At 70.0% G+C, this 57,671-nt stretch carries 42 protein-coding genes and 1 tRNA gene (1 of these 43 running past the window's edge); 18 read left to right on the top strand and 25 right to left on the bottom strand.

All coding sequences use genetic code 11. The annotated features are described in order from the left end of the window. A protein-coding gene (locus tag JW592_RS29955; RefSeq protein ID WP_209268394.1) for a serine protease crosses the window boundary here: on the bottom strand, positions 1-2,949 show its 5' portion. 2,880 nt of this gene lie to the left of the window's left edge; only the first 2,949 of its 5,829 coding nucleotides appear in the window; it begins with the start codon at positions 2,947-2,949; its stop codon lies off the left edge, out of view. A 71-nt stretch (positions 2,950-3,020) separates the two neighbouring features. Next, the gene (locus tag JW592_RS29950; RefSeq protein WP_209268393.1) at positions 3,021-3,317 is read right to left on the bottom strand and encodes a trypco2 family protein; all 297 of its coding nucleotides are present in this window, start codon (positions 3,315-3,317) and stop codon (positions 3,021-3,023) included. Between the two features lie 168 nt (positions 3,318-3,485). Between JW592_RS29950 and JW592_RS29945 the strand changes: the two genes are divergently transcribed. Beyond that, entirely contained in the window at positions 3,486-3,731 is a 246-nt protein-coding gene (locus tag JW592_RS29945; protein WP_209268392.1) for a hypothetical protein, read from the top strand. Between the two features lie 540 nt (positions 3,732-4,271). Here JW592_RS29945 and JW592_RS29940 read toward each other — a convergent pair. After that, complete coding sequence (locus tag JW592_RS29940; RefSeq protein WP_209268391.1) at positions 4,272-7,088, bottom strand: NACHT domain-containing protein; 2,817 nt, start codon at positions 7,086-7,088, stop codon at positions 4,272-4,274. A 205-nt stretch (positions 7,089-7,293) separates the two neighbouring features. On the opposite strand from JW592_RS29940, the gene JW592_RS29935 reads away from it, so the two are divergent. Next, on the top strand, positions 7,294-7,464 hold the full coding sequence (locus JW592_RS29935) for a hypothetical protein (RefSeq protein ID WP_180289831.1): 171 nt from the start codon (positions 7,294-7,296) through the stop codon (positions 7,462-7,464). Between the two features lie 799 nt (positions 7,465-8,263). Continuing rightward, positions 8,264-12,061: an AAA family ATPase gene (locus JW592_RS29930; RefSeq protein WP_209268390.1), complete on the top strand. Its 3,798-nt coding sequence runs from the start codon at positions 8,264-8,266 to the stop codon at positions 12,059-12,061. Positions 12,062-12,617: 556 nt separating this feature from the next. On the opposite strand, the gene JW592_RS29925 is transcribed toward JW592_RS29930, so the two are convergent. After that, positions 12,618-12,691, bottom strand: a tRNA-Pro gene (locus JW592_RS29925). A 213-nt stretch (positions 12,692-12,904) separates the two neighbouring features. On the opposite strand from JW592_RS29925, the gene JW592_RS29920 reads away from it, so the two are divergent. Continuing rightward, on the top strand, positions 12,905-14,293 hold the full coding sequence (locus JW592_RS29920; RefSeq protein WP_307805596.1) for an NAD(P)/FAD-dependent oxidoreductase: 1,389 nt from the start codon (positions 12,905-12,907) through the stop codon (positions 14,291-14,293). A gap of 231 nt (positions 14,294-14,524) precedes the next feature. Here JW592_RS29920 and JW592_RS29915 read toward each other — a convergent pair whose 3' ends face one another. After that, positions 14,525-15,979, bottom strand: coding sequence for a lipase maturation factor family protein (locus JW592_RS29915; RefSeq protein ID WP_209268389.1), 1,455 nt, complete (start codon positions 15,977-15,979; stop codon positions 14,525-14,527). 168 nt (positions 15,980-16,147) lie between these two features. Here JW592_RS29915 and JW592_RS29910 point away from each other — a divergent pair, with 168 nt between their 5' ends. Together JW592_RS29910 and JW592_RS29905 are read left to right on the top strand one after the other, a co-directional pair. Further along, positions 16,148-16,825: a response regulator transcription factor gene (locus JW592_RS29910; protein WP_209268388.1), complete on the top strand. Its 678-nt coding sequence runs from the start codon at positions 16,148-16,150 to the stop codon at positions 16,823-16,825. Between the two features lie 143 nt (positions 16,826-16,968). Beyond that, the gene (locus tag JW592_RS29905; RefSeq protein WP_209268387.1) at positions 16,969-18,081 is read left to right on the top strand and encodes an MsnO8 family LLM class oxidoreductase; all 1,113 of its coding nucleotides are present in this window, start codon (positions 16,969-16,971) and stop codon (positions 18,079-18,081) included. A 70-nt stretch (positions 18,082-18,151) separates the two neighbouring features. Here JW592_RS29905 and JW592_RS29900 read toward each other — a convergent pair whose 3' ends face one another. The 6 genes from JW592_RS29900 to xylB all read right to left on the bottom strand — a co-directional run bounded on the left by JW592_RS29900 (position 18,152) and on the right by xylB (position 25,654). After that, positions 18,152-19,615, bottom strand: a complete 1,464-nt coding sequence (locus tag JW592_RS29900) for an acyl-CoA synthetase (protein ID WP_209268386.1) — start codon at positions 19,613-19,615, stop codon at positions 18,152-18,154. Between the two features lie 170 nt (positions 19,616-19,785). Next, the gene (locus tag JW592_RS29895) at positions 19,786-20,556 is read right to left on the bottom strand and encodes a bestrophin-like domain (RefSeq protein WP_209268385.1); all 771 of its coding nucleotides are present in this window, start codon (positions 20,554-20,556) and stop codon (positions 19,786-19,788) included. Positions 20,557-20,634: 78 nt separating this feature from the next. Then, a complete protein-coding gene (locus tag JW592_RS29890; RefSeq protein ID WP_209268384.1) occupies positions 20,635-21,120 on the bottom strand; it encodes a hypothetical protein in 486 nt (161 codons plus the stop codon). Between the two features lie 754 nt (positions 21,121-21,874). Next, positions 21,875-22,528 carry an N-acetylmuramoyl-L-alanine amidase gene (locus JW592_RS29885; protein ID WP_209268383.1) on the bottom strand — a complete coding sequence of 218 codons (654 nt, stop codon included), beginning with the start codon at positions 22,526-22,528 and terminating at the stop codon, positions 21,875-21,877. A 233-nt stretch (positions 22,529-22,761) separates the two neighbouring features. Further along, entirely contained in the window at positions 22,762-24,084 is a 1,323-nt protein-coding gene (locus JW592_RS29880) for an ROK family transcriptional regulator (protein ID WP_209268382.1), read from the bottom strand. 121 nt (positions 24,085-24,205) lie between these two features. After that, the gene (xylB, locus tag JW592_RS29875) at positions 24,206-25,654 is read right to left on the bottom strand and encodes a xylulokinase (protein ID WP_209268381.1); all 1,449 of its coding nucleotides are present in this window, start codon (positions 25,652-25,654) and stop codon (positions 24,206-24,208) included. A gap of 240 nt (positions 25,655-25,894) precedes the next feature. On the opposite strand from xylB, the gene xylA reads away from it, so the two are divergent. After that, positions 25,895-27,061 (top strand): xylose isomerase, encoded by a 1,167-nt coding sequence (xylA, locus tag JW592_RS29870; protein WP_209268380.1) that lies wholly within the window; start codon positions 25,895-25,897, stop codon positions 27,059-27,061. 101 nt (positions 27,062-27,162) lie between these two features. On the opposite strand, the gene JW592_RS29865 is transcribed toward xylA, so the two are convergent. From JW592_RS29865 to JW592_RS29845, 5 genes are all read right to left on the bottom strand, one after another. Next, positions 27,163-28,203 (bottom strand): sigma-70 family RNA polymerase sigma factor, encoded by a 1,041-nt coding sequence (locus JW592_RS29865; protein ID WP_209268399.1) that lies wholly within the window; start codon positions 28,201-28,203, stop codon positions 27,163-27,165. Positions 28,204-28,349: 146 nt separating this feature from the next. Beyond that, positions 28,350-29,261, bottom strand: coding sequence for an amino acid ABC transporter ATP-binding protein (locus JW592_RS29860; protein ID WP_209268379.1), 912 nt, complete (start codon positions 29,259-29,261; stop codon positions 28,350-28,352). 5 nt (positions 29,262-29,266) lie between these two features. Further along, positions 29,267-30,046 carry an amino acid ABC transporter permease gene (locus JW592_RS29855; protein WP_209268378.1) on the bottom strand — a complete coding sequence of 260 codons (780 nt, stop codon included), beginning with the start codon at positions 30,044-30,046 and terminating at the stop codon, positions 29,267-29,269. Then, positions 30,043-30,861, bottom strand: a complete 819-nt coding sequence (locus JW592_RS29850) for a basic amino acid ABC transporter substrate-binding protein (RefSeq protein WP_372446602.1) — start codon at positions 30,859-30,861, stop codon at positions 30,043-30,045. The genes JW592_RS29855 and JW592_RS29850 overlap by 4 nt, the downstream gene beginning before the upstream one ends. A gap of 136 nt (positions 30,862-30,997) precedes the next feature. After that, positions 30,998-31,411, bottom strand: a complete 414-nt coding sequence (locus JW592_RS29845) for an ATP-binding protein (RefSeq protein WP_372446606.1) — start codon at positions 31,409-31,411, stop codon at positions 30,998-31,000. 221 nt (positions 31,412-31,632) lie between these two features. Here JW592_RS29845 and JW592_RS29840 point away from each other — a divergent pair, with 221 nt between their 5' ends. Genes JW592_RS29840 through JW592_RS29830 form a run of 3 tightly spaced genes read left to right on the top strand, consistent with a single transcriptional unit; the run spans position 31,633 to position 33,610 of the window. Continuing rightward, a complete protein-coding gene (locus JW592_RS29840; protein ID WP_209268375.1) occupies positions 31,633-32,505 on the top strand; it encodes a Sco1979 family transcriptional regulator in 873 nt (290 codons plus the stop codon). A gap of 3 nt (positions 32,506-32,508) precedes the next feature. Continuing rightward, entirely contained in the window at positions 32,509-32,745 is a 237-nt protein-coding gene (locus tag JW592_RS29835) for a DUF397 domain-containing protein (RefSeq protein ID WP_209268374.1), read from the top strand. A gap of 43 nt (positions 32,746-32,788) precedes the next feature. Beyond that, positions 32,789-33,610 carry an SAM-dependent methyltransferase gene (locus JW592_RS29830; RefSeq protein WP_209268373.1) on the top strand — a complete coding sequence of 274 codons (822 nt, stop codon included), beginning with the start codon at positions 32,789-32,791 and terminating at the stop codon, positions 33,608-33,610. An 87-nt stretch (positions 33,611-33,697) separates the two neighbouring features. Here JW592_RS29830 and JW592_RS29825 read toward each other — a convergent pair whose 3' ends face one another. Further along, positions 33,698-36,742 (bottom strand): glycoside hydrolase family 2 TIM barrel-domain containing protein, encoded by a 3,045-nt coding sequence (locus JW592_RS29825; protein ID WP_209268372.1) that lies wholly within the window; start codon positions 36,740-36,742, stop codon positions 33,698-33,700. A gap of 116 nt (positions 36,743-36,858) precedes the next feature. Here JW592_RS29825 and JW592_RS29820 point away from each other — a divergent pair, with 116 nt between their 5' ends. Together JW592_RS29820 and JW592_RS29815 are read left to right on the top strand one after the other, a co-directional pair. Further along, positions 36,859-37,626, top strand: coding sequence for a hypothetical protein (locus JW592_RS29820; protein WP_229377085.1), 768 nt, complete (start codon positions 36,859-36,861; stop codon positions 37,624-37,626). A gap of 153 nt (positions 37,627-37,779) precedes the next feature. Continuing rightward, the gene (locus tag JW592_RS29815) at positions 37,780-38,580 is read left to right on the top strand and encodes an SGNH/GDSL hydrolase family protein (RefSeq protein ID WP_209268371.1); all 801 of its coding nucleotides are present in this window, start codon (positions 37,780-37,782) and stop codon (positions 38,578-38,580) included. Positions 38,581-38,638: 58 nt separating this feature from the next. Here JW592_RS29815 and JW592_RS29810 read toward each other — a convergent pair whose 3' ends face one another. Continuing rightward, complete coding sequence (locus tag JW592_RS29810; RefSeq protein WP_229377084.1) at positions 38,639-40,021, bottom strand: SWIM zinc finger family protein; 1,383 nt, start codon at positions 40,019-40,021, stop codon at positions 38,639-38,641. After that, positions 40,018-43,056 carry an SCO1167/SCO6262 family helicase gene (locus JW592_RS29805; RefSeq protein ID WP_209268370.1) on the bottom strand — a complete coding sequence of 1,013 codons (3,039 nt, stop codon included), beginning with the start codon at positions 43,054-43,056 and terminating at the stop codon, positions 40,018-40,020. Before JW592_RS29805 ends, JW592_RS29810 begins: the two co-directional genes overlap by 4 nt. 245 nt (positions 43,057-43,301) lie before the next feature. Between JW592_RS29805 and JW592_RS29800 the strand changes: the two genes are divergently transcribed. After that, the gene (locus JW592_RS29800; RefSeq protein WP_209268369.1) at positions 43,302-43,484 is read left to right on the top strand and encodes a tail-anchor membrane protein; all 183 of its coding nucleotides are present in this window, start codon (positions 43,302-43,304) and stop codon (positions 43,482-43,484) included. 138 nt (positions 43,485-43,622) lie between these two features. Here JW592_RS29800 and JW592_RS29795 read toward each other — a convergent pair whose 3' ends face one another. Beyond that, positions 43,623-44,408, bottom strand: a complete 786-nt coding sequence (locus tag JW592_RS29795) for a hypothetical protein (protein ID WP_209268368.1) — start codon at positions 44,406-44,408, stop codon at positions 43,623-43,625. A gap of 167 nt (positions 44,409-44,575) precedes the next feature. On the opposite strand from JW592_RS29795, the gene JW592_RS29790 reads away from it, so the two are divergent. After that, the gene (locus JW592_RS29790) at positions 44,576-45,517 is read left to right on the top strand and encodes an oxygenase MpaB family protein (RefSeq protein WP_209268396.1); all 942 of its coding nucleotides are present in this window, start codon (positions 44,576-44,578) and stop codon (positions 45,515-45,517) included. An 11-nt stretch (positions 45,518-45,528) separates the two neighbouring features. Here JW592_RS29790 and JW592_RS29785 read toward each other — a convergent pair whose 3' ends face one another. Further along, entirely contained in the window at positions 45,529-46,146 is a 618-nt protein-coding gene (locus tag JW592_RS29785) for a class I SAM-dependent methyltransferase (protein WP_209268367.1), read from the bottom strand. A 377-nt stretch (positions 46,147-46,523) separates the two neighbouring features. Here JW592_RS29785 and JW592_RS29780 point away from each other — a divergent pair, with 377 nt between their 5' ends. Together JW592_RS29780 and JW592_RS29775 are read left to right on the top strand one after the other, a co-directional pair. Continuing rightward, positions 46,524-46,916: a roadblock/LC7 domain-containing protein gene (locus tag JW592_RS29780; protein WP_209268366.1), complete on the top strand. Its 393-nt coding sequence runs from the start codon at positions 46,524-46,526 to the stop codon at positions 46,914-46,916. Positions 46,917-47,017: 101 nt separating this feature from the next. After that, entirely contained in the window at positions 47,018-48,013 is a 996-nt protein-coding gene (locus JW592_RS29775; RefSeq protein WP_209268365.1) for a DUF6397 family protein, read from the top strand. A gap of 82 nt (positions 48,014-48,095) precedes the next feature. Here the strand turns inward: JW592_RS29775 and tesB are convergent, their stop codons facing one another. Then, positions 48,096-49,016, bottom strand: a complete 921-nt coding sequence (gene tesB / locus JW592_RS29770) for an acyl-CoA thioesterase II (RefSeq protein WP_209268364.1) — start codon at positions 49,014-49,016, stop codon at positions 48,096-48,098. 52 nt (positions 49,017-49,068) lie between these two features. Then, positions 49,069-51,597, bottom strand: a complete 2,529-nt coding sequence (locus JW592_RS29765) for a DEAD/DEAH box helicase (protein WP_209268363.1) — start codon at positions 51,595-51,597, stop codon at positions 49,069-49,071. 175 nt (positions 51,598-51,772) lie between these two features. Between JW592_RS29765 and JW592_RS29760 the strand changes: the two genes are divergently transcribed. Further along, on the top strand, positions 51,773-52,567 hold the full coding sequence (locus tag JW592_RS29760; protein WP_209268362.1) for a metal-dependent hydrolase: 795 nt from the start codon (positions 51,773-51,775) through the stop codon (positions 52,565-52,567). A gap of 146 nt (positions 52,568-52,713) precedes the next feature. On the opposite strand, the gene JW592_RS29755 is transcribed toward JW592_RS29760, so the two are convergent. Together JW592_RS29755 and JW592_RS29750 are read right to left on the bottom strand one after the other, a co-directional pair. Further along, positions 52,714-54,573 (bottom strand): ABC transporter ATP-binding protein, encoded by a 1,860-nt coding sequence (locus tag JW592_RS29755; protein WP_209268361.1) that lies wholly within the window; start codon positions 54,571-54,573, stop codon positions 52,714-52,716. Further along, complete coding sequence (locus JW592_RS29750) at positions 54,570-56,567, bottom strand: ABC transporter transmembrane domain-containing protein (RefSeq protein ID WP_209268360.1); 1,998 nt, start codon at positions 56,565-56,567, stop codon at positions 54,570-54,572. Before JW592_RS29750 ends, JW592_RS29755 begins: the two co-directional genes overlap by 4 nt. Before the next feature lie 205 nt (positions 56,568-56,772). Here JW592_RS29750 and JW592_RS29745 point away from each other — a divergent pair, with 205 nt between their 5' ends. Then, positions 56,773-57,660 carry a L,D-transpeptidase family protein gene (locus JW592_RS29745; protein ID WP_229377082.1) on the top strand — a complete coding sequence of 296 codons (888 nt, stop codon included), beginning with the start codon at positions 56,773-56,775 and terminating at the stop codon, positions 57,658-57,660. Positions 57,661-57,671: the final 11 nt, after the last annotated feature.

Here is a 57,671-nt window from a genome sequence, read left to right as displayed (position 1 = left end):
GTGCAGGCCCACCCACCGGACGGTCAGCGTGAGGGCTTCGGCGGCGTCCGTGCCGGCTTCCGGGTGCCGGGCCAGCCAGCGTTGCAGTACGAAGGAGGCGTGCTCCTCATCCGCGTTTCCGTTGAGCCACTCCAGGGTGCGCTTGCCGAGCCGGGCTTGCTGGTCGGCACTCAGGTCGGAGCGGGTGAGCAGGACGGACAGCAGCCGTGGAACGGTGCTGTCCCCGTCCGAGCGCTCACCCCGCCGGCCCAGCCACGTCAATGCGCGTTCCACGGCCTCCCGACGGGTGGCGGGCGCCAGGTCCGTACGGGCGAGCACCAGTCGCAACAGGTCGCCTGAGGCGAGGGCGCCCGGCCGACGCCGGTGCGATCGCATCGCGCGACCCACTGCTCTGCGGGCGCGCGCGGGGTCGAGATCCGGCTGGGCCAGCAGGGCATGCAATACGCCTTTCGCGCCGGGCGCCCTTCCTTCCCCGGAGTCGGTCCACTCCAGTCCGGCGTCGGCGACCACGGCGAGCTGCTCCGGGTCGAGGTCGGTGCGGTTGAGCAGGGCGCGGAGCACAGGGACATGACGTGCCTGAGATGTCTGTGAGGGTGCACCGGGGGTGCCGGAGGTCTCCTCGGCGGTGGTGGTGAGCAACCCGATGCCGTCAGAGATCAGGAACTGCGCGTGGTCCGCCGGCACCTGGGTGAGCAGGACGGCGAGCAGCGCGACACCCTGTGGACCGCCTTCAGCGCCGGTCACTGCCCCGCCGGTCATCTCCTCGCCGGCCACTGCCCGTGGGACGGTCCAGGCCGTACGCAGAGCCGCCCAGCTCTCGGCCGCCGCCGTGCGCCACGGTGGTGCGACCAGCATGCCGACCAGCAGCCGGACCCCTTGGCGTTCGGTGGGAAGCCGGGAGCTCAGCTCCGTGGCGTTCTCCCGCATCCAGGCGCGGCAGAACCGGGTGAGCTGGTCCTGGTGCTCTGGCGGTGCGTCGGCGTACAGCCGTGCTACGCCCCGCGCCAGCCGGTGCAACCCGCCGAGCCCTCCGGGCGCCATGCCTGGCGCCCCGGCCGGATCGGCCACCGAGGCGTGCGCCCTCAGCAGGGTGCCGAGCGCTGTCCGGTCGAGGGAGTAGCCCTGGCCGGGAAAGAGCGCGGTGCGCAGTATCTCGTCGGCCACGACGTCGTGCACGGTGTGCACAGTGTCGCCGTAGGAACGCAGCCAGCCCAGTCCGCTCAGAGTGTCGACCACGGTCGTGCCGACCGCCTCGTCCAGCTCGCCGGAGGGAAGGCGCAGGGTGCGGGCGACAGTGGCCGCCAGGTCGTCGTACGAGGCGGGGGCGGCGGCCACGGCTGCCGCGTACCCGAGCAGCCCGGCGTGCTCACCGCGTGCGCAGGTGCCGGGCTGCAGCACGCGTTCCTGCTCCAGCCGCCGCATCAGATATCCGGTCAGTGCGGAGGGTGCCGAGGTGTCCAGTTCGGCGACCGGGCGGCCGGCCCGTACCTGGGACTCCGCCTGCGCGGCCAGCAGCAGTGCCACCATGGGCTGCTCGCCGCAGCGCCGGGTCAACTCCGCCCTGCCGAGGCTGTCCAGCGCCGTGGGCGCCACCTTGGTGAAGATCCGGCGCAGCACTTCCTGGCGGTGGGCCGCGTCGTTCCAGTCCATGGTCACGGCGTGGGTGAACAGCCGTCCACCGTCCTCACCGCGCAGCCGGTCCCGGGCGCTTCGGTGGCAGGTGAACAGGAATCTGATCTGCGTGTCGGCTGCTTCGCCTGGTCCGCCGGCCATGGTGCGCTCCGCCCAGCGGGCGAGGTCGCGCAGGCTCAGCGCGGGCTGCTGGTCCAGGTAGTCGACGACGATCAGTACCCGGGCCGACGGCTGGCCCGCCAGCGCGGCGTCCAGGTCGCCGATCTCCACGTCGGTGTCGGTCCGCAGGTGAAGCACCTGCCAGTTGTCGGCGTGGGCTCGTTCCGCCACCTCCAGGCAGGTCCGAGTTTTGCCGGTGGCCGCTGTCCCGCTGAGCAGGACACCGCGGGCCGTGTCATCGGCGAGCCGGCGAAGGATGCGGCCGGGGTGGGAGGGCGAGGCCTCGGGCGGTTCGTGGAAGGGAAGTTGTGAGTCGACCAAGTACCGGTCGCTGACCGCCAGCTCCGCCATCACCTGGCGGTGCGGCACTACACCATGCGGGCGTGCCGGGGCGGTACCGGTCCGGCCGTCGGGGGGCAGCCCGTCGCGTAAAGCCTGGGCGGGGGTGAGGTCCTGGGGGCGGGCCGGCAGACCAGTGAGTGCTCGCAGTCGCTCCAGCGGTCCGGCCGCGATCCGGTACCAGCTCTCCACCGATCTGGCCAGAAGCCGGTGGCCGCCTTCGTCCAAGGGGTCCTGGACAGCCACGCCGATGATCGCGTTCCCGGCGCAGACCGCGGCACCCGACAGCCCGCCCCACGGGGTGTCCTCAGCAGCCGACAACGTTCCAGCCGGGGTGTCCATCTTCAGCTCAAGCGTCCCGCTCGGGAAGTTCGCCCCCACCGGGATCGTGCCACGGACCTGCTCCGAGTCGTACGGCGCCTCGTCACCGCGGTACTTGAAGCTCGGAAAGCCGATCGCCAGGTAGGGCACCTCTCCAGGGTCCTCGGGCATACGCGTGAACGACACCGGTTCCACGGTCTGCTGCAGCACTGGCTGCGGCCACTGCGCGGGCCAATCGTCGCGCACCCGGTCCTCGTAGGCCTCTCCCAGTTCCACCACGGCGAGATCGATCTCAGGCGCCTGCCATACGACGGCACACTCCGGGTAGTCGCGCCACGCTCCGCGAGCGGTGTAGAACCGCACCTCGGCGGTGTCGAGCCCGCGCAGGACATGCGCTGCGGTCAGGACATGCGCGCTGCTGATCCGGTAGCCCGAGCCGCGCCACGGTAACGGGTCCCCGTCCGGGTCCGGAACGGTGATCAGAGCAACGCGGCTCATGTGGGGATGCGGGCTATCGGAACACTCTGTTCGGGCCGACGCCTTGGACACTGGCCGCACCCGTCCGGAACTCACTCACCGGGCCTTCCCCGTCCGGAGACATGTGGAGCCCGGCCGGTGGCGACCATCTTCGGCTGCAGGGTCAGTCGCACCACCTGGGTGGATTCGTGGGCCGCCCGGCCCTCACCCCCGAGTTCGACGACCCAGAAGGTGACCTTACCGTTCGCTCCGGCCTCCTTCCGCAGGCCCACCGAGAGCTCCAGTTCGACGGGGCCCACTTCCAATTGCAGTCCCTGCGTCGGCGCGGCGGCGATGGCCGTCTCCAGTTCGCGGCGCAGGTTCCGGATCATCTCGGACAGCTCGATCACAGCGGTGCCCCCTTCCGCGGCCACGGGCCGCGCACCAAACGTGTCGCCAAGTATAAGAAAAAGCTGCAGAATTGGGCGGGGAATCATCATGTCAGCGGCGCGTGGCCGTGGGCTCGGCGACCGGGTACACAGCGGTTCGAGGAACTGGCCGACCTCTACCGGTGGGCCATGCAGAACGAGAAGGAACTCCCGGCCCACTCCCTCAACGTCAGGTTGGAGAAGGCTCACTGCCGCACGGCCTTCCCGCACCCGGACACCGACATGGCGGTCCAGCAGGTGGCTCTCTTACCGCCCTGCGCCACCTCGTGGCCGAACTGGTCAACGGCTGCTCCGCCGGCCCGCCTGGCCTGCGTGGTCCGCCGGGTCTTCTCGGCCCGCCAGGTGTTCAAGGGGGAAGCAGGCCCCTGTCAGTAGTGGACGCACGAGAGCGATGCAGTGGTCTTCTCCGCCTCGATGAACGCGTACACCGCACTCGTCGCCGCTCGCCTTCGCGAAGCAGACCGGTGCCCTTTCGCGGCACCTCAACCGCTTCGCCCTGCCCGGCGGGAATCTCCGCAGTAAAGACGGCTCTTCACGCTCGGCCGTCGTCAGCTCTCCTTCCATGACGGATCTGACTCCCCGTGCATCGGCCCCGCTGGAACGGCCTCCGATCTGCGATCTTCGCAGTCGGGACGGCGGGATTTGAACCCACGACCCCTTGACCCCCAGCCGTGCGTCAATTCCGTCCTGTGCTCGCATGAGGGAGGTATCGGACGGTACGGAGCCCTGCACAGATGGCACGTGCCGGTGGTGAGTCCCGGCGTGGGTCAAGTGCTCCTTATCGACAGTCCCCACCGTCACACTGCCGTGACTGTTCAGGGACCCTCTGGACGGGCCCGTGGGGCCGACCTGCCCAAGAGCGATCAGCTCCTCCGCGCCAGTAGCCCGTGGGCGATTGAGTTCACTTCTGGGCCTTCACTCGACTTCCAATTCCTCCAGGAGCATGGCCAATTCCACGCGCTCGAGCTGGTCGAGGTCGACCTCAGGGTCCTCAGCGAATGCGAGGAGCCGTGCGATGCCGCTGTCCCGGTACCCGTCCACCCGGGCCAGGGCCTCAGCCGCGTCCACGCGGAGGAACCCGTACAAAGCCCGGTTGTCAGCGAGGCGGCTGAGTCGGGCGGCGGCTTCGTCGCGGTACTCATCCGCCTCCGCCAGGGCACTGGCAGCCCGGATGCGGGTCAACGGGTCCAGGCTATCGGCCAAGCGGAGGAGCTGCGTATTGCCGATGTCCTGGTACCCATCGGTTTCGACCAGGGCCCAGGCCGCCTCCAGGCGGTCGCTGTCCTCCAGAGTGAGGTCGTCGGCGAATGCGACGAGCCTGGCAGCGCCTTCGTGGCTATGTCCTTCCACCCAAGTCAGGATGCGGGCTGCCCTCGAACGGCTGGAGATGCCCAGGGCGCAGTCGTCCGCGAAGTCAGAGAGCCGCATGACCGCGTCGTCCTGGCACCCGTCGATCCCTGCCAGGGCCTTCGCGGCCTCGATGCGGTGAAACACTTCCCAGGCGGTGTCGTCGGCGAGGCGGGTGAGGCGAGTCGCACCGTCCTCCCGGTACCCGTCCACCTGGGCCAGAGCCCAGGCTGCCTTGACCCGGGTGGTGTCCTCCAGGGCGGTGTCGTCGGCGAGGCGGGTGAGGCGGGCCGCGCCGTCCTCCCGGTACCCATCCAGTTGGGCCAGGGCCCAAGCCGCGTCCATACGGGGAGAAGAGAACCGGACGTTGCCGTATTGCGCCTCCAACACAGCGCTCAGGGAGGGATCTTCCGCGAAGCGGATCAGTTGAGCGGCGGTGGGGTCGGGAGGGAGGGCGGTTCTCAGCCGCACCTGGGTGGTGAGGAACGTGCAGGCACCTTCGCCACCACGAGCGGCGACGTCCTCCAGACGTCGGGCGGTTGCGTCGGCGATGCGGTCCTGAGGCCCGAGAAGTCCGTCGAGGAGGAACCCCAGATAAGAAGGGTCGAGCTCCGGCGGCTTCCAGTTGTGGCCGGGGGGTGACTCCGGGAAGACGGCCTGGAGCACATGGGCACGGGCTTTCGCGTCACGGGTGGCGTGGCGGGCCGCGTGGTACTCCAGGAGGGTCTGGTGGAGGAAGTCGAAGTCGTCCATGTGCTGGACCAGCAGGCCGGTGGGGCGCAGGAGGTCACCCAGGAAAGAGTTCCAGAGCTGCTGGTTCACCTTGTCCGGGCGGTTGACGTGCAGGTGCGATGCCAGGACCTGGACGGCAGGGGCGGAGTTGCCGCCGATCCTCTCGTGGGCGAGGTGGTCGATCAGTTCTGGCAGGTGGTCGCGCACGCGTTGCGCGGCCTTCTCGGCAGCCTGGTTGTGCCTGGGGATCTGGTGCCGGTCCTTCAGGCGCCGGATGGCCTCGTCGTGGGTGTCCCTGATGTTCTTGTGGGCGTTCTGCTCGTAGATCAGCTCGACGAAGGACCGGTAGGCGCTGGTGCGTCCGTCGGGCAGGGGGCGGGTGGGAGCGGCCGCGTGGAGCCGGCACAGCATGGAGGCCATCAGCGGGGTGCGTGCCATGTCGTCCAGGCGGGAGCGCTGGAGCCCGGCCATGAACGTTCGGGCGTGGCGGCCGGGGTCGTCCAGGGAGCGGAAGTACCGTGCAGCGTAGGCGAGTTGGTCGCTGCGGGAGAAGGGCTGGAGCTCGAAGCGCGATGTCTGTGGAGCCGGCGGTTCGAGTTCCTTCGCGGGCAGCAGGCGGGTGGCCACGACGAACCGGTACGGGCTGTGGCCGGCCGCGGCGGCAGCGGCCAGCATCCGCAGGACGGTGCCGCGGATGCCGGTGTCCGGGATCTCGTCGAGGCCGTCGACCAGCACCAGCCAGGACACGCCCGGAAGGGGCCGGTGCCGGAAGAACTCGGCCGACAGCTCGTCCAGCAGCCCGAATCTCTTGAGCTGGGAGGTTGCGGTTTTGGCCAAAGCGACCGGCAGGGGGTACGAGCCGGTGAGGTCACGGGCGTTGACCAGGACCGGGATCGTTGCGTCGGCCTTGCCGGCCGACCGGTTCAGCCAGCGCTCGGCAGAGTCGGCCAGGTGGGCGCGGAACAGGGTGGTCTTGCCTCCTCCTGGCCCGGCCAAGAGTACGCACAGGGTGCTGTCCGCCCGGAAGATCTCACCGGCAGGCACCGCGGGGCCCGCTCCTGTGGTCCGGATCCGAGGTGGAGCTTCTTGGCCGTCCAGTGCGTCCGGTGGCAGAGGGCGGGTCTGCCGGCGTACGTAGACATCCGCCAGAGCGGGCACGGGCGTGTCGCCTGCGCCGTACGGGCTACCCGGACTCATTGGGTAGGGGTGCTGGGTGGCGAAGTTCCGCACCGCCCCCAGGTATGCGTCGACAGGTAACGCGTCTGCCGGGGACAGCGTGGTGGGAGCAGGCCGGAGGGCCTTGGCCTGCTCCCACCGGGTCCTCCACAACTCCCTGGCGTTCGTCCACCTGATTGCGGCCCGCGCGCGGTCGGGGCCGCTGAGTGCGTCGGTGGGCGGTTGCCCGGACCACTCCAGAAGCACCCGGATCAGCGCCCACAGCACCTCGAAGTCCTTGGCCGGGCTGCCCTTTTCGAACCATCCTCCGACCCGGGTGGGCGAGAGCGGCGGAAACCCGGCCTGCCGCAGCAGGTCGTTGGCTCTGGCGATCGCTTCTGTGCGGCTTCTGCCTTGCAGGGCCTTGGCCTCCAACTCTCGCAGCTTGTCGCGCAGGACCTGCCGCCCCGCACTCAGGTTCGCCGTGCCGCCGCCCACCTGTGCCTCCCCGAATCACCCTGCTCGTCGTCCCGAGTCCAGCGCATCCGCCGCATCCACTCGCGCAGGGCCTGGCCACCTGCCCGGCCTGGGCATTCAGCATCGCTGTCCATCGGATCCAGCATGCCTTCACCCAGGGTGGGGCCGGCGGGTGATATGGCTCTCGTGCCGCTCGACACGTGGCGGCACGGAGGGAGGAACTGCCGTGGACGTCACCGCCTGGGCCCTCGTACCCGTGGCCGCCCTGCTGATCGTGGCCACCATGACCGTACTGATCGTCGGCATGGCCATGAAGGGCACCACCTCGCGCGACCGCGCCACGGTCCTGAGGGCCGTCGCCGATGTGCTCCGCGCCGTACACGGCCGCCGCAGGTGATTCCCGGCACCCGGCCTCGGCCCTTCTTGCCCCGCCCCACCCGCTGCCGCCCCATGGCGGAAATCATGCCCGGTGCGCGAAGTCGAGGCGGCGGAATCGGCAAGCGTGGCAGGCAAGGTCTCGCCATGGGTAGCCGACCTGCGCCGGGATGCCGGGCCGCCATTTGTTCATCCGCACCTGTAGGCCGGCCACACCTTTTCCGGCGGCTGGCCGGCTCCGTCGAGTAGCTGCCGCGCGCACAGTGGGGGAGTGGCGTCTTCCGGCTGGTCAACCAGAGGCGCATCGGTGCGCCAGTCGATGAGCTGTAGGGGACACTGCCCAGGCAGCCGCTCCACATGGCAGCCGTACGAGCCGGTATCAGCGCCGCCACCTACGCACGAGCCCAACTCCAGGCTGCGGCAGCATGCCGCGCAGTTCGCCTGCGAGCGGTTGGACGTACCGTACGGCTGATGCGCATTCACTCCCAGGTGTGCTGCGGGGCGCCTACTTCGGGTGCATCCACGCTGACCAGCGGAGATGGACGCAAGCGCACCTGAAGTGCGCGTTGTGCTGCGGAGGGGACGCGCTGGGGTGCGTCACAGGAGCGCTCTCGGCGATGCAGCCGTGGAGTATTTGGTGTGGGGTGCGAGTGTGAGGAGTGAGGCGAGGTGGGTTGGACCGAAGACGGGACGGTCCCGATAGGCCGACACTATCTGCCGCCTCAGCGCACGAGGACCTGGTGCATCTGGACTTGGGCGGCGGTGTCGGTGCACGAGACTAGTCTGGCTGGGCTGTAGACCATCCTGGGGGGAGCCTGAGCATGGCGTATGTGCAACATCTGTCGGTACGGGTGCCCTGGCACGACAGCGGGTGGGGTGGCACGGTGTGCGAGGACCCGCTGGGCAACAGCTCCTGCATCCTGCTCAAGAAGGTCGGCGAGGACCGCGACGACACTCTCGAAGCAGCGCATGCGGGCGAGCGGTTCGAGGCACTGGGCGCGGAGCCAGCTTGCCTTGCCGAGCGCGGTGGTTTCCTCAGCCCACGTCGGCACGTCTTGATGCGGAGGCATCCGTACGGCCATACGGACGCCCTCAGAGCGGTGTCGGACACGCTGGTGGACGTTTCTCCGTTCTCCGTTCACGGCATTCCGTTCTACTGGCTCAACCGGGAGAACGCGGTCGAGGTGGCGGAGGAACAGCGCATCCTCGGCTTCTCCGCGGGAGCGGAGGACTTCGCCGTTGGCAAGCTCGGTTTCCGGCCGAACTGGCTGCTGCACGGGGACAACCAACGGGCGGTCATCGATGCCTTCTTCGAAAATGTGCGCTCCGAGCAGTCCTTGGTGTTCTTCTATCTGAAGCACTCACCCTTCGAGGCCCAGCCGCGGCGGATGCTGGTGGGTGCTGCATGTGTCGACTCACTGACGCTGCCAGGTCAGTGGAACGGGTCGGACAGAACCGCCTTTCCCAACCACATGTGGGAGACGATCATCCGGCACACTCTCAGACCGGACGGCACCGGTGGGATTCTGCTGCCCGTCCAGGAGCTCGAGAGGCTCGCCGCACAAGGCCGGGATGTGAGCGTTGCGCTAGCCGTGGCTCCCGAGAGAAACAAGGAGTTCTCCTACGCCACCGAGCACGTGTCGCCCGATGTGGCGGTAGCCGCCCTACTGGAGCTGAAACGTGCTGCCCAGGCCGCCAGCGAGCTCGGCTGCTCGGTGGCGGAGCGGTCAAGGCAGTGGCTGGACCGACAGTTGGGCATGGCATGGCGGCGCCGTGGACCGGCACCCGGGCTGCCGGCGGTGCTCGGACGCCTCGGCTTCGAACATCCCGTCTTCACCGCCCGAGCCCTCGCGTCCGTGGTGTCGGAGGGAGAAGACCCCTGGCCAGTGCTGCAGCAGGCGCTCGAAGGCGCAGGTGAGCCAGCGGAGTTCCGTCGGCTGGTTTCCGGCACCAGCCGAGGCATCTGGCAACACGTGGACGAGGGGCGCCGACAGGCCCTGCGGCTGCTGAGCCGGTTCGATCTGACCAGGGACCAGCTCGATCGGGTGCTGGACCGGAAGACCGGCATCGAGCTCACCGACGAGGAGCTGCTGGACAACCCCTATGACTTGGTGAACTGCACGGTCGACGACGGTGAGCCCATCCTCTTCGAAACCGTCGACCGGGGCTGCTTTCCCGACCAGGGGCTCGCCGAACGCTATCCGCTGCCGGTGACCGTGCCCCTGGACGGATCCTTGGACCGGAGACGGGTCGAGGCCGCCCTCGTCACTGTGTTGCGGCACGCCGAGGATGAGGGCCATACGCTGCTTACCGTCGATGACGCCCTCTCCAGGATCGCCGAGCTGAACGTCGTACGGCCGCTGGATGTCACCGTGTCGGTGATGCAGGGGATCGAACTGGACCCCGGATCGCTGGACGACGACCACGAGGTGAACTGGCCTCAGCTGACCAGGACCGAACTCGCCGGCGGAGCCTTCGGATACAAGCTGCGGTCGGCGGTTCGACGCCGGGAATGGATCCGTGCTGTCGTACGCAGACTGCGCAGCGCCCCGCAGCATGCGGCGCCGGACGATCTGAACGTCACACTCGACGCCGTGCTCGGGACACCCCAGGGAACGGCCGAGGACCTACAGGCTGAACTGCGTGCCCGCTTGGAGAAAGCCGCAGCGCTGCACGAGCTGTACCAGTCGCGGCTCACTGTCCTCAACGGCCCCGCGGGCACCGGTAAGACCACTCTGGTCAGGGCGTTGGCCCGACGGCCCGAGATCACAGCGGACGGCTTGCTGCTGCTCGCGCCGACCGGCAAGGCGCGGGTCCAACTGGAGCAGAAAGCAGAACACGAGGCATACACGCTCGCCCAGTTCCTGAGCCGATCGCAGCGCTACGACGGACAGAACGCGCGCTATCTGCTCACCGGCGACCCCGGCACCAGACAGCGGTACGGGACGGTCGTCGTCGACGAGGCATCCATGCTCACCGAGGACATGTTCGCGGCGCTGCTGGACGCGCTGGTTTTGCCTCAGCGGCTCATCCTGGTCGGAGACCCGCGCCAGTTGCCGCCCATTGGTTCGGGCCGCCCCTTCGTCGATTTGGAGCGCAGGGCGAGAGCGGAGCGCGATCCCGCGCAGTGGCCACGTGTCGCACCCGGCTGGGCCGAGCTCACCATCCTGCGACGGCAGCGCCGGGAGGAGGGAGCCCGGGATGACCTGCTGCTGGCCCGGTGGTTCAGCGGTGACGAGCTCATGGAAGGGGCCGACGAGGTCTGGGCGCGGCTTCGGCGGGGGGACGCCCTGCAGCATCTGCGCGCCGTCGCCTGGAACGGCCGGTCGGCGGCGCAGGTGCTCGATGACGTGTTGGAGGAGGAATTCAAGGTCAGCGGAGACGACAATGGACTGAGCTTCGCGAAGTCGTACGGGGCGATGGAGAAACCCGTCGGCACCCGGGTCTACCCGGATTTCCGCTCCGCCCCAGAGAAATGCGAGAAGTGGCAGGTGTTGTCCCCGGTGCGGGGCCGCGCGCACGGCACCGTCGAGCTCAACCGGCACCTCAAGCGTCGCCACCGTGGTCAGGCTCTCCAGCAGTCCCTGCAGTACCGTGCGAAGGTGCCGAAGCCGCTCGGCGCGGAGCAGATCATTCTGGGGGACAAGGTCGTCAACACGCGCAACATGCGGGCCAGGGGCGAGGTGCCCGGAGTCTGGAAGTCGGAGCCGAGGTATGTGGCGAACGGCGAGATCGGCGTCGTCACCGGGAAGACCAAGTCGGGGCGGATGAAGTTCAGGCCCGCGGCTCATGTCGAGTTCTCCTCCCAGCTCGGCAGGTGGTTTCCGTACCGGGACGACCGCGGCGACGAGGACCCGCCGTTGGAGCTGGCCTGGGCGCTCACCGTGCACAAGAGCCAGGGCAGTGAGTTCGGCACTGTGATCCTGATGCTGCCGGAGGCGGTGCAGAGCCTATCCCGCGAGCTGCTCTACACCGCCCTCACTCGGCAGACCGAGCGGGTGGTCCTCTGCCACGAGGGCCCACTGGAGGACCTGCTGCTTCTGACTCGGGCGGTTGGTTCCGACACCGCTCGTCGGCTCACCGACCTGATGGTGCCCCCGTCCCCGCGGCAGATCGCCAGTCTCGCAGGGGCCCCGTCGGTCCGGGTCGACTCCCGGCTGCTGCACATCAGCGCCGGCGGCGTGCCGGTCCGCAGCAAGAACGAAGTCATCATTGCGGACATCCTCGACGACATCGCCCCCGGCGCATGGGTATATGAACAACCTCTGCACAGCAGGGACGACAGCGATCCCATGCCCCGTCGTCCCGACTTCACCATCAGCACCTACAGCGGTCGTACGGTTTACTGGGAACACCTCGGCATGCTCCATGACCCGCGGTACGCCTCTTCCTGGCAGAAAAGGAAGAAGTGGTACGCGGAGCAGGGCATCCTCCCTGCTGACGAGGGCGGCGGCCCGAACGGCACGCTGATGTGGACGAGCGACGAAAACGGCGTGGACGTGCCGGCATGGAGAGACAAGGCGCTGCGCGTCATCGGCCGTGAAGAGATCTACCAACCGCCGCGCACAGCGAAGAAGAAGGCGACGGCGCGTCGGTCGCCGAGACAAGAGGTGGAGTAGGACGGGTGCTGACTGACGTCTGCGGGCCGCAGGTTCGAGGCTTGGGCAGCAGCCGTGGTCAGCGGCTGGTCGTAGGGCAGCCACAGCGTTCTACCGCGCCCACAGCCGCTCCCGCTCTTGCGCACATGCTCAGGTGTCATCCGCCCCACCCAGGCACGGGATTGCATCACGGGGCGACCAGCACTGTCGCGGTGGCCTGGGCAAAGACCCTCGCCTGTGGGGGGGGGAAGGGGTGGGGAGTGTGTCAGCTGCAAGGCCCGCAGGGGTCGGCCCCGCCCTCCCCGTGCGGTTAAGGGGCTCTTGTGCCCCCTGTCCGGGGATACCCGTTCACCCGCCGGGGCGTGGCGGTACCGCACTGTTGACGACGGCGCGCAGCAGCGGCGTACCGCGCACAACCTCGACCCGATCGTGGGACGGAGAAAACGGGCATGGCTGACGTCTGGGAGCGTGGGAGCGCGAGTGCTCCCAGAGGGCTCCCATCATGGGAGTAAACGCACGTACGAAAGAAGCCGCCCCAGCAAACGCTGGAACGGCTTCCGATCTGCGATCTTCGCAGTCGGGACGGCGGGATTTGAACCCACGACCCCTTGACCCCCAGTCAAGTGCGCTACCAAACTGCGCCACGTCCCGGTGCTCGTTCGGCTCGGGGCTTTCCCCTCGCCGCTCGCGCACAAAGAACAATACAGCACTTCAGGGGGTGCTCGCTCGCACCCCCTCTCGTACGGGAGTCATGCGGGCCGTTCCGAGTTTGGTGTCGGGGTGGGCGGGAACTCCGGCGGTTCTGCGACAGACGGCCGGGGCCGCGGTTGGTTCCGGCCTCGCTCCTGGGAGGAGGTCTCGGCTGTGAGCCGGTCCCGCATTGTGATCGTCGGAGCTGGATTCGCTGGATACCAGGCGGCGCGTACTCTCTCGCGCACGCTCCGTGGCGCGGTGGAGATCGTGCTGGTCAATCCCAACGACTACTTCCTCTACCTGCCTCTGCTGCCCGAGGTCGCCTCCGGTGTGCTGGAGCCGCGGCGGGTGTCCGTCTCGCTGGCGGGGACGCTGCCTCGCGTGCGGCTTGTCCTGGGGGAGGTCGACGGCATCGACTTCGATCAGCGCCGGCTCCAGTACGTGGATCCGGAGGGGCGCTCCGGAGAGCTGGCTTACGACCGGCTGCTGCTGACCGTCGGAAGCGTGAACAAGCTGCTGCCGATCCCCGGCGTGGCCGAGCACGCGCACGGCTTCCGGGGCATGCCGGAGGCCCTCTACCTGCGTGATCACATCAACCGGCAGATCGCCTTGGCCGCCGCGTCCGAGGACGCGGAGGAAGCTGCCGCACGCCGTACCTTCGTGGTCGTCGGTGCCGGCTATACGGGAACGGAGGTCGCGGCGCACGGCCAGATGTTCGCGGAATCCCTCGCCCGGCAGCACAGCTGGTACGAGCACGGGAGGCAGGAGCACGGGAGGCAGGAGCCCCCGGACGAGCGGGAGGGACACGAGGCCGCAGGCGCCCGGGACGGGAAGGAGCGGCGGACCCGGTGGATGCTGCTCGACATCGCCCCGCGCGTCCTGCCCGAGCTGGACGAGCGCCTCTCGGAAACCGCACACGAGGTGCTGGACAAGAGGGGCGTCGAGGTGCGGACCGGGACGTCGGTCAAGGAGGCGACCAGCGAGGGCGTGCTACTGGACAACGGCGACTTCGTGCCCACCCGTTCGCTGATCTGGTGCGTGGGCGTACGGCCCGACCCGCTCGTCAAGGATCTCGGGCTCGAAACCCAGCAGGGCCGCATCGTGGTCGACGAGTACCTGCGTGTGCCCGGCAGGCCGGAGGTCATGGCCTGCGGCGACGCGGCTGCGGTGCCCGATCTGACCCGCCCCGGGGAGATCACCCCGATGACCGCTCAGCACGCCGTCCGGCAGGGGAAGACAGCGGGGCGTAACCTCGCGGCCTCGTTCGGAAAGGGCGCTTCGCGCCCCTACAAGCATCACGACCTGGGCTTCATGGTCGATCTCGGCGGGGTGAAGGCCGCGGCGAACCCCTTGCGGGTGCCGCTGTCGGGGCCGCTCGCGAACGTGGTGACCAGGGCGTACCACCTGGCCGCGATGCCCGGCAACCGGGTCAGGGTGCTGGCCGACTGGGCGCTGGACGCGGTGCTGCCGCGTCAGGCGGCACAGCTGGGGCTGGTGAGGTCCTGGTCCGTGCCGCTGGAGTCGTCGTCGCCCGAGGTGGCACGGGTGCCGACGCACTGAGGCGGCTCCGTTTCCGCCGCGCGTCACCGGGCTGTGCCTTGCCCGCCCACACGGAACCCATGCCCCCCACACCCACACCCACGCCCCCCCCACACCCACGCCCCCCGCTCACACGGGCCCCGCTCACACGGAGAGTACGGCAGCTGCCACCCAGAGCGAGCAGCTCAGGCGGTCGCGACCGGAAGCGGGAAGTCCGGCCACGAGAAGAGCTGAGCCGGGCCGTTCCCCCAGTCAACGAGGCCGTCGGCCCCCGCGCTGTCCGGAGAGGGCAACCGGCGGGACGAACTCGCGCACAAGGGTGCGATGCCACCATGCGCCGGTCTCCCGCCGCTCCTCCCGCGTCGTGAAGCGGTAGCGGTACAGCAGTGCCCGGACATGCGCAGGAGGCTGTTGGGGGAACGGGTTGGCATGCAGCAGCCGCAGGGTGACGGGGTCGTTCTCCAGCAGCTTGGAGAGGAACGGTTCGAACCAGCCACGGGTGTAGGCGGGGGAGAGCGCGGCGAACCACATTTGCCAGTCGAGCCGTAGGTGGTAGGGCGCGAACTGGCGGGGCAGCCGGTACACACCGCCCGGCTTGCCCTTGAACTCGTACTCGCGCCACACCGTCTCCGGCGTGATCTCCTCCTCGTCGGTGCCCTCGATGACGATCTCCTGCCGGACACGGGTCACGCTGCCGAACGCCCCATAGGTGTTCACCAGGTGGAGAGCGTTGAAGGACCGGTTCATCTGCTGGGTCCGGCTGAGCAGATTGCGTGCCGGCCAGTAGCTGAGCACGGCGATCAGAGCGGTCATCAGGCACACCACGACGACGAACCACAGCGGAGCCGTATCGGAGGCAGGCGTGCCGGTGAGCGGCGAGGTGTCGACAGCGGCAAAGGCGAGAACGATCGTCAGCCAGTTCAGCCAGGAGAAGTTGCCCGACATGACGAGCCAGAGCTGGGTGATGATGATCAAGGCTGCCGCGATCGTGGCCACCGGCTGCGGACAGAACAAGCCGAAGGGGACGATCAACTGTGCCACATGGTTCGCGGCCACCTCCACCCGGTGCATCCGCTTGGGGAGGTGGTGGAAGAACCAGCTCAGCGGCCCGGGCATCGGCTGGGTCTCATGGTGGTAGTAGAGGCACGTCAGTTTGCGCCAGCACTCGTCACCGCGCCACTTGATCAGCCCCGCGCCGAACTCCACCCGGAAGAGCAGCCAGCGCATCAGCCACAGCGTCAGCACGGGCGGGTCGGTCTCCGCGTTGCCCAGAAAGATGGTGAGGAAGCCGGCCTCCAGGAGCAGCGACTCCCAGCCGAAACTGTAGAAGATCTGCCCGACATTGACGAACGAGAGGTAGAGCAGCCACAGCAGTGCCCACATCACCATCGATGCCCACAGCGGCACAGCGTCCGCTGCTCCCGCCAGCACGGCGGCTGCCAGCACGACACCAGCCCAGGCGCAGGCGCCGGTGAAACGGTCGTCACAGCGCCAGTGGAAGAGGCTGGGCGAGGCCCGGAACGGCACCCTTCTGACAAAGGCGGTGGCAGGAACCAGCCCCCGTTCGCCGAGCAGCGCACGGAACTGCGTCGCGGCCGAGAAGAAGGCGACCAGGTAGACAGCGGCCATGGCGCGCTGGAGCACCAGTCGGCTCAGCTCGTACCCGGGCACCGAGAACCACGGCGTGAACCACTCCATGGCGGCCATGAGTACCACCCGCGCCCCTCCCTCACGCTCACGGCGAGCCCACGCTTCCACGCGCACGAGGGGCGCACGCTTCCGGCGCGGGCGCCCTGGCTTCCGTCATCCTCGGTCCCGTGCCGCGACGGGTGGGCGGGAGAAAGCCCCGCGCAGCGGGCTGGCTACCGTATGCGCATGACCATCCGCGTACTCCTGGTGGACGACGACGCCCTGGTGCGGGCCGGGCTCCGGCTCATGCTGGAGGGCAGTCCCGATATCGAGATCGCGGATGAGGCGGCGGACGGCAGTCAGGTGCTCCCGCTGGTGGCGGAGCACCGTCCGCACGTGGTCCTGATGGACATCCGGATGCCGGCCATGGACGGACTCACTGCCACCGAGCAGCTTCGCGCGCGCGACGAGCCGCCCGAGGTTGTCGTTCTCACCACCTTCCACGCGGATGCCCACGTACTGCGGGCGCTGCGAGCCGGAGCCGCCGGGTTCCTGCTCAAGGACACCCCGCCCGCCGAGATCCTGGCCGCCATCCGCAAGGTGGCCGCCGGGGAGCCGGTACTCTCACCTGCGGTCACCCGACAGCTCATCCAGCACATCACCCCGGTGGGGCACGACAGCCGCCGCGCACGCGCCAGAAAGGCCCTCGCCGCACTCGGCGAACGGGAGAGCGAGGTGGCGTTCGGCATCGGCCAGGGATTGGCCAACGCCGAAATCGCCTCGTCCCTCCACATGAGCGTTCCGACGGTCAAGACGCACGTCTCCCGCGTTCTGACCAAGCTGGACCTCAACAACCGGGTGCAGATCGCCCTCCTCGTCCACGACGCCGGGCTGCTCGACGAGCCGGGCTCGGACGGCGGGTAGCACTGCGGCGCGTGACGGCGGGTAGCACCGCTGCGAATGGCGGCGGACAGCACTGCGGCGGGCGGCGCTGGATATCCGCGGCGGGCGACGGTGGTGACGGCCGAAGCCGGGAATCCGTGGCACTCGCGGGCGTTGTAACAGAGGTGACTTCCTCGCGTCCGTTTCCGGTCCCTCTCTCCATACTCGACCGCTCCCTCGTCCGGGAGGGCGAGCACCCCGGTCAGGCGCTGCGTGAGACGGTGCGGTTCGCCCAGCAGGCGGAGGGCTTGGGCTTCCTGCGGTTCTGGGTCTCGGAGCACCATGCCGTCCCGGGGATCGCCGGCTCCGCGCCGACGGTGCTGGCTGCGGCGGTGGCGTCGGCCACCTCGCGGCTCCGGATCGGGAGCGGCGGAGTGATGCTCCCCAACCACCAGCCGCTGGTGGTCGCCGAGCAGTTCGGTGTGCTCGAGTCGCTCTTCCCAGGCCGTATCGACATGGGCCTGGGGCGCTCCGTCGGCTTCACCGACGGCATCCGCAAAGCCCTACGGGTGGGCAAGGACGCCGCGGATGGCTTCAGCGCACAGATATCCGAACTGCTCGACTACTTCGAGGGCACCGGTCCGGTGCGCGCCCGCCCCGCCGAGGGGCTGCGCGTGCCGCCGTTCGTACTCGCCGTGGGCTCGGGCGCGACGGTTGCGGCCGAGCACGGGCTGCCGCTGGTGATAGGCGCCTCCCGCGACGAGCGTCGGACCCGGGAGGCGGTGGAGACCTACCGTGCGAGCTTCCGGCCGCGTGCTGCCGCCCTGCCGCGTGCCGCCACGCCCGGTGCCGCCTCCCGGCCAGCTGCAGCCGCGCCGGGTGGCGTCGACCCGGACGCCGATCCAGCGACCGCCCCGTATGTCGTCGTCGCCGTGAACGCCGCCGCTGCCGCCACCCGCGAGGAGGCGGAGCTGTTGCAGCTTCCGGAGGCGTGGTCGACGGCGCTCTCCCGCACCCGTGGCACCTTCGCCCCGCTCGTGGCTCCCGAAAACGTGCCGACCCGCGCGATGAGCGCGAAGGAACGCGCCGCGTTCGACGAGGCACGGCTCTCGCAGCTCCGAGGGACGGGGGACGAGGTGGTCGAGGAACTGGTCTCACTTGTGGCGCGCACGGGCGCCGACGAGGTCCTGCTGACGCTCAACACCTACGACCCCGGCGACCGCCTGCGCTCCTACCGTCGGCTGGCTGAGGCCGCAGGTCTGACACAGCGCCTGCCTGATCCCTCGACCACTCGTTGACCGCAGAAAGCAGAAAGCAGTGAACGGAAAGCGGACGAGCCGGGGGAGCGAGGCGGGGCGGGGCGACGACTCATCCCTCCCGGCCCGGCAGATCCCGCTTCACCACCTTGCCCATGTCGTTGCGCGGCAGCGCGTCCAGGAAGCGGACCTCGCGAGGACGCTTGTGCGACGCGAGCTGCTCGGTCACCAGCGTGGTCAGCTCCTCGGCGAGCGGCGGCTGCTGTGGTGAGGCCGGAACGATCCAGGCGACGACGCGCTCACCCAGGTCGTCGTCGGGCTCGCCGGTGACGGCGGCCTCGGCGACGGCCGGGTGGCCGAGCAGCACGTTCTCGATCTCTCCAGCGCCGATCTTGTAGCCGCCGCTCTTGATGAGGTCGGTGGCCTTGCGGCCGACGAGGCGTACGGAACCGTCCGCGTCCCTTGTCGCCATGTCGCCGGTGCGGAACCAGCCGCCGTCGAATGCCTCGGCGGTCGCGTCAGGGCGGTTGAGGTACTCGGTGAACAGGTTCGGGCCCCGCACCTGCACCTCGCCCACCGTCTCGGTGTCCTCGGCGGGCAGGCGCCGGCCCGCGTCGTCGACCAGACGGACATCCACGTCCCGCAGCGGCAGGCCCACCGTGCCCAGCTGGGAGCTGCCACCGGGGCGCACGCTGGTGTTCATCAGCGTCTCGGTCATTCCGTAGCGCTCGATCACCCGCTGTCCGGTCGCAGCCATCAGCCGGTCGTGGTCGTGCAGTGGCAGGGCGGCCGAGCCGGACACCAGCAGTCGGGCCCCGGCCAGCGCCCGCACCAGGTCCGGGTCGCTCGTGCACGCGTCGGCGAGACGGTGGTACATCGTCGGCACGCCGAACAGCATCGTGCCGCCACCGGCCAGCTCTCTCGCTACTCCCTCGGTACTGAAGCGGACCAGGTGACGCAGGGTGCCGCCGCGGCGCAGCGGGCCGAGCACGCCCAGGATCAGCCCGTGCACATGGAACAGCGGCAGACCGTGCACCAGCACGTCGTCCGCGGTCCACTGCCACGCCTCCTCCAGCGCGTCCAGGCTGCTCGCGATGGCGCGCCGCGAGAGCACCACACCCTTGGGTGGTCCGGTCGTCCCCGAGGTGTAGACGATGAGGGCTGCGGCCTCCGGGTTCGGCTCGCTGGGCAGGCCCCAGGTCTCCTCCCCGGCGACAGGCTCCTCGGAGATCTCGATGTCCGTACGGAGCAGCGAGCCGAGTGTTTCGGGAAGTTGTGCGCCTGGCTCCGCCAGAACGGCTCCCGGGGCGCTGTCGCCGACGATGTGCGCCAGTTCGCTCTCACCGCTCTTCGGGTTCAGTGGCACCACGGGAACCCCGGCCAGCAGTCCGGCGACCACCCCGACCGCTGTCTCCAGGCTGGGCGTCGCCCAGACCGCGACAGGGGCCGCGGTCTGCAGCCGCGCGGCAACGCCGCTCGACACGGCGGCCAGTCGGCGGTAGCTGAGGGATCGGTCGCCGAAACTCAGCGCCTTCTGCGAGGACGCGGCGTGCAGCGCGGGGAAGAGCAGGGACACCCGGACTCCTTCGTGATCTCTCGCCTCTGGGACCGCCAGCATCTCACTCGGGTATGTCGGCAGCGGAGACGGAGGCCATCGCGGCGGGGAGACGGAGGGCAGACGGGGTCATCCAGGCTGTTCCGGATTCACCCTTTTCCTCCGTCCCCTCCGCTCCATTCCCTTCTACTTCATCCCGAAGAGGCGATTACCTGGGGGAAAAGGGCTGCGAACGCTTCCTTCGGCTCGTCGAGGCCGCGTGCCAGCGGATCGTCGAAGTGCCAGACGAGGAAGAGCAGGAATGCGATCAGTGCGCTGAAGATGCCGGCCAGGACCAGTTCCCTGCCCGAGCGCTGGATCTGCAGCGCGAAGAGCATTCCTACGGCGATCACGGCTCCCGCGTACAGACCGACCCACACCACCCCCGGCATGGTCGGTCCGGCGCCCGTCGCGCGTGCGGTGCGCGCGGTGTCGGCCTCGGCCACCTGGTCGACCACTGCCTGGTACGCCTGTGCCTGCCGCATGGTGGACGGTTCATAGGAGGCCACGTCTTTCCGCAGCTGGTCGAGCAGGCGGGTGCCCCGGTCGGTGAGTTCGCCGTGTTCCACCATGTGCGACCACTCGGTGGTCACGGCGTACCGCACATAGGTGTCGATGTCCTTGCGCACCCGTTCGCGCTCGTCGGCCGGGTAGACCCCCACTCGCTCGCTCACCTCGTGCAGTGCCTGCGCCTCCTGCGAGACGGCCTCGTCCGCCGCGTTGCGTGCCTCCCAGACACCGGCGATCGCCAGGCCGAGCACGATCGCGTAGACCACGCCGATCATCATCGTCATGTACTCGATCACGTCGGGTGTCTCGGAAGGGTCCTCCGTGGCGGCGCGCCGACGTCTGAGGACGACCACGGCGACGACCACCAGGCAGGAAGCGACCAGGCTGAGCGTCAGCATGAGCCATTCGGACAAGGGGGCCTCCACAGAGCGCGAACCGATGAGAGATGAGCGGGGGTCGGCGAGGGTCAGCCGCCGCTCGTGCCGGAGGTGTCACCTGCCGCTGCCTGCCTCGAACTGTTCGAGCGAGGCCGCAGCGCGGCGGCCGCGAGCACGGCCGGAGCGACGATCAGCAGCGTGCGGGTGACCATGGACAGGCTGCCGTCGGGCTGCCGACGCTCGGGCGCCGGCTGTCTCGGAGCCGTGAGCACACTGCGGGACGGCGTCGGCGAGGGTGAGGGCGAGTGCGAGGCCCGTAGGGGCTTGGCCGGGGGCCGCTTCGGCTGCTGCGGAGCGTGGGCCGGCTGCCGGGCGGGCTTCGCGGCGACCGGCGGCGGCGCGGGCGGCTCCGCAGGCGGGGGCGTCTCCGGAGCCGGGGAGCCGGGCGTCGCGCTGGGCGTGGGAGGCGACGGCGGAGTGGGTGCGGGAGAGCTGGGTCCCGGTGGCGATGGCGGGGGTGGCGAGGATGGCGGCGGAGTGGGAGAGGGAGGCGGTGTGGGGTGCGGTGGAGGCGGCGGACACGGTCGGTGCCCCGCCCACAGGTGCACGCTCGTACCGTGCCCGGTCTGCACCGTGAGGGACGCACCGGGGCAGCTGCCCTTCCGTCCGGCATTCGCCTCCACGTGCGTACCGTTGGCGTGCACCGACAGGTGGGCGTCACCATCGGGGCCGGTTTGCTGAGGTGCGTTCGACGGCTGAGCGTTGTTCGACGGCTGAGGGGCTGAGCCGGAAGCGGGGTCCTGACCGGCGGGGCGCGGTGGCAGGCTCGCTGCCGCGAGCGCGAGGGACGCGAGGGATTGGCGTGCGCCCGTCTGCTGTTCGGCGGGTGAGGGCGCGAGGAGGGAGGCGGTCCCCGCCACGGCGCCGAGTGCGGTGCATACGAGCGCCGCCGCTGTCAGCACCTGGCGTCTGTTGCGGCTGTTGTTCCGCCTGTCGTCCCTGTCGTCCCGTCGTCGCACATGCTGAGGATCCAGGGGGCGGTGTGGCGAACTGAAGACTTCCGGCCGGTAGTCACACGATGGGTTGAAGTGCTTGCGGACGCAGGTGACCAGAAGACCGAACTGGCGTAGGGGCAGGCCCGGTTGCGGCGCCGTGCCGTTCGTCTGCCGTTGCTCGTGCGGCGCCGACGCTTCGACCGGCCGACCGGTCGACCGGCCGACCGGCTGAACCGGGCGGACGGGCTGGGCCGGGCCGCCGGCCAGCCGACCGGGCCGACCGGCTGGCCGGACACGAAGCGGGAATAGGTCCCGACGGAGCCGGCCGGCCGATCGGCCGCGTGCTTGCGGAGTTGGTGCTACTGGGACTTGACGAGCTCTATGTAACGCGCCCAGTCCCAGTACGCACCAGGGTCGGTGTGGTCGGAGCCGGGCACCTCGTTGTGACCGATGATGTGCTGGCGGTCCATGGGGATGTTGTTGCGACGGCAGATGTCCGCCGTCAGCGCGGCCGACGCGGTGTACATCTCATCCGTGAACCAGGTGTCCGGCTCGTCGATCCAGCCCTCGTGCTCTATGCCGACGCTGCGGGTGTTGTAGTTCCAATTGCCCGCGTGCCAGCCGACGTTCTTCTCCCGCACCATCTGCGCCACATGGCCGTCGAAGGAGCGCACCACGTAGTGCGCGGAGACCGCCTTGTCCGGATTCTGGAAGATGGCCAGGGTGTCGTCGTAGAACTCCTGGGTGACATGGATGATCACGAGTTCGATCGGGTACTGCGTGGGCCGGTTGGCCGTCGTGTAGTTGGAGGGCGAGGCAGGGACCCACTCGGCCGCGGGGTAGTCGACAGCCCGCTGGCCTCTGGAGCGGGCCACCGCGGTCCCGCCCGATATGAGTGAGGCGCCCGCGAGTCCTGCGGCGAGGGTGAAGCCCGCTCCACCGCGCAGCAGCGCGCGACGGGAGAGGTGCGAACGGAAGGGGGTGGGTGCGTGGTGCCGGCGTGCTGAGTCCATCGTGTCTCCCGGTGGGGGGAAGGCGGAGAGGGATAATGGGGGCACGTACAGAGCGAGTTGACGCGCGTTGATGATGGCAGCCGCCGACGGGGCTGCCAAGAGTCGTCCGTGCGTGCCATTGGACCGACCAGTGGCCGTGCGAACTTCGTGCCCCGAGCGGCGCTCCGGAGGGGCGGAGGCGCTCAGCTCCCCAGGCTGCCCCGGGTGGAGGCGCTCCCTCGGACGGGAGGGGATCACCCGGGTGCGGCCTCGGTCCGGTACGACAGCGGGTCGTCCAGCACCACGCGGACGGCCGCATGGGCGGCGCCCAGTAGCGGCCCGTCCGCGCCCAGGCCCGAGACGACCAGGTCGGGCGGGGCCCCGGGAGCCGCGGTGCGCTCCGTCAGTTCCCGTTCCAGCGACGGCAGGAGCCATGGGGCGAACCTGGCCAGAACACCGCCGAGCACCAGGGCGCCGGGGTCGAGCAGGTTGACCGTCCCGGCCAGCGCCAGCCCCAGTGCCGTCCCCGCCTCCTGGAGCGCCCGCAGCGCCCGTTCATCACCTGCCGCGGCCCTCTCCCGGAGCGCGGCGAGCGTGGCGTCCCGGGGCCCTTCGACGGGAGCACCGGCGGCACGCAGCAGCGCCCACTCACCCGCGTACTGCTCCAGGCAGCCCTTGCCCCCGCAGGCGCACGGGGGCCCGTCAGGGCGTACGGGCACGTGGCCGATCTCGCCCGCGAAGCCCCGTGTGCCGCGCAGCAGTTCGCCGTCCAGCACGATGGCGGCACCGATCCCGACCTCCGCTGACACGTGTACGAAGTCGCGGGGCACTCGGCCGCTGTCCAGCCACAGTTCGGCCAGGGCGGCGAGGTTGGCCTCGTTGTCGGCGGTGATCGGCAGCGGCGACGAACCGGCTTCCGGCCCCGGCCGCGTACCTGTGCCCGGCTGCGTGCTCGTTGCCGCCCGCGAACTCGAGGCCGAGCGTGAGCCCGAACCCGAGGCCGAGCCCGAACTCGCGCCCGCGCTGGCGAGTGCGGGCGCGATGTCGACGTCCCGCCACCCCAGGTTCGGCGCCCGCACCACGCTCGATGTCCCGCGAGCGATCAGGCCGGGCACCGCCACGGTGAGAGCGGCGGGGCTCAGCCCGTGCCCGCGCGCCTGTGCGGCCACCGTGTCCACCAGTCCCCGCAGCCGGTCGAGCACCGCGCCCGGCTCACTGCTGCGGCCCTCGGACTCGACGTCCTCGCGGGCACGCACCCGGCCGCGCAGGTCGACCGCGCAGACCGCCAGATGGTCCACCCCGATCTCGGCTCCCAGCCCGCAGGGCCCGCTGTCGGTCAGCGCGAGTGCGGTACCGGGGCGGCCGGGACCGCCGTCAGGTGGTGTCGGCCCCTGTTCGGTGAGCAGCCCGCCGCGCAGCAGTTCGTCGACGAGTGTCGAGACCGCGGTACGCGTCAGTCCCAGCCGCGTCGCCACGGCCGCCCGGGAAGAGGGCCCCGGCTCGGCCACCGCGTAGAGCACGCGCGACAGATTGCGTCTGCGTATCTCCCGCTGGGAGCTGGGAGCCGAGGCCGCCATCGGGGACTCCTTCGGGGGGCGACGGGGGGAGTGCCGCCGTTGAGTGTTTCCGGTCCACTGCTGTGCGGCGGGACTGGGGGGGAGACGGGGCTGCCGGTGTGCCGCTGGGACGGTCACCCGTTCATGGCCGTCTCCCCAGCAGTGCCCCGGCGTCCTGAAGGGTGCCGGCGAGCCGGGTCAGCGTGGCCTCGTCGCGTTCGACGGGCTCGTACGACGCGCCCTCGGCGGTGTGCCAGCGGCGTGCGACGGCGGCAGGGTCCTCACCCAGCAGCAAGCCGGCGGCCTGGGCGGCGGCTCCCAGTGCGACCAATTCCTGGGCACGTGGCACCTGAACGGCTCGTCCCGACAGCCGCCGGACTGTGTCACGCCAGGCCGTCCCCTTGGCGCCTCCCCCGATCAGCAGCAGGGGCGTGTCTTCCGCCGCACCGCTGTCCCCGCTCTCGGCCAGTACGAGATCCAGTGCGCGCAGCAGGGCGAAGACGGCCCCGTCGTAGGCTGCCTGGAGCACCTGACCGCCCGTTGTGGCGTGCCGGAGCCCGGTGAGCAGCCCGGATGCGTAGGGAAGGTCGGGAGTGCGTTCACCGTCGAGGAATGGCAATGCGGTGACCCGCCCGCCCGCCTCCACGTCCTCCCGGTCCCGGGAGAGCAGCGCGGCCATCCGGTCGACGGCCAGGGTGCAGTTGAGGGTGCAGGCCAGCGGCAGCCAGCCGGTGTGCGCGTCTGCGAAGCCCGCGACGGTCCCGGTCGGGTCGGCGGGGCGGCGGCCGGAGACTGCGTAGACGGTGCCGGAGGTGCCGAGGCTGAGCACCGGCTGTCCCGGCAGCAGCCCCAGGCCGAGGGCGGCGCCCATGTTGTCGCCGGTTCCGGTCGCCACCAGCGTGCCCGGGGTGAGGAACCCGTCCTCCCTCTCGCGGACGGTGCCCGCCGCCTCCCCGGCGCCCAGCACAGGCGGCAGCAGCGCGGGATCGAGACGGGCGAGCTGCAGGATCTCCTCGTCGTACGACTCGGTAGCCGAGGCCCACCAGCCGGTGCCCGAGGCGTCGCCGCGGTCGGTGCTCGGCTGCCCGGTCAGCCGCTCGGTCAAGAAGTCGTGCGGCAGTCGCACGGCCGCCGTCGACCGTGCTGCTTCGGGTTCGTTCTCACGCAGCCATGCCCACTTGGTCACCGTGAAGGCCGGTGCCGGCACGCTTCCGACGCGCTCGGCCCACACCTCGGAGCCGCCGAGGGCGGCGACCAGCCGGTCGCGCTGGGGCGCCGAGCGTACGTCGTTCCACAGCAGCGCCGGGCGCACCGGGCGGCCCGCCTCGTCCAGCGTCACAAGACCGTGCTGCTGGCCGGCGACGGAGACGGCCGCGGCCTCGCTCGCCGCGCGCCCGCACCGGACCACCGCGGTGCGCAGCGCCTGCCACCACTCCTCGGGATCCGTCTCGCGCCGGTCGCCCGGGGAGACGGTGTGCGGGGCCTGCCCACGCGCGACCACCTGGCCGGTCGCTGCGTCCACCACGAGGGCCTTGGTGGACTGGGTCGAGCTGTCGACCCCGATGACGAACGGGCCTTCCGGTGCGGTCATGGAGTGCCGCTCCCTTCCCTGGCTGCCGATGGTGTGCGCATACTAATTTGTAAACGGCCATGACGAATAGCCTCGCGCCGCGGTGTGTGCGTGTCCGCGTGTCCGCGTGTCCGCGTGTCCGCGTGTCCGGACGGGACCTTCCGCACGGAACCACCCGCCGACTTCGGACGGATTCGCCGGACTTGGGACGGATATACGACGGGCTCCGCACGGACGACGGCGCGGGAGAGGAACGGCAGGATGAGCTACGAGCCCGTACCGGCGGACAAGTTCAGCTTCGGCCTGTGGACGGTGGGCTGGCAGGGCCGGGACCCGTTCGGGGACGCGACCAGGGCACCGCTCGACCCGGTCGAGTCGGTGCACCGCCTCGCCGAACTCGGTGCGTACGGCGTGACGTTCCACGACGACGACCTCATTCCGTTCGGCGCACCCGAGGGCGAACGGGAGGGGCACGTCAAACGATTCCGCCAAGCGCTCGACGCGACGGGCATGACCGTGCCCATGGCGACGACCAACCTGTTCACCCACCCAGTCTTCAAGGACGGCGCGTTCACCGCCAACGACCGCGATGTGCGGCGCTTCGCCCTGCGCAAGACGATGCGCAACATCGACCTGGCCGTTGAACTGGGCGCCCAAACCTACGTCGCCTGGGGCGGCAGGGAGGGCGCCGAATCCGGCGCGGCCAAGGACATCCGGGCGGCGCTCGACAGGATGAAGGAAGCCTTCGACCTGCTGGCCGACTACGTCACCGAACAGGGCTACGGACTGCGCTTCGCGCTGGAGCCGAAGCCCAACGAACCGCGCGGCGACATTCTCCTGCCGACCGTCGGGCACGCGCTCGCCTTCATCGAGCGCCTGGAGCGGCCCGAGCTCTTCGGAGTCAACCCCGAGGTCGGGCACGAACAGATGGCCGGGCTCAACTATCCGCACGCCATTGCCCAGGCCATGTGGGCGGGCAAGCTCTTCCACCTCGACCTCAACGGCCAGTCCGGCATCAAGTACGACCAGGACCTGAGGTTCGGCGCGGGGGACCTGCGGGCCGCGTTCTGGCTGGTCGACCTGTTGGAGAGCGGCGGCTACGAGGGGCCGCGCCACTTCGACTTCAAGCCCCCGCGCACTGAGGACACGGCCGGGGTGTGGGCCTCGGCGGCGGGCTGTATGCGCAACTACCTCATCCTGCGCGAGCGCGCTGCCGCCTTCCGCGCCGCCCCCGCCGTCCAGGAAGCGCTGCGGGCCTCCCGGCTGGACGAGCTCTCCCGCCCGACGCTCGAAGCGGGGGAGACCCCCGGCGCTCTGCTCGCCGACCGCTCGGCCTACGAGGACTTCGACGTCGAAGCGGCGGCCCGGCGAGGCATGGCCTTCGAACACCTCGACCAGTTGGCAATGGACCACTTGCTGGGCGTGTGATACCCTACGGCGGGTTGACCCGGCCGGCTCACCGCTGAGTCGGCCGTGTCACCGCCAAGCAGGCCGGTGTCGCGGCCCGGCACCGGGCCGGGCCGGCCCGCTCAGCGCCGTGCTGCCGCCTCCTGTGCGCTCACCTCGGCCGGGAGACCGAACGTGGCGAACAGGCCGTCCCCGAAGAACGCCCCCACGTGGGCGACCTGTCCGTCCTGCAGGGTGAGCACCTGGAGGTGGAACGGCCGGTAGACGCCGTCCTCGCGCAGGTTGTAGAGACCGAAGGCGGGCTGGCCGTTTGCCCAGGTCGGAACCATGAGGCCCTCGTCCCGGCCGATGGGACACTGGGCGCCGATGAGCCGCACGATGTTCTCCCGGCCGCGGAACCACTGCGGGAAGGGCGGCATCTCCCAGACGGCGTCCTCCTTGAACAGATCGACGATGGCCGTCACATCCGAGCGCTCGAAAGCGGCCGCGTAACGGTCCAGCAGCTCCCGGGCCGCCGGGTCGGTGGGCTCGGTCAGTTCCTCCTCCACCGGAGCGGCCGCCTCGAGCTGGGCACGGGCCCGTTGCAGGGCGCTGTTCACGCTCGCCGTCGTCGTGCCGAGCAGCTCGGCGACCTCGGCCGCCCGCCACTTGAGCACGTCCCGCAACAGCAGGACGACGCGCTGCCGGGTCGGCAGATGCTGCAGGGCCGCCACCAGGGCCAGCCGCATCGAGGAGCGGTTCACCACCACGGAGGCCGGGTCCGTGGGCCCGGAGGATCCCGAGAACATCGCGTCCGGGATCGGCTCCAGCCAGGGCACCTCCGGAGACTCGGTCACCGGGCGCTCGGGATCGTCGCTGGGGGCGCCGAGCCCGGAGGGCATCGGGCGGCGGCCGCGCTGCTCGATCGCGGTCAGGCAGGCGTTGGTGGCGATCCGGTAGAGCCACGTTCGGAGCGAGGATCTGCCCTCGAAGCGGTCGCCGGCCCGCCAGGCGCGCAGATAGGTGTCCTGCACCAGATCCTCGGCGTCGTGCACCGAGCCCAGCATCCGGTAGCAGTGCGCCAGCAGCTCGTTCCGGTACGGCTTCGCCTTTTCCAGCAGTTCCTCGGCGTCGGCGGGGATCCGGTCGACGGGAGCGTCCGCCGTGCGGGGGCTGTCTGCCATCATCCTTGCCTTTCGTCTGCTCCGGTCACCCAACGGCACCGGCGTGCACTCGTCGTCGGTGAGAGTGAATGTAGAGCACGGGTCTGACAGCCTGCTCCCTCCATGGTGGCGGAGGGAGCCATTCCCCCGCAGCGGCCGCCCGACGGCTACCGGGGATGCTGCTTCCGCACCCCCTTCCGGTCGCGGACGGTGTCCACTCGCTGCGGGGGCGGTGACCCCGGCTGCGTCACGCCCTCGCCCTCCGGCTGCTCCGCGGACGGCTCCTCGGAGCCCTCCAGCACCTCCGCCGCCGCCGGGTCGAGCACCCGGGAGAGGAAGGCCCGGGTGCGCGCCTGCCGGGGGTCCCCCACGACCTGCTCCGGGGGCCCCTCCTCGACGATGAGCCCGTCGTCCATGAAGACCACCCGGTCGGCGACCTCACGCGCGAAGCTCATCTCATGGGTGACGACCAGCATCGTCATCCCGTCGTCCGCGAGCCCGCGCATCACCGCCAGCACGTCCCCGACCAGCTCCGGGTCGAGGGCGGAGGTCGGCTCGTCGAACAGCATCAGCTCCGGGCCCATGGACAGCGCACGAGCGATCGCCACCCGCTGCTGCTGGCCGCCGGAGAGCTGCGCCGGATAGCTGGTCTCCTTCTCCGTCAGCCCGACGCGGCGCAGATTGCGCCTGGCCACCTCCTCCGCCTCCGCCTTGCCGCGTCCCAGCGCCCGGCGCTGCGCGATGGTCAGATTGCCCAGGGCCGTCAGATGGGGGAACAGGTTGAACGCCTGGAAGACCATGCCGATGCGGCGCCGGATCCGGTCGAGGTCCACCTCGGGGTCGGTGACCTCGGTGCCGGCCACGCACACCGTGCCGGAGGTGGGCTCCTCCAGCAGGTTCACACAGCGCAGCAGCGTCGACTTGCCCGAACCGGAGGGGCCGATCACACAGACCACCTCGCCGCGCCGCACGGTGATGTCGATGCCGCGCAGCACCTCCAGCTCACCGAAGGACTTGCGCAGTCCCTCGATCTCGATGGCCGCCGAGCCGCCCCCACTCGTTCCGGTCGCCTCGTTCATCCCGTTCACCTCGCCTTCGCCGTACGGGCCTCCAGGCGCCGCACCAGGTGGCCCAGGGGCAGCGTGATGGCCAGGTAGAACAGCCCCGCGATCAGGATGGGGGTGAGGCTGCGGTGCTGGTTGAGCGCGTCTCTGCCGAATTTGGCCAGCTCGTACTGGTCCAGCGACAGGCCGAGCAGATAGACGAGCGAGGAGTCCTTGGTGAGCAGGATCAGCTCGTTGGCCAGCGGCGGCAGGACGATCCGGAACGCCTGCGGGATGACGATGGAGATCATCGCCCAGGTCGGCGACATGCCCAGGGAACGCGCTGCCTCCGTCTGTCCCTTGGGGACGGCCTGAATGCCCGCGCGGATCGTCTCGGCCATGTAGGCGGCGCCCACCAAGCCCAGGGCCAGCATCACTGTCACGTACTGGTTGATGGACACCTGGAAGGCCACCGGTACGCCGTAACCGAGTGCGATGAACACCAGCAGCGCCGGTACGCCGCGGAAGAACTCGATGTACGCGATGGCCAGCCAGCGGTACGGCAGCACCTGCGACAGCCGCATCAGTGCCAGTAGCAGGCCCAGCGCCAGCCCGAACACGAAGCCGAGCACGGTATAGACAACCGTGTTGACCAGTGCGGTCGTGATGACGTCAGGGAACTGCTTCTTGGCCACCTCGACGTCGAAGAACGCGCGCCGCAGCTCGCCCCAGTCGGCGGCCAGCGCGAAGACCAGGACGACGATCAGCAGGACGCCGTACTGGGCTGTGCGGATGGCGCGGGTGCGGTTGCGGCGGGTCACTTCTTCGGCTCCGTGCCGAACCACTTCTTGTAGATCTTGTCGTAGCGCTTGTCCGCCTTGGCCTTTTTGAGAGTTTTGTTGATCTGCTTGCGCAGCGCGTCGTTACCTGTGCGCACGCCGATGCCGTACTGCTCACCGGTGTCGAATTCGGCGGTGACCTCGGTGTCCGGGTTCTTGTTCGCGTAGTCGTAGAGCACGCCGTTGTCGTTGATGCCCGCGTCGACCTGGCCTGTCTTGACGGCGGTCAGCAGCAGCCCCAGATCCTCGTACTGGCGGATGGTGACGTCTTTGGCGTGCTTCTTGGCGTACTCCTCGCCCGTGGTGGACTGCTGTACACCCAGCTTCTTGCCCTTGAGGTCGTCCAGCGAGTCGTACTTTTTGCCCTTCTTGGTGAGGAGGGCCTGGGTTGCCTCGAAATAGGAGTCGGAGAAGTCGAGGTTCTTCTCGCGGACGGGGGTGATGGTCATGCCCGCCGCTGCCAGGTCGCACTTGCTGGAGTTCAGGTCCTCGCCGGACTGGATGCCCTCGAACGGGGTGTCCACGATCTTCTGCTCGACCTTGAGGTCCTTGGCGACCAGGTCGACCAGGTCCACATCGAAGCCCACGATCTTCTTGCCCTGTTTGAACTGGAAGGGTTCATAGGGGAGGTGGGTGCAGGTGGTGAGCTTTCCGGAGGTCACCAGCTGGACCTCTTCGCCGCTCTTGCCGGAGGTCTTGGTGCTGGAACAGGCGGTGACGGCCGTCAGCAGTGCGGCCGTCAGTGCCGCCGTGAGGGATATCGCTTGCTGTCGCTTACGCGCGGATCGTGCGGACACAGCGCCTCCACAAGGGGGACAGGTCGGCAAAAGAGCCGGATCATGGCCGGTAAATGCCGTGCATCCTGCCATCGGCGCGTGGCCGTGTCAGCGGTGCGGAGGGCAGCTGTCTCTCCGAAGTGGCGAAGGTCCCGTGTCAGCCGTGCGTTCTGTGGCACTCCAGCTCGGCCCACACGGCGTGCCCCGTCGTTCCCTCGGAGCCGCTCGTGCGGGCCTTGCGTATGCCCCAGTCGTCGGCGAGCACGCTGACCAGGAGCAGACCTCTGCCGTTCTCGCGCTCGTCATCGGCGACCCGGCCGCGGTCCGCGTCCTCCACGCGCATGACCGAGGTCCCGCCGCCCTCGTCCGCCACCTCGAGGCGCAGCCGCACCCCGATGACCCACAGCTCGCAGCTGACCTTCTCGCTGTCCGTATGGCGTACGGCGTTGGTGAAGAGCTCCGACATCAGCAGCTGGGCGTCGGCGTTCGACTCGTCGTCGACGTACCACTCGCGCAGTCTCTCCAGGACCCGCGCGCGTGCGAGGGCCACAGATGTGTCACGGGCCGGCAGATGGAAGGCGTCGCGCAGGGGACGGGTCGCCGGCGCGCCGGCGGGCCGGTGTTCTAAGGGCAGGGCGTCATGGGGGGCAGCCACGGCTCCACTATGCGGTTCGTCACTCGCGTATGGCAAGGATCAATCTGTAAATTGCAGAAGTGCGTTTGACAGGGTGTGCTTGAGAGCTGGCACATGCCAAACTCTTTCCTACCGAAGTCAGTTGGAGGGGAGCGGCTGTGGCGGACTCACGGACGGGCGGTGCGGCGCCCACCGTGCTGCGTGTGGTGCTGGGCAAGAGACTCCAGCACCTGCGTGAGAGCGCGGAAGTGACCTTCGAGCAGGCGGCCAGAGCGCTCGACGTCACTCACGCGACGATCCGCCGGATGGAGAAGGCGGAGGTCGGGCTCAAGGTCCCCTACGTCGAGAAGCTGCTGCGCACCTACGGGGTGACGGATCCGGACGAGATCGACGGCTTCGTCTCGCTCGCGCGCGAGGCGAACCAGCCCGGCTGGTGGCACAGGTACCGCGACGTGCTGCCGGAGTGGTTCAGCGTCTTCGTCAGCCTGGAGAGCGAGTCGGAGGTCATCCGCGCCTACGAGCCGCATTATGTGCCCGGTCTGCTGCAGACCGAGAGCTACGCCAGGGCGGTGCTCCGTGCGGGCATGCCGCACGCCCCGGAAGCGGAGATCAAGCGGGGAGTGGCGCTGCGCATGGAGCGCCAGACGGTCCTGACCAGGGAGACGACCCCGCCGCTGCTGTGGGCCGTCATAGACGAGACCGTCCTGCGGCGTCCGCTCGGCTCTCCCGAGGTGATGCGGGAGCAGATCGACCACCTCATCCAGGTCACCGAGCGGCCGAACGTGGCGCTGCAGATCATGCCGTTCAGCGCGGGGCCGCATCCGGCCATGTACGGCCCCTTCCACCTTTTCCGGTTCCCTCTCGACGAACTGCCCGACATGGTCTGCGCCGAGAGCCTTGTGGGTGCGGTCTACTTCGACCAGCGCGACGACGTCAGCGTGTTCCTCGAGGCACTGGACCGGATGAGCGCCCAGGCCGTACCGCTGGTGCGGACCCGGGCGGTCCTGAGTGCACTGCGCAAGGAGATCTGAACCATGGGTCGTATCTACAACGGGATGCCCGCCGCACATCTGGGCGACGAGGGCTGGCGCAAGCCCTGGAGCGGGGGAAACGGCGGCAGCTGCGTCGAGGCGCTCAAGCTGGCCGACGGCCGGGTCGCGCTGCGCCAGTCCACCGATCCCGACGGCCCGGCGCTCATCTGCAGCCGGAGTGACATCTCGGGTTTCATCCAGGCGGCCAAGGCGGGGGAAGCCGACTTCCTGGTCGCTTGAGCACATCTCGGGCCACGCAGCACGGCCCGTACAGACCGACGAGATGGAGAAGCACGTGTCGGAGGCTGGTTTCAGCCCGGAGCAGATAGACACCACCAGGCCGCACCCGGCCCGGATGTACGACTACTACCTCGGGGGGAAGGACAACTACGAGGCGGACCGGGACGCGGCCGAGAGAATTCTGACCGCCCTGCCCGACGTGGGCATCACGGCCCGCAGCAACCGGGATTTCATGCACCGCGCCGTGCGGACGGTCGTCGGCAGCGGTGTCCGCCAGATCGTCGACATCGGCACCGGTATCCCCACCTCGCCCAACACCCACGAGGTGGCCCGGCAGGTGGATCCTCAGGTGCGGGTCGCCTATGTGGACAACGACCCGATCGTGGCGGCCTACGCGGGAGCGAAGCTGACCAACTCCGGCAACGCCGGTTTTGCTCTCGCCGACATCCGCGAGCCCGCAGAAATCCTCGACCACCCGGTCACCAAGGAGCTCATCGACTTCGACGAGCCGGTGGCACTGATGCTGCTCGCGGTGCTGCATTTCGTCACCGACGAAGAGGGCGCCTCGGACATCGTGCGTACGCTGACCGAGCGGCTGCCGGCCGGAAGCCATCTGATCCTCAGCCATGCCACCCCGGACTTCAACCGGAACGACGGCTTCGGCAAGGTCGCGAAGGTCTACAACGAGGAGTCCACCGCCAGCGCCCAGTGGCGCACAGGGGAGGAGATCTCCGCCTTCTTCGAAGGGTTCGACCTGCTGGAGCCCGGCCTGGTCCAGCTGCCGCTGTGGCGGCCGGACGGGCCAGTGCCCAGTGGCGCGAGTCTCCGGCAGCACATGGGATACGGCGGCGTCGGGGTCAAGTGACCGTGAGCGGGCCGGTGGGATGCCACCGGCCCGCCTGTTCCGGCCGCAATGGGCGGTCACCTCCTCGAGGCGGCCCCGGTCACCGGGTCAGGTCTCCCGAAAGGTGAACCCGAACTCCACCGGCCGCGCGGCGAGCCGGTACTGCGGCAGCACGCCGGGCCCGCAGGACTGCGAGCCGATGCCGTGCATCGCATGATCGAGGTTGACCCACACCGTCTCCCCGGCAACCAGATCGGTGGTGTGCTCGGCGGCGTCCAGGTGCTCGCTCGTCCAGCGCCGCGCCGTGAACCAGCACATCGCCCCGTCCGCCTCGATCCGCAACCCCGGCCCCCGCGCACCCCGTGTCAGTTCGGCCCAGCGGACACCCGGCCGCGCACCGTTCTCCTGCGGCCGCACGTAGGGCGTCTGCAGGGCGTCCACCGTGCTGCGCCACAGACCTGTGCGCGCCGCCGCAGCGGTGTCCGGGTAGCCCTCTCCCGGACCGCCGCCGAACCACCTCACATGACCGTAGGCGGACGGCAGCCCCAGCCGCACGCCGATCCGGGGCAGCGGGAAGTCCCAGTCGCCCTCCGGGTCGACCGTCACGGCCAGCCGCAGCCGGTCCGCCGCCCCCGTCCACCGGAAGGTGGTGCACAGCCCCAGCGCGGAGGCGGCAGCGGCCACCCGGGTGCGGACGACGAACGCCTCGGGCGTGACCTCCACACTGTCCGTGCGGTGCCGCATCCGGTGCAGCCCGTGGTGCCGCCACAGCGGGCCGTGCCGCACGTCCGGCTGGAAGGGCGCTCCGTCGTCGTTGTCGGTGGTCGCCCGCCAGACGTCCAGCTGCGGCGCCCGGAGCGGGATGCCGCCCAGGCGCAGCAGGGCGCCACTGTCGGCGGCGAAAACCGCCGGCCCGAGCCGAACGTGCCCACCGGCGCCCTCGCGCCTCTCGTGACCCTCCTGGGCGTCGTCGTGGCGTGGTGCGGCGGGGGCCGACGGGAGGGTGGCAGCCGGGGGGTACTCCGGCTCGGCGGCCCGCAGCTGCCCCCAGGCGACCGGGTGCCCGGGCTCGCCCCAGGCGGTCCGTCGGGCAAGGACCGCGCGTACGGTCCACCACGCCTCGCCCGACCGCACCGTCTCCGGCGCCGAGGGCAGCGGCAGTTCCACCGAGCCTCCCGGCGGAACCGGCCCCTCGGGCAGCGGCAGCATGCCGCCGCTGACCTGTTCGCCCTCGATCTCGTACGACCACTCGAGAGCCAGGTGGGACAGGTCGAGGAAGTCGTGCTCGTTGCCGACCACCACGCTGCCGGGTGCCGCGCCCGGACCGATCCGGACGGGCTCGATGACCTTCTTGTACTCCACCAGCCCGGGGGAGGGCGTGCGGTCGGGAAACAGCAACCCGTCGCACACGAAGTTGCCGTCGTGCACCTCCTCACCGAAGTCGCCTCCGTAGGCGAACCAGGTCCGGCCGTCCTCGGTGCGGCGTGCGAGCCCGTGGTCGATCCACTCCCACACGAAGCCGCCCTGACAGCGCTCGTAGGTCTCGAAGAGCCGCTGGTAGTCGCTCAGCCCGCCAGGGCCGTTGCCCATGGCGTGCGCGTACTCGCACAGGATGAACGGCAGGGAGCGGCGCCGTACGTCCAGCTCCGCATCGTCCAGTGCCGGCTCCTTGATCTGACCCACACGCTCCACATCGGCGTGCGGCAGGTACATCCTGGAGTAGAAGTCACTGTCAGGGCAGCTGTGGTCGCCCTCGTAGTGGAGCGGCCGGGAGGGGTCCCGCTGCCGGATCCAGCAGGCCATCTCCGACAGACCAGCCCCCGTTCCGCACTCGTTGCCGAGCGACCAGACGACGACGCAAGGGTGATTCTTGTCCCGCTCCACCATGCGGGCCGCGCGGTCGAGCAGAGCAGGCGTCCACCGGTCGTCTGCCACAGGGTTGCGCGGGTCTCCCAGTTCGACGAAACCGTGCGTCTCCAGATCACATTCATCCACCACCCACAGGCCCAGCTCGTCGCACAGGTCGAGGAAAGCAGGGTGCGGCGGATAGTGGCTGGTGCGTACGGCGTTGATGTTGTGCTGCTTCATCAGCACCAGATCCCGCCGCATGGTCTCGTGGTCCACCGCGCGTCCGGTCTCGGGGTGGAACTCGTGCCGGTTGACCCCGCGCAGCAGCACCCTGCGTCCGTTGACCTTGAACAGCCCGTCCACGATCGTCACGGTGCGAAAGCCGATCCGCAGGGCGATCCGCTCGCCGCCGACGGCCAGTTCGGCGTCGTAGAGGCGCGGAGTCTCCGCGGTCCACGGCTCCACCTCCCCGGTTGCCGTCTCACCGGTGCGCAACTCCCAGTCGAGTTCCGGAACGGTGACCCGCCCCGGCTGGTCGCTCTCGACGCGCAACGTGCCACGGCCTGTGGCGTGGTCGTAGTCCGCGTGCACGGTGTGGTCGTGTGCCGCGCCGGCGGGGCGGTGCAGCAGGGTGACCTCGCGGAAGACGCCCGGCAGCCACCACATGTCCTGGTCCTCCAGATAGCTTCCGGCGGACCACTGGTGCACCCGGACCGCCAGCACGTTGCCGCGTGGCTGCAGCAGCGCGCCGACCGCGAACTCGTGCGGCAGCCGGGAGCCCTGGAAGGTGCCGAGCTCGTGCCCGTTCAGCCATACCCGGGCGCACGACTCGACTCCCTCGAAGCGCAGCAGCGTGTCACCGGCGTCCCTCGTACCGGGACCGTCGGCCCGCGCTTTGTCGTTCCCTGCAGGCAGCGGCCATTCGTCGGGCAGGTCGAAGGAATGGCGGTGGTCCCCTGTCGGGTTCTCCTGTGGGACGCGAGGCGGGTCGACAGGGAAGGGGTACCGCACGTTCGTGTAGGCAGGCGCACCGTGTCCGTGGAGCACCCAGTGGCACGGTACGGGCAGTTCGGCCCATGCGGCGTCGTCGTAGTGCGGCTCGGCGAACGCGTCGCCGTGCAGCTCGGCTGCCGGGGAGAGGCGGAACTTCCACGCCGTACCGGTCAAGGTGAGACGGCGTGCGTCTGAACCCGGTGCCCAGGCGCGCGGTGGCAGGCATCCGGTGCCCGGGGAGACGTCCTCGTAGTACGGCACAGTCGGGGAGGCCGTGGACGAAGGCGGACCGGCCGGCGGGGAAATGCTCATGCGTCTCCTCGGTTCCTGTTGGTTCTTGTTGTTTCCTTCCCACCAACAGCCGCTTACGCATACCTGGTTGGTAACCCGAATGCGTACGGTGAGCGCGACATGACACAGTGGCATCCATGACGATGCCACCGCCGCCGAACCAGCCCCCTGCCGGTACTCCACCGCCCCCCGGGCAACCGCCGGGTGGATTCGGGCCTCCTGGTTCAGGCGGCTTCGGGGCTCCGGCACCGGGTGGCGGCTGGCCGCCTCCGCCACCGCCCGGGGGCGGCAACAAGGGGAAGACGATCGCGGCGGTCGTCGCGGCGGCCGTCATCGCTGTCGCGCTCATCACGGCATCCGTCGTCTTCCTGACCAGAGGCGACTCCGGCAACAGCGCTTCCGGTGACGGCAAGCCCTCCACTCCGCCCTCGGCTTCCTCGGGGGAGCCGAGCGCCACCCCGTCCGACGAACCGTCCGAGGACGGCGACGCCACCGACTTCCCCACCCCGGGCGAGGACGACGACCTACCGTCCAACGAGCCCGAGGACGACCCCAGCGAGGTGCCGCTGCCCTCCTTCCTGCTCCGCGTCGGCGACTGCTACGACCGCTCCGAGGAGCGCGAGGGAGCGGTGCTGACCCGTGACTGCGACAAGTCGCACGACGCCGAGGTCGTCAGCCGCAAGAAGCTCTCCGGCAGCTACAGCACCGATGCCGCCGTACGGCGCAAGGCCGACTCGCTGTGCCGCACCTCGCTGCGCAACAAGGCGGCCAAACAGCCGCGAGGGACCGTTGGCGGGACTCTCATCTCGTATCCCAAAGCACGGAACGCGGGGAAGAGCCTCAGCTACGTGACCTGCAGTTTGACGGCCGGCAAGGGCAAGAAGCTGTCCAAACCGCTGGTGTGAAGCACACTGGCCGCACGCTCCCCTGAGTCTCAACGTCACGTTCTCCGCGCGTAGTTGGACCTTCGAGATTGGCATGGACGCATCGGTCGCGGGGTAAATCCGCCGCGACCGATGTGACAGCTGTTCCTTTCGTGCCTATCCCTGAGAGGCCCCATGAAGCTGCGCAGATGGGCGTCCACGGCCACAGCCGTTGTCGTCTTCCTCGGACTGTCCTCCCTCACCGGCGCCGCGACCGCATCCGCCGAAGACACCGCAACCACCGGCTACGTGGCCCTCGGCGACTCCTACTCCTCCGGAGTGGGCGCCGGCGACTACGAGGGAGGCGACTGCAAGCGGAGCGCGAACGCGTACCCGAAGCTGTGGAGCTCCGCCAACTCCCCCTCCTCCTTCGACTTCACGGCGTGTTCCGGCGCGCGCACCGGCGACGTGATCGCAAGCCAGCTCGGTCCCCTCAACTCCTCGACCGGCCTGGTGAGCATCAGCGTCGGCGGCAACGACGCCGGATTCGCCGACACCATGACGACCTGCGTGACCCAGGGCGAAAGCGCCTGTCTCGCGAGCGTCCAGGAAGCCCGCAACTACATCAACACCACGCTGCCCGGCAAGCTCGACACCGTCTACAACGCCATCACCCAGAAGGCGCCCTCCGCGAAGGTCGTCGTGCTGGGCTACCCCCACATCTACAAGCTCGACGGCGACTGTGTCGTCGGTATCAGCGAGAAGTCCCGCGAGGCCATCAACGCGGCGTCCGACGACCTGAACGATGTCACCGCCAAGCGCGCGGCGGATCACGGGTTCAGCTTCGGTGACGTACGCCCCGCCTTCTCAGGACACGAGATCTGCTCCGGCAACGAGTGGCTGCACAGTGTCACCTTCCCGGTGGACGAGTCCTACCACCCCACCGCTGCCGGACAGTCGGGCGGGTATCTCCCGGTCATGGAGAGCCTCGCCTGACGGACACGGACCACGCCCGTGCCGCCGCCCTGTCCCTGGGGCGGCGGCACAGCGCGTTTCACCCCGCTTGGCCGCCCGGCTCGTCTTCGTCGGCCAGCGCGACCGCCAGCGCCGCTGCCGGGTCCCGCTCCGGGCCGCCTGCCGGCCACCACGAGCGCCGCTGCCTGCGATAGGGCCACCACCGGCCGTCCGGTCCGTAGCGGAGCTGAGCGTCTCTCCCGACTACCGTCCACCGTGCGCCCGACGCCCGCAGGTCGGCGCCGGCATTCTCCTGGCCGAGGGACCGCTCCAGTTGTTCGCAGGCCCGCTGGAGCACCTCAGGCGCCGGTGACCAGTCCTCCGCCAGAACTGTCAGCGCGTCCGCGCCGCCCAACTCCCAGGCACGCACCGCCACCTCCAGCTCCGTCCGGCTTCGGCCGCACCCCTCGGCCAGCCGGGCGGTCACGTCGGGCCCCGGCCGTGCCGCCGCGAGCCGCACGGCGTCCTCCCAGACCGTCAAAGGGCGCGGCAGGGGGCGAGCGCCGTGCCCCGGTGCGACCGCCGCCGCGAGCATGCGGCGAGCTGCTGCGGCGGCGTCCGAGGCCAGGAAGGTGAGCGCGTCGGTATCCAGGCCCGGCGCACCCCCGGTGCCACCCTCCAAGGCCGCGATCCGGCCTGTCCCGATCACGGGCGAGGGCTGCTGGGGGAGCGGGGGCAGCAGCATTCCCAGCGCGAACGCCTCCGCCGCGTCCACTCCCTCGGACCCTTCCTCCCCGCCGGACGCCTCCCCGGTGTGCCCTGCGGTCCGAGCGGCCGCCCGTGCCGTGCTGCGCTCCTGCAGAGCCTCCAGCAACTCGCGCTCCCCCCGGCCGCGCAGCAACAGCAACGCGAAGGGATCCTCGTCCAGCAGCCGCGCCATCTGGTAGCTGAGCGCTGCTGTGTGCGGGCAGTGGTCCCAGGCTCCGCAGGCGCACTCGGGGTCGAGATCTCCGATGCCCGGCAGCAGTTCCAGCCCGACGTCCGCGGCGTCCTCGACCAGACGGGGCGGCATATCGCGGTCCAACAGGGCGGCGATATGGCCCGCCTGCTCTACGATCACCTCCAACAGCCGGTCCCACTCGTCCTCGTCCAGCTCGCGCAGCAGAACATCGGCCCGGGAGGGCGTCCTGTCGGAACCGAGCACCACGGCCGTGATGCGCCCGGGACGAACGGAAACGGCCCCCACAGCCCCCTGCCGAGCGAAACTGCGGCCCAGCCGGAGCTGTTGGCTGTCCAGCGCCGTCTCCTCGAGCGCCTTCAGCCACGTCTGCCCCCACCAGGTCCGGGCGAAGCCACGGCCGTGGGCGGGCGGCAGCGGCGCGAAGACCCGCTCGCGGTCACCGGCGCTGCCCGGGCCCCTCGCACCGCTCGCCTCGGCCCCGGCGTCCTCCTCGGTCTCGTGCACCGTCCACTCCTCGCTCATCGCTCCACCATCCGCAGCTCGACGAGTTCGGCCAGCTCCGCGTCCGTCAGCTCGGTCAGCGCGCTCTCCCCGGAGCCGAGAACGGCATCCGCCAGGGCCTGCTTGCGCCGCAGCATCTCCGCGATGCGGTCCTCGATCGTTCCCTCCGTGATGAGCCGGTGGACCTGCACAGGCTGTGTCTGGCCGATGCGGTAGGCGCGATCGGTCGCCTGCGCCTCGACCGCGGGGTTCCACCAGCGGTCGTAATGGATGACATGACTCGCCCGGGTGAGGTTCAGTCCCGTTCCGGCGGCCTTGAGGGAGAGCAGGAACACCGGTGCGACGCCCTCCTGGAAGCGGCGCACCATCTCCTCGCGCCGTGCCACTGGTGTGCCGCCGTGCAGACACTGGCTGGCCACTCCCCGGGCGGCCAGATGACGTTCCAGCAGACGTGCCATTTGCACATACTGGGTGAAGACCAGCACGCTCGCCTCTTCCGCCAGGAGAGTGTCGAGCAGCTCGTCCAGCAGCTCCAGTTTTCCGGATCTGCCCGGAAGCGCCCCGTCGTCCTCCTTGAGGAACTGCGCGGGGTGGTTGCAGATCTGCTTGAGGGACGTGAGCAGCTTGACCACCAGGCCGCGCCGCTCGATCCCGTCGGTGCCGCGCAGCGCCTCCAAGCTCTCCCGCACCACGGCCTCGTACAGTCCCGCCTGTTCGGTGGTCAGTGCCACCGCGCGGTCGGTCTCGGTCTTCGGGGGCAGTTCGGGGGCGATGCCGGGATCGGTCTTGTGTCGTCGTAGCAGGAACGGCCGTACGAGCCGCGCCAGCCGCTCGGCCGCCACTGGATCACCGCCCTCGGCCGCGTCGGCGTAGCGGCTGCGGAAGGTGCCGAGACGGCCAAGCAGTCCCGGAGTCGTCCAGTCGAGGACTGCCCACAGCTCTGAGAGATTGTTCTCCACCGGCGTGCCCGTCAGTGCCACTCGGGCCCGTGCGGAGAGTGTGCGCAGCGCCTTCGCGGTGGCGGCGAACGGATTCTTCACATGCTGGCCCTCGTCCGCGACGACGATCCCCCACGCCTCACCCTCACCGGGTGCCAGCCGGTCGGCGTCGAGCCGCATCGTGCCGTAGGTGGTCAGTACGAACTCTCCAGGACGCAGGCCATCAAGACAGCGCCCGGGACCGTGGTAGCGGCGCACGGGGGTGCCTGGCGCGAACCGCTCGATCTCCCGCTGCCAGTTGCCCATCAGCGAGGCGGGACACACCACCAAGGAAGGGCCGGAGGTCTCCTCGCTCTGTTGCCGTCGCAGATGGAGCGCGATCACCGTGATGGTCTTGCCCAGCCCCATGTCGTCGGCGAGACAGGCCCCGAGCCCCAGCGAGGTCATCCGGTGCAGCCAGTCCAGACCGCGCAACTGGTAGTCCCGCAGCGTCGCCTGCAGCGCGGCGGGCGGAGGCAGCGGCGGCTCCTCGCGACGCTCCGGGTCGGACAGCCGTTCCCTGAGCGCTTCCAGCCAGCCGGTGGCCTCCACCTCGACCTGCTCACCCTGCTGCTCCGCACTGCCGGTGAGAACGGAGTTCAGCGCTTCGAGAGTGCCGACCTTGCGGTCCTCGCGCTGTCGGGCGGCGCGTATCTCCTCCGGGTCGACGAGCACCCACTGGTCGCGAAGCCGCACCAGCGGTCGGCCCGCTTCGGCCAGCCGGTCGAGCTCCGCCCGGGTCACCTCCCGGCCACCGATGGCGAAGCGCCATTCGAAGCGCAGCAGCGCGTCGGGAGAGAGGTGGGAAGGAAGCTGGGAACCGGACCGGTCGGCACTGCTTCCGCTGCGCGGTTCGGCTTCCTCCCCGGGGCCGATCACGGCGCGGGAGGTGAGAGAGCGCGCGAAATCGCGCGGCCAGTGCACTTGGACACCGGCCGCCGCCAGGGCGCGCGGGACCGCGGTGCCCAGCAACTCGGCGATCTCCTCGTCCGCGAGGTCGATGGCGTCCGGCACGGCCGCCGAGAGCAGGGGAGTGAGAGCATCCCAGGCGGCCGCCGCCCGGCGCAGCGCCAACAGCGCCTCAGTTCGCGCCCGGGGGCCGAACCGCTCGGCGAGCGGCGAGTTGCCCGCCCACACCTCTGCCGCGTCAGCGATCAGTGTGCTGTCGGCAAGGGCATGCACCTGCAGTACCCCTCGAAACACGGGGCTATGGCTGCCGCGCAGCTCAGTGCCACCCCGCTGGGCGGGCTGTTCAGTGACCTCCGGCTCGGTGGCCTGCGCGGTGTCCTGCTCGTAGTCCTCTCCGGACGGTGAGAGAGCGCCGCCGGAGAGGTGAAGGCCGGTGCCGGAAGGCGGAAGACCCTCGATCTCGATCCGGAGCGACAGCCGGACCCCGGCATCGATGCCGGCCGCCACCTCGGTGGCCCACTCCCGTAGCTGCGGAACAGCGAGCGGTTCGTCGCCGACGAAGGGGCTCGCTCCCGCCGCGAGCGGTGCGGCCGGGGTGCGCGGGAGGCCGTCGGCGACGGCGTCCAGAAAGGCGCGTACCAAGGGACGGGGTCCGGGCATACGGAGCGAGCCGGGACCGGGCAGCGGTACGGCGTGGGCCTCCGGCGGCATCGCTGCGGCCAGTTCCGCCACCGTGGTGCTGTCGTCGTCCGTGAGCGGGCCCAGCCGCCAGGCGTCATAGCCGGCGGGGCTCAGCCCCGGCAGCAGTCGTCCCTGTGCGGTCAGCCGCAGGGCGAACAGTACGGCGGCACCCCAGAAGGCCGCTGTGGGCTCCGTGCCGTCCTCCTCGCGTGCGGCGTACGCCCTGGTGAGCACCGGAAGGACTGTCGCTACGGGCAGCGTGACGGCGGATACGGTACGTGTCTCCACGCCGTCGTCGGTGGGCAGGACGACAGTCAGCTCGACGGTTTCCGGACAGCCGTGCGGGCTGTCGGGTGCTGTCCCGTACTGCGCGGGGAGCATCCCATCGGGGAGCGAGGGAGTGCCGTCGCGGCGCCAGAAGGCGATCTTGGATCGGTGTGGCGGGTCTGCGGGCAGGAACACGGCCACATGGTGGGTGAGCTGGGACATCCAGGAAGTGCTTGCCAGGGTCTCGGCCACAGTGCTGATGCATTCCTCAAATTTGACTAGTCGGAGCGAGCGGTCGAGGGTACCTCATGCTGAGCCGGGATGTAGCGCACTCCGAGGCTGCCGACCTGTGCCTGAGCAGCGTGCGGGGAACCCGCCGCGCCCGAATGGCGTTCAATGGAGTGAGAGGCGGAGCTACCGGACTGGACAGCAGATGGGTGCCCCGCAGGTGCGGAGGAGGTACCGAGATGACCAATCGAGCAAAGATCGCTGTCGGCGGGGTGGCGGTCGGGCTCCTGCTGTGGTGGCTGACGTCCTTCTGGATCGCCCTGCTGGTGATGGTGGGAGTGCCGGCGGTCGCCTATCTGGCGCTGGACCCCTCGCAGCGGCGCAGGCTGCGCAGAGTCAGCCGAAAGGAAATCGGCCGCTAGGCTTCCCGGCGCGTGCGGGCTGCGCGCCTGCGGGCTGCGCGGGTGCGGTATGGCTGCGGCCGCAGTGCGCTGTGGGGTGGCGGCGTCACTTTGGGGCCTCCGGGCCGAGGCCGGTGCACCGGCGGCCTCGATACGGCGTCACGCGGCCGGACGCACCGCGATGCCGTCGAGAGCCGTGAGCAACTCGGGCAGTTCGCGCCCCCGGCCCACCGGACGTACCTCGCCGGGCGCCTCGTCCAGCAGCACGAACGCGATGTCGTCGGTGCGCGCGACAACGCTCCACCCGGGGCCGTCCGCGCGCAGCGTACGGGCGTCACCCGAGGCGAAGGCGGACCGTATCCGCCCGGGCGGCGGAGGCGAGTCGAGGTAGTTACGCACCTCCTCAAGGACGCGTCGTACCTGGGCGTCGGGCTCCTCCCCCGACTCCACGAACTCCACGTTCTCCTCGAGCTGTGCCCGCCACTGTGCCCACTGGAGGGCGATCTCATCGGCACCGAGTCGCCGCTGGGCGGGGCCCCAGCCGGAGGTGTCCGGGGGCGAGAGCACCGGGCCGCTCCCGGCAAGGTCCCCCTCCAGCACGGGATCGTGCGGCTCGGGCAGCCCGGGCGCGGAGACGGCCAGATCCAGCGGCCATCCAGGCAGCGCCGCCACCACATCCCGCTCGTCGGGGGAGAGGTCGGCCTCCATGCCGCAGTCCCACGCGGCGATGGCACAGGCCACCTGCGTCACGTCCTCGGTCACCACGGTCCAGCGCGCGCCGGTACCGTCCTGCCCCAGCACGAGCCCATACCCCTCGGCATAGGGCTCCAGCCGCAGCACAGCGCAGGCCGCGGGATAGTCGTCCCCCAGCACACTCGGGAACTGCGCGGGCGTCAGCAGCACGGCAGTCAGCACATACAGCGAATCTTCCTCGTCCGCGGCCACCGGTGACCTCCCCTTCCTGGCGGATCTCGGTGACGATAGCCCTCGGAACGCATCCGCGACAGATGGAACGGGTCCGCGAGGGGCAGCCGAAATGTCTCCGTGACAGACGGCGAAATGTCCACGTGACAGACGAACGGACTCCAGGACACGCCAAGAGAGGGGCACCAGTGCCGCGCTACGACCGGCTGAAGCACATCCTCCGGCTCGACCCGGAACGGGACTCGCATGAGATCTACCGCCTGATCGCGGCCTACGAGTTCCCCTGGGACTTCACCCGTGCTCTGGAGCTCGCGCTGTACCGCACCTACGCGGTGCCCAGCATCGGCAGCCTGCTCGCCCGCACCGCGGAGCTGACGGACCGCTCGCAGAAGCGCTACGACGACACCGCGCTCCTCTTGGACGCCGTCGTCGAGCACGGTTTCGACAGCCGGCAGGGGCGCACGGCCATCCGGCGGATCAACCAGATGCACCGCGCCTACAACATCACCAACGACGACATGCGCTACGTCCTGTGCACATTCGTCGTCATGCCCAAACGCTGGCTCGATGCCTTCGGCTGGCGCCGTCTCACCCACCACGAGCTGCGCGCCGTGAGCCACTACTACCGCACACTCGGGCAGCACATGGGCATCAAGGAGATTCCTCGCACCTACGAGGAGTTCGAGGACTGCCTCGACACCTACGAGGAGGCCCATTTCGGGTGGGACGAGGGGGCGCGGAAAGTCTCCGATGCCACCTTGGATCTGATGGCCTCCTGGTATCCGCGCCCGCTCGCCCCACTGGTGCGCGGAGCCAGCCTGGCGCTGCTGGACGATTCGCTGCTGAAAGCCTTCCGCTACGCCCCGCCCACACCCCTCGCCCGACGGCTGACACGAGGTGCGCTACGGCTTCGCGCGCGGGGCGTGCGGCTGCTGCCACCACGCCGTCGGCCGCACCATGCGCGGCAGAACCCGGAGATCAAGAGCTACCCCGGCTACCCGAAGGGCTACCGGATCGCGGACCTGGGAACGTTCCCGGCCACGCGCCCAGTGGGAGCCCCAGCTTGTCCTGTGCCGCATCACTTGAACGAGGAGTGGGGCCACTTGAACGAGGAGCGGGGCCGGCCCTGAAACCGGACGTCTCACCGTGCCTCCCGCTCCGCGAGCGCAAGATAGCGCTCATCCTCGTCCACATAGGACAGCAAGCGCCAACCGGTGGTGGCCAGCAGCGCGCGCAACCGCGGTTCTGCCCTGATGTCGTCCGAGGTGATCTGCTTGCCCTGCCGGGCTGCCAGCGCCGCCCGGCCAACCGGGTGGAAGAGCGCGAGCGAGCCCTGCGGGCGAACTACGCGTGCCAACTCCCGCAGCCCGCTCTCCGGGCCGGGAAGGTGTGAGATGAGGCCGGCTCCGAACACGGCGTCCAGACAACCGTCCCGCAGCGGCAGCTGTGAGACGTCCGCGAGAAACAGGGCATCAGCGGCGTCCCGCCGGCCGGCCCGGGCCACCTCCTCCAGCATCGCCGGGGTGAGATCAGCGCCCAGAACCGTGCCGCCCGGGCCCACGACTGCGCGCAGCGCGGGCAGCGCACGTCCGGTGCCGCACCCCGCGTCGAGCACCGCGTCGCCTGGCCGCAGGCCGATGTCGTCCACGGCCGCTGCGAACGCGGGACCGTCGTCGGGGAACCGGGTGTCCCAGCGGGCGGCACGCTCACCGAAGAAAGCGCGGACCGCGGCCCGGTCCGCTGCCAAGTCGTGTGTCATGGTCCTCATTCTCGTGCCTTCTCGACGTGTCACTCTACGGCTGTCTCCGCAACTGGAATGACTGCTGGGACGCTTGGCGAACGTTGCGGAGTGCACAAGCACTGCTGCGGCACCAGGATTCGCTGCCATGGACTCGGCATCTCTGCTTCTCCGCCTGCGCGACGAGCCGTCTCGTCCGGGGGGCCTTGATCCCCGGCCCTCGGGCGAGGCGAGTGCGCCTCGCGGAGACCAGCGCTAACGGGCACCATTAGGCGATGCGGTTGTGACAGGTGCGACAGGGGAGTAACTGTGCGCAACAGATCAGGTCCCCATGGTTGCTCACCGTACTCTTGTGGGTAAGGGTGGCACGGCGGATGCCGAGGAAAAGGGGGCGCGGGGTGGCACTGAACACGGGACTCGACTGGTTGCTGGACGACCTCACGAAGCGGATCTCGTCGGTCCGGCACGCGCTGGTCCTGTCCAACGACGGGTTGGTCACCGGGAGCAGCCACGATCTCGAGCGGGAGGACGCCGAGCACTTGGCCGCGGTCTCCTCCGGCCTGCACAGCCTGGCCAAGGGGTCCGGCCAGCACTTCAAGGCCGGACGGGTGCGCCAGACGATGATCGAGTTCGACGAGGGGGTGCTCTTCGTGATGGCCGCGGGGGACGGCAGCTGTCTGTGTGTCCTCGCGGAGTCCGAAGCGGACATCGGCCAAGTCGCGTACGAGATGACGCTGTTGGTCAACCGGGTCGGCGAGCACCTGGGGCTGGCCGCGCGAAACGGCAACTGACCTGCGGATTCGCAAGTTATCCACAGGCTCGCCGGGATTCTCGGCAGCGGGCTATCGTCGTTCTCACGCAAGGTAGTCGAGAATCGACGGGGGATGACGAGATGGGACCCAAGCCCGTGGACCGCCGCGCGCCGGGGCGATTCCGCAGCGCGGCCGATGTAGCACCTCGCACCGCGGCCAAAGAGCTCGGGCTGCGACTGAGGGAGTTCGATCTGGCGGTGCGGATCGAGCAGGTACGCACCGTGCCGGGGGCGCCGGGCGGACCCCGAAGGGTGCCGCGCCAGGAGCTGGAGCGGATCAAGGCAGCTCCGGACTTCCCGCGCGGCCTGCGCGAGCGGCTGCGCGTCATGGGGGCGAGCGAGGCGTCGGAACTGCTGGACATCAGCCCCTCACGCTTCGCCCGGCTCGCGAGGGCGGGTTGCTTCCACCCGGTCGGCTTCTACGTGAACCGGTACCGCACGGTGGTCTGGCTCTATCTCGCCGACGAACTGCGGGACTTCGCGGACAACAGCCCGGCACTGCTCATCGGACGCCTGCCCGCGGGCATGCGGACCCGGCTGGAGGCCGGCACCGACGAGCGAGCCCGCCGCTGGCGGGAGAGGCGGGTCAAGCAGCTGGCCCGGCACACCGACAGCCATTGGGAGTGTGCTGCGGCAGCGGCGAGTGTGCTGGACGATGCGACTCTCGCTCGGGCCGTCCCCGACCCGGCTGAGCGCTCTCGGCTCATGGTGCTGCGCCCGTGTCTGCACGAAGTACGCAGCGCCTCGCATGCCACCCGGGAGATCCTCGGAGAACTCTGCCGGGCCGAGGGTGAGGAGGAGATCCGCTGGTACCGCTTCCTGCTGGACGCCGAGCTCGAGACAGCGAGGACTGCCGACGCGGTCGCGGCCACACTGGCCGGCCGAGGCCCTGCCGTTCCGGGGGTGGCATCCGGCCCGGGAGAGGGCGGCGCTCGGTCTGCGCCGGAGACGGGCACGCGGCCTGACCCCGGTATGGCACGGCCGGTCGCAGGGCCACCCACCGTCCCGGTTCCCCGCCGACGCTGGTCCCTCCTGCGCCGCCGCCGGTCGAAGACCACCGCCCGTCCCGCCGGATGAACTGGGACAGGCGTCGCGAGCCGTTCCGGGCCGGGGAGTCCCCGCGGACCGGGAGACCGGGCCCGATGACGGGGCGAGGTGTTCAGGAGGAGGACTGCTCCCGGTTCTCCTGAGCGGGGGATGCCTTCCGCTCCGGGCTGTGCGCACGGAACAGCCCTTCCTGCATCACGGAGACGATCAGTCTCCCCTCGCGGTCGAAGATCTGGCCTCGGGCGAGCCCCCGCGCACCCGTGGCGATGGGTGACTCCTGCTGGTAGAGGAACCACTCGTCGGCGCGGAAGGGCCGGTGGAACCACATGGCATGGTCCAGCGAGGCGGTGTCGAAGTTCCGCTGCCCCCACAGCGGCTCGATGGGGAGGCGCACGGCGTCGAGCAGGGTCATATCGCTGGCGTAGGTCAGCGCGCACGTGTGCACGAGCGGGTCGTCCCCGAGCGACCCGATCGCACGCATCCACACCGCGCTGCGCGGCTCGACCCCTTCCAGCTCGGAAGGGCTCCACCGCAGCCGGTCCACATAGCGCAGGTCGAAGGCCTGCCTGCGGGCCATCCGCTCCAGCGGCACGGGCAGTGAGCCGAGGCGCTCGCGGATCTCGTCCGCGAGCTGCGGCAGGCTCTCCGGCTCCGGCACCCGGGGCATCGGCAACTGGTGCTCGAAACCGGGCTCTCGTACATGAAAGGAGGCGGTCAGATTGAAGATCGTGCGACCCTGCTGGACGGCGACCACGCGGCGGGTGGTGAAGGACCGCCCGTCCCGGACCCGCTCCACCTGGTACACGATCGGCACACCGGGGATGCCGGGACGCAGGAAGTACGCGTGCAGCGAGTGCACAGGACGCTCCTCGTCCACCGTTCGGCCCGCCGCCACCAGCGCCTGCCCGGCCACCTGCCCGCCGAAGACCCGCTGGAGCGACTCGTGGGGGCTCCGGCCCCGGAAGATGTTGAGGTCGATCTCTTCGAGGTTCAGCAGGTCGACAAGGCGTTCGGCAGGGCTGGGCCCGGTCATCTCGTCCGTTCCTTCCTCACGTCCAGGGCGGCCGTCACGCTGGGTGCCGCGCTCACATCGGACCCACGTCGGTCACTCTGACGACCGCACGGCCCTCCTCGTCCGAAGCCACGAGATCGACCTCGGCCGAGATACCCCAGTCATGATCGCCACGCGGGTCGGCGAAAGTCTGCCGGACGCGCCAGAGCCGGTCCTCCGGGACCTCCTCGATCCGCAACAGCCGGGGACCACGGGCGTCCGGGCCAGTGCCCAGCTCGTCGTACTCGTCCCAGTAGGCGTCCATGGCCTCGGCCCAGGCGTCCTCGTCCCAGCCGGCCTCCCCGTCCAGTTCGCCGAGCTCGGTGAACTTGTCCAGGGCGGCCAGCTCGACCCTGCGGAACATCGCGTTGCGCACCAGGACCCGGAAGGCACGCGGGTTGGCGGTGACCGGCTTGACCTGGTCGGCGCGCTCCTGGGCCTCCTCCGCCGTCTCGTCCTCGGGGTTGGCCAGCTGCTCCCACTCGTCCAGCAGGCTGGAGTCGACCTGCCGGACCATCTCCCCGAGCCACTCGATGATGTCCTGGAAGTCCTCCGACTTGAGGTCGTCGGGAACGGTGTGCTCGAGAGCCTTATAGGCACTCGCCAGGTAGCGCAGCACGATCCCCTCGGTGCGGGCGAGCTCGTAGAAGGAGACGAACTCGCTGAAGGTCATCGCCCGTTCGTACATGTCACGGACGACCGACTTGGGGGAGAGCGGGTGGTCTCCCACCCACGGGTGGGACTTGCGGTAGAGGCCGTAGGCGTGGAACAGCAGTTCTTCGAGGGGCTGCGGGTAGCTGATGTCCATCAGCCGCTCCATCCGCTCCTCGTATTCGATCCCGTCGGCCTTCATCTGGGCAACGGCCTCGCCCTTGGCCTTGTTCGTCTGCGCGGCGAGGATCTGGCGCGGGTCGTCCAGAGTCGACTCGACGACCGACACCATGTCCAGCGCATAGGAGGGCGACTCGGGGTCGAGCAGTTCGAAGGCGGCGAGCGCGAAGGTGGAGAGCGGCTGGTTGAGAGCGAAGTCCTGCTGGAGGTCGACGGTAAGCCGGATGCTGCGTCCCTCGGCGTCCGGTTCGTCCAGCCGCTCGACGATTCCCCCGTCCAGCAGCGAGCGGTAGATGGCGATGGCCCGCCGGATGTGCCGCAGTTGGGAGCGGCGGTCCTCGTGGTTGTCCTCCAGCAGCCGCCGCATCTGTGTGAAAGCATCACCGGGGCGGGCGATCACGGACAGCAGCATGGCGTGGGTCACCCGGAAGCGCGAGTTCAGCGGTTCAGGGTCGGAGGCGATCAGCTTCTCGAAGGTCTGCTGCCCCCAGCTGACGAAGCCCTCCGGGGCCTTCTTCCGGACCACCTTGCGGCGCTTCTTCGGATCGTCCCCGGCCTTCGCCAGCGCTTTCTCGTTCTCGATCACGTGCTCGGGCGCCTGGGCGACGACAAATCCCGAGGTGTCGAAGCCCGCCCGGCCGGCACGGCCGGCGATCTGGTGGAACTCGCGGGCGCGCAGTGTGCGCACCCGGTTGCCGTCGTACTTGGTGAGCGCGGTGAACAGCACGGTCCTGATGGGCACATTGACCCCGACACCGAGAGTGTCGGTACCGCAGATGACCTTCAGCAGTCCCGCCTGCGCCAGCCGCTCCACCAGCCGCCGGTACTTCGGCAGCATCCCCGCGTGGTGGACGCCGATGCCGTGCCGCACATAGCGCGAGAGGTTGCGGCCGAACTTGGTGGTGAAGCGGAAATTGCCGATGACCTTGGCGATCTCCTCCTTCTCCGCGCGGGTCGACATATTGATGCTCATCAGCGCCTGTGCCCGCTCCACCGCCTGCGCCTGGGTGAAGTGCACGATGTAGACCGGTGCCTGGTGGGTCTCCAGCAGCTCGGTCAGGGTCTCGGTGAGGGTCGTCGTGCGGTATTCGTACGACAGCGGTACCGGGCGTGTCGCCGAGCGCACCACGGCGGTGGGACGGCCGGTGCGGCGGGTCAGATCCTCCTCGAAGCGCGACACGTCGCCCAACGTCGCCGACATCAGAATGAACTGCGCCTGGGGCAGTTCCAGCAGCGGGATCTGCCATGCCCAGCCCCGGTCCGGCTCGGCGTAGAAGTGGAACTCGTCCATCACCACCTGGCCGATGTCCGCCTCCGCTCCGTCACGCAGCGCGATCGAGGCGAGCACCTCGGCGGTGCAGCAGATGACGGGTGCGTCCGCGTTGACCGAGGCGTCGCCGGTGAGCATGCCGACGTTCTCGGTGCCGAACAGCTTGCACAGGTCGAAGAACTTCTCCGAGACCAGCGCCTTGATCGGGGCTGTGTAGAAAGTGACCTTGTCCTGGGCGAGTGCGGTGAAGTGAGCTCCTGCCGCGACCAGACTCTTGCCGGAACCCGTCGGGGTCGAGAGGATCACGTTCGCCCCCGACACCACCTCGATCAGCGCCTCTTCCTGGGCGGGGTAGAGCGAGATGCCCCGCTCTTCCGCCCAACCGGAGAAGGACTCGAAGAGGGCATCGGGATCGGCGTCGCTCGGCATCTGGTCGATAAGGGTGGCTGTCACGCCCCCCATACTGCCTGCTGCCCGGTCCGATCACGGAACCGGTGGGCTGCCGGTGATCACCAGACGCTACGCTGTGTCGCCGAACGGGCGTCAGACCCGGACGGGAGCAGCGCGGGGGCGCGGGGCGCGGCCCCGGCGGCGGGACCGCGACGTATGCGACACGAAGGACAGGGCGGGGATACGCATGATGGGACCGGCGCACTCGCTGTCGGGAGCAGCTGCCTGGCTCGGCGTAGGGGCCGCGGCGGCTGCGCTGGACCATCCGATGCCCTGGCCGGTCGTGGTGGTCGGTGCGCTGCTGTGCGCAGGGGCCGCGCTGGCACCCGACCTCGACCAGAAGTCCGCCACCATCTCGCGGGCCTTCGGACCGCTCTCCCACGCGCTGTGCGGAGTGGTCGACAAGCTGTCCACTGTCGTCTACAACAGCACCCGCTCCCGAGGCGAGCGGCACCGCTCCGGAGGCCACCGCACACTCACGCACACCTGGCCCTGGGCGCTGTTCATAGGCTCCGGTTTCTCAGCGGCCGCCGCCATCTGGGATCGCTGGGCGGTGCTGGTCATCCTCTTCATCCATGTGGTGCTGGCCGTCGAGGGACTGCTGTGGCGGATGGCCCGGGTCTCCAGCGATGTGCTGGTGTGGCTGTTGGGCGCCGCCTGCGCCTGGATCCTCGCCGGGGTGCTGGAGCAGCCAGGCAACGGTGCGGACTGGCTGTTCACCGGGGACGGCCAGGAGTACCTGTGGATGGGTGTGCCGATCGTGCTGGGTGCGTTGGTGCACAACATCGGCGACGCGCTGACCATCTCCGGCTGCCCGATCCTGTGGCCGATCCCGATAGCGGGCAAGCGCTGGTACCCGCTCGGCACTCCCCGCTTCATGCGGTTCCGGGCCGGCGCCTGGGTGGAGAACGCCATACTGATGCCCGCCTTCATGGTGGTGAGCGGGGCCGGCAGCCTGGTCGCCCTCGGATTCATAGGCTGACGCGGCCCGCTCCCCGGCTGTGGGGCTCAGCGACACCCGAGCACCCGGGCCCGGCCCCACTTGAGCACCCGAGTCCGGCCACTTCCGCGGACCCGGGCCTGGCCACACCCGGGTCGCTGGGTCCGGCCGCGCCGGAAGGGCCGAGCTCAGCCGTGCCAGGAGCGCCACAGCGCGGCGTACGGGCCGTTCGCGGCCACCAGCGTTTCGTGGCTGCCCAGTTCGCTGATACGGCCGTCCTCCACCACTGCGATGACGTCGGCGTCGTGCGCCGTGTGCAGCCGATGGGCGATCGCGACCACGGTGCGCCCCTGGAGGACCTGGGCCAGGGAGCGCTCCAGATGCCGCGCCGCCCGGGGATCCAGCAGGGATGTCGCCTCGTCGAGGACGAGTGTGTGCGGGTCGGCGAGCACCAGGCGGGCCAGCGCGATCTGCTGAGCCTGGGCCGGGGTGACGGTGAGCCCGCCGGAACCGACCTCGCTGTCCAGCCCGTCGGCCAGCCCCCGTACCCAGTCGTCGGCGTCCACCGCGCCCAGCGCGGCCCAGAGCTCGGCGTCGTCGGCATTCTGCCGGGCCAGCAGCAGGTTGTCGCGCAGGGTGCCGACGAAGACGTGGTGCTCCTGGTTGACCAGCGCCACATGGCGGCGCACCTCCTCGGCGGGCAGCTCGCTCAGTTCGGTGCCGCCCAGTGTGACCTCGCCCCGGCGGGGTCCGTATATCCCGGCCAGCAGCCGCCCCAGAGTGGACTTGCCCGCACCCGACGGGCCGACCAGCGCCACACGACTGCCCGGGGTGACCTCCAGCGTGACCCCGTGCAGCACATCGACATCCGCGCGATAGCCGAACCGCACTTCGCTGGCGCGCACCTCCTTGCCGCCCGGGGCCGCGCCGCTGCCGGCCTCCTGCTCGATCTCGCGTACTCCCACCAGACGGGCCAGCGAGACCTGGGCGACCTGGAGCTCGTCGTACCAGCGCAGGATCAGTCCCACGGGCTCGACCAGCATCTGGGCGAGCAGCGCGCCGGTCGTGAGCTGTCCGACGCCGATCCATCCCTGAAGGACGAAGACGCCGCCCAGCAGCAGCACGCCTCCCATGATCAGCATGTTGCTGAGGTTGATGGCCGGAAAGAGCACGGTGCGCAGCCACAGCGTCCTGCGCTCCCAGGCCGTCCACTCGGCGACGCGGCGCTCGGAGAGCGCCACCCGTCGGGTGCCCAGCCGGTGCGCCTCCACGGTCCTGCCCGCATCCACGGTCTCGGCGAGGGCCGCCGCCACCGCCGCGTAACCGGCGGCCTCGGCCCGGTAGGCGTGCGGCGCCCGGCGGAAGTACCACCGGCAGCTGACGAACAGCACAGGAAGCGCGATCAGTACCGCCAGGGCCAGCGGCGGTGCGGTGATACACAGGGCCGCCACCAGCAGCGCCGTCCACACCAGGCCGATCGCCAACTGCGGAACCCCCTTCCGCATTGCGTCGGCGAGCCGGTCGATGTCGGTGGTGATCCGGGAGAGCAGGTCTCCGGTTCCCGCCCGCTCCAGCACGCTCGGCGGCAGTCCGACCGAGCGGACGAGGAAGTCCTCGCGCAGGTCGGCCAGCATCTCCTCGCCCAGCATCGCGCCGCGCAGGCGGACCTGCTGGGTGAAGACCGTCTGCACCACCAGGGCGAGCGCGAACAGGGCGGTGATACGGCCCAGTTGCAGCTCCTGTTCACCTGCTGCCAAGTCGTCCACCACCCCGCCCAGCAGCCGCGGTCCCACCATGGACGCGACGACGGCCACGGTGTTCACGACGATGAGCAGTGCGAAGGTACGCCGGTGCCGCCGCAGCAGTTCGCGCACGTAGGAGCGAACGGTCGCGGGGGAGCCGACCGGAAGGATGGTGAGATCCTCAGGAGCCGACGGATCGTAGTCGGGCTCCGGTACGCCGAAGTTGCGCCCCTGGGATCCCTGCGGGAGGAGTTGCCGGGGACCTCGGCGATTCTCGGGCACCGCCGAACTGCTCTCGGGGCTCATGCCGATTCGACTCCCTCGGTCTGCGCACGCTGGTGGGTCTGCGCACGTTGGTCGCGCTGGTTGGTCCGCGCCCGCACCTGCTCCCGCGACGCGTCGGCGTGGTGCTGCGGTTCGCGGGTGACGACGGCCCGGTATGCCGGGTCGGAGCGCAGGAGCTGTCGGTGGGTGCCCGTGGCCGCGACAGCGGCTCCCGGGACGAAGACGACCCGATCGGCGCGGTCGAGCAGCAGCGGACTGGAGGAGAAGACCACCGTCGTCCGGCCGGCCCTGAGCTCGGCCAGCTCACGGGCGATGCGCGCCTCCGTGTGGGAGTCGACCGCCGAGGTGGGCTCGTCCACGACCAGCACCTCCGGGTCCGTGATCAGCGACCGGGCCAGCGCGAGACGTTGCCGCTGGCCGCCGGAGAGCGACCGGCCGCGTTCGGTGATCCGGGCCCGCATCGGGTCGCCCGCCGCGTCCGGGGTGCCCTGCACCAGCGCCCCGAGGACATCGGTGCACTGTGCGGCGTTCAGCGCCTCGGCAGCGCCTATCCGGCCGGAGGAGGGCACGTTCAGCAACTCGCCGAGTGTGCCCGAGAGCAGCACCGGATCCTTGTCCTGCACGAGGACGGCGGCCCGGGCCTCCTCCAGCGGCAGGGTGTCGAGGGGTACGCCGTTCAGCAGCACGGAGGGCGGCACAGACGCGTCGGCCTGTTGCCCGGCGCTCGCATTCCCGTCCGGAGCACCGGCGGTCGCAACACCGGCGGTCGCAGCACCGACTGCCTCAGCACCGACTGCCTCAGCTCCGACCGCCGGAGCATCGGCGGCCGAGGCGGGGTGCCCACCCAGCCGTTCCGCGAGTCGCCCCGCCGCGTCCGGATCGCCGCAGACCACGGCGGTGAGCCGGGCAGCCGGGGCGTGCAGTCCGGTGAGGGGGTCGTACAGCCCCTCACGTGGTCCCGCGCCGTAGGACGCGGCCGCGCGCTGCTCGTCGTCCGCTTGCGCGCCGGGTTCCTCGCCCGGTCGCCGCAGCCCCAGCACTCGTGCAGCGCGGGCGGCCGATGGGCGGGAGAACGAGTACGACATGGCGAACTCGCCGAAGAGCTGCAGCGGAAGAAGGAGGAAGCTGATCGCCCCGTAGACCATGACCAGTTCGCCGACCGCGATGTGCCCGTCCAGCGCCAGCCGGGTGCCGTACCAGACGACGCCGACCAGCAGCAGGCCCGGGAGCGCCACCTGGAGAGCCTCGATGAACGACCACATCCGGGCCGTGCGCACGGCGGCGTGCCGCACCTGCTGGGACGCTTGCCGGTAGCGGGTGAGGAAGAGGTCCTCGCCGCCGATGCCGCGCAGCACCCGCAGACCGGCGACCGTGTCCGCCGCCAGTTCGGTCGCCCGTCCGGCCCGCTCGCGCTGAGCCTCGGCGCGCCGGGTCGCCTTCGGCAGCAGCGGAAGCACGGTCAGTGCCAGTGCGAGCATGCCCGCACAGGCCAGCAGTCCCAGCTGGGGCTGATAGGCCACCAGTGCGGCGCACACGCCCAGAGTCGTCAGCAGGGCCGCGCTGAAGCGGGACACAGCCTCCACGCACCATCCGATGCGCTCGATGTCGCCTGTGGACACGGCGACGACTTCTCCGGCCGCGACCCGGCGGGTGAGGGTGGCTCCCAGCGCCGCGGTGCGGCGGGCCAGCAGTTGCTGGATGCGGGCGGCCGCGGTGATCCAGTTGGTGACGGCGACCCTGTGCAGCATGGTGTCGCCCACCGTCACGGCGACGGTGACGACGGCCATCGCCACCCCGGCCAGGGCGAGATCGCTGCCCGAGCGGTGCACCACGGCGGTCACGGCCAGCCCGGCGACTGCGGGGAACGATGCGATGGATGCGAGCTGCAGCACCCCCCAGCCCAGGGCCTTGAGCTGGCCGCCCCACTGCTTGCGCCCCAGCCACAGGAGCAGCCGCAAGCCCGACCTCACGTCGGGAGTGCCGGGGTCGCTGTAGGGGAGGTCGCGAATCTGCATGGCCTTCCAGGGGTCTCGAAACCGCACGGATACAGGGCAGGGGCTGGTACTGGCACGGAAACTGGTGCGGGACGGTCGGGAGAGGGCATACGGGCAGGCGGCAGCAGTCCTGCGGGTGTGCGCCGATCCCACCCGGTCACCCGCCGAATGGCAACGGGTTTTTCCGTGCACCGGCGCACTTTTGGCCAATGCGAGGATGGAGGGCATGGGCATGCGTGGGGCAGTACGTACAGGCACCGGGACCGCTCGGCGCACGGCTGCGGAAGGCCGTCCGCTGGGCGAGACCGCGAACGGGATTCCACGGCACGAGGCGGTGAACGCGACCAGAGCCGGCGCACGGGCACAGGCCAGGGCCGCGCTGGTCGCCGCCGCGGGCGGGACGGTGCTGGCGCTGCTGCTGTCCGGCTGCGGCGGAAACGGTGGTGGCGGGAACGGCGGCGACCACGGCTCGGGCAGCGGGAAGAACGCGAAGGCATCCGAGCCGTCTCCGCAGGCGGAGCTGGCCAAGGACCCCACCCGGATCCCCGGCGTGGGTGACCGTCTCCAGGCGAAGATCCCCGAAAGCGCCGCGCAGGTGGTGGCCGTCGAGGGCAAGGCCAAGGACTCGGCCGACGCGACGGTGCGGCTCTACTCGAAGCACGGCAAGAAGTGGCGCGAGGACCACAGTTGGGCAGCGCACAATGGCAAGAAGGGCTGGACGCACAACCACCACGAGGGGGACAAGCGCAGCCCGGTCGGGGTCTTCACGCTCTCGGACGCGGGCGGCGTACTGCCGGAGCCGGACGCCAAGCTGCCGTACACGCAGACCTCGGCGTTCACCCCGCCCTCGTACTGGCCGAAGAAGACCCGGCACGACTTCGACCATGTGATCGCCATCGACTACAACCGTGTGAAGGGCACTTCCCCCCTCGACCCGACCCGGCCGCAGGGCAAGGCCAAGGGGGGCAGCATCTGGCTGCACATGGATCACGGCAGTGGCACGTCAGGCTGTGTGAGCCTGTCCAAGTCCGGCATGCGGACGCTGCTGCGTACGCTCGATCCGAAACAGCATCCCGTGGTGGTGATGGGCGACAAGGCGTCGCTCGAGCGCTGAGGGTACCTAGT

This window comes from Streptomyces spirodelae, from assembly GCF_017676385.1.
In the GTDB taxonomy this organism is placed as follows: domain Bacteria; phylum Actinomycetota; class Actinomycetes; order Streptomycetales; family Streptomycetaceae; genus Streptomyces; species Streptomyces spirodelae.
The sequence above is the reverse complement of the archived record's forward strand: the minus strand, read 5'-3'. Positions and strand labels throughout refer to the sequence as shown.

Bases quoted from the DNA above. Each gene is read 5' to 3' on its own strand.
- JW592_RS29755 (WP_209268361.1), bottom strand. From the start codon at position 54,573: ATGAGCCCCGAGAGCAGTTCGGCGGTGCCCGAGAATCGCCGAGGTCCC.
- JW592_RS29885 (WP_209268383.1), bottom strand. From the start codon at position 22,528: ATGGACTCAGCACGCCGGCACCACGCACCCACCCCCTTCCGTTCGCAC.
- JW592_RS29760 (WP_209268362.1), top strand. From the start codon at position 51,773: ATGATGGGACCGGCGCACTCGCTGTCGGGAGCAGCTGCCTGGCTCGGC.
- JW592_RS29820 (WP_229377085.1), top strand. From the start codon at position 36,859: ATGACGATGCCACCGCCGCCGAACCAGCCCCCTGCCGGTACTCCACCG.
- JW592_RS29865 (WP_209268399.1), bottom strand. From the start codon at position 28,203: ATGGCAGACAGCCCCCGCACGGCGGACGCTCCCGTCGACCGGATCCCC.
- JW592_RS29910 (WP_209268388.1), top strand. From the start codon at position 16,148: ATGACCATCCGCGTACTCCTGGTGGACGACGACGCCCTGGTGCGGGCC.
- xylB (WP_209268381.1), bottom strand. From the start codon at position 25,654: ATGACCGCACCGGAAGGCCCGTTCGTCATCGGGGTCGACAGCTCGACC.
- JW592_RS29880 (WP_209268382.1), bottom strand. From the start codon at position 24,084: ATGGCGGCCTCGGCTCCCAGCTCCCAGCGGGAGATACGCAGACGCAAT.
- JW592_RS29810 (WP_229377084.1), bottom strand. From the start codon at position 40,021: ATGAGCGAGGAGTGGACGGTGCACGAGACCGAGGAGGACGCCGGGGCC.
- JW592_RS29835 (WP_209268374.1), top strand. From the start codon at position 32,509: ATGGGTCGTATCTACAACGGGATGCCCGCCGCACATCTGGGCGACGAG.
- JW592_RS29775 (WP_209268365.1), top strand. From the start codon at position 47,018: ATGGGACCCAAGCCCGTGGACCGCCGCGCGCCGGGGCGATTCCGCAGC.
- JW592_RS29915 (WP_209268389.1), bottom strand. From the start codon at position 15,979: ATGGCCGCCATGGAGTGGTTCACGCCGTGGTTCTCGGTGCCCGGGTAC.
- tesB (WP_209268364.1), bottom strand. From the start codon at position 49,016: ATGACCGGGCCCAGCCCTGCCGAACGCCTTGTCGACCTGCTGAACCTC.
- JW592_RS29800 (WP_209268369.1), top strand. From the start codon at position 43,302: ATGACCAATCGAGCAAAGATCGCTGTCGGCGGGGTGGCGGTCGGGCTC.
- JW592_RS29805 (WP_209268370.1), bottom strand. From the start codon at position 43,056: ATGTCCCAGCTCACCCACCATGTGGCCGTGTTCCTGCCCGCAGACCCG.
- JW592_RS29785 (WP_209268367.1), bottom strand. From the start codon at position 46,146: ATGACACACGACTTGGCAGCGGACCGGGCCGCGGTCCGCGCTTTCTTC.
- JW592_RS29765 (WP_209268363.1), bottom strand. From the start codon at position 51,597: ATGGGGGGCGTGACAGCCACCCTTATCGACCAGATGCCGAGCGACGCC.
- JW592_RS29860 (WP_209268379.1), bottom strand. From the start codon at position 29,261: ATGAACGAGGCGACCGGAACGAGTGGGGGCGGCTCGGCGGCCATCGAG.
- JW592_RS29930 (WP_209268390.1), top strand. From the start codon at position 8,264: ATGGCGTATGTGCAACATCTGTCGGTACGGGTGCCCTGGCACGACAGC.
- xylA (WP_209268380.1), top strand. From the start codon at position 25,895: ATGAGCTACGAGCCCGTACCGGCGGACAAGTTCAGCTTCGGCCTGTGG.
- JW592_RS29745 (WP_229377082.1), top strand. From the start codon at position 56,773: ATGGGCATGCGTGGGGCAGTACGTACAGGCACCGGGACCGCTCGGCGC.
- JW592_RS29815 (WP_209268371.1), top strand. From the start codon at position 37,780: ATGAAGCTGCGCAGATGGGCGTCCACGGCCACAGCCGTTGTCGTCTTC.
- JW592_RS29830 (WP_209268373.1), top strand. From the start codon at position 32,789: ATGGAGAAGCACGTGTCGGAGGCTGGTTTCAGCCCGGAGCAGATAGAC.
- JW592_RS29945 (WP_209268392.1), top strand. From the start codon at position 3,486: ATGCAGAACGAGAAGGAACTCCCGGCCCACTCCCTCAACGTCAGGTTG.
- JW592_RS29825 (WP_209268372.1), bottom strand. From the start codon at position 36,742: ATGAGCATTTCCCCGCCGGCCGGTCCGCCTTCGTCCACGGCCTCCCCG.
- JW592_RS29750 (WP_209268360.1), bottom strand. From the start codon at position 56,567: ATGCAGATTCGCGACCTCCCCTACAGCGACCCCGGCACTCCCGACGTG.